This window comes from Pararhodobacter sp. SW119, assembly GCF_017811755.1.
Taxonomy (GTDB): Bacteria; Pseudomonadota; Alphaproteobacteria; order Rhodobacterales; family Rhodobacteraceae; genus Pararhodobacter.
In genome coordinates this window covers 1-54,113 of sequence record NZ_JADDJF010000007.1, presented here as the reverse complement: position 1 = coordinate 54,113, position 54,113 = coordinate 1, and the positions used below count along the sequence as shown (strand labels likewise).

Here is a 54,113-nt window from a genome sequence, read left to right as displayed (position 1 = left end):
TGCATCCCGGTCAGGCCCACCGGGGCCAGCGCGACCGGCATCGCCACCTCCTCGCCGATCATGGTCGATTTCGTCGACCTGCCGGCCATGTCCACCGCCACGCGCTGGCGTAGCTTGATCCACGCGAAATCGCTCGTGTTCTCGCGAAAGGTCTGCTCGGTCCAGCTGCCCGACTCCGCGTAGTCGTAGAACATCCGCGGCACCCGGCGGCGGTAGATCTGGCGCAGATCCTCGATGGAGGTGATGACAGGCATCGCGGACCCCTTGCGATTGGACAGGTTTTGTTACCAAACGCGACGTCACGGCACAAGCGGCGCATCCGTTCAACGGTTCATCGCGCGGCTGAGCAGGATCACCGGCAGAATGCCGACCGCGACGATCAGCAAGGCCGAGGTCGCCGCCTCCTCCAGCCGTCCGTCGCTGGCCAGCCGGAAGGTGCGCACCGCCAGGGTGTCGAAATTGAAGGGCCGCACGATCAGCGTCGCCGGCAGTTCCTTCATCACGTCGGCAAAGACGAAGATCGCCGCGGTCAGCATCCCGCGCCGCATCAGCGGCAGATGCACTTGCCGCAGCGTGCGCAGCGGCCCCGCGCCCAGATTGCGCGCGGCCTCGTCCATGCTGGGCGGGATGCGGGCGAACCCCGCCTCGACCGTCTTCAGCGCCACCGCCAGGTAGCGCACGACATAGGCAAACATCAGCGCGGCAATGCTGCCGGTCAGCAACAACCCGGTGGAGACGCCGAACCAGGCGCGCATCAGCGCATCGAGCCCGTTGTCGAACGCCGCCAGCGGCACCAGCACCCCCACGGCGATCACCGCGCCGGGCATGGCATATCCGAAGCTGGCCGCCTGCATCGCCGCACCGATCGCCAGCCCGCCCTGCATCCGGCGCGCATAGGCCAGAAAGACCGACAGCGCGACCAGGATCACCGCGGCCCCGCCCGCCATCTTCAGGCTATTCGCGGCGAAGCCGAAGAACCGCGCGCCCCAGAGCGGATCGCCGGCGATGATCGACAGGCGCAACAGTTCCGCCGCCGGCAGCAGGAAGCCCAGCAGGACCGGCACCGCGCAGGCCAGCACCGCCAGCAACGCGCGCCCGCTCCCCAAAGGATGCCGCGCCACCGAGGCCGCGCTGCGCCCGCCCGGATCGCCGGTGAACCGCCGGCTGCCGCGCAGGAACCGCTCGACCAGGAAGGCGGCGGTGACGAAGCACAGCAGCAGCGCCGACAACTGCGCCGCGGCAATCGGCGCGCCGCGGGCGAACCAGGTGCGGAAGATGCCCGTGGTCATCGTCTGCACGCCCAAGTGCAGCACGGTGCCGTAATCGGCCAGCGTCTCCATCGCGACGAAGGTGGCGCCCGCGGCGATCGCCGGCCAGGCCATCGGCAGTGCCACCCGCCGAAAGGCCGAGGCGCGGCTGTGACCCAGCGCGCGCGCGGCTTCCATCATGCGCATCGACTGCCCCAGGAAGGCGGCGCGTGCCAGCAGGTAGACATAGGGATAAAGCACCAGCGCCAGCAGCACCGTCGCCCCGGGAAGCGAGGCGATCTGCGGAAACCAGTACTCCCCCCTTTCCCAGCCGAACGCCGTGCGCAGCCCGCTCTGCACCGGGCCCCAATAGCTGAGCCTGTCGAAATAGACATAGGCGATGACATAGCCCGGCATCGCCAGCGGCAGCATCAGCGTCCATTCGAAGAGGCGCCGGCCCGGAAACTCGCAGGCCGCGACCAGCCAGCCCGTGGTCACGCCGATCACGATGGCCAGCGCGGTCACACCCGCCACCAGGATCAGCGTGTTGCCGACATAGGTCGGCAGCACCGTTTCCAGCATGTGCGGCCAGACCCCTTCGGAGGGAACGAAGACCCGGCTGACCACCGTCGCGATCGGCAGCAGGATGACCGCGATGACCAGGAATGCCCCCAGCGTCCAGACCGACGCGCCGAACCGCCGCGCCAGCGCGCGGATCGGTCGCGCCCCTGTTGGCGGCACGCGCGGCGCAGGGCGGGTCAGGCTGTGGCTCATCGAAACCCTCCGGGGGATGCCGGGCAGGCTTACCCCGGATCGGCGCCCCTGTCGAGTATTCCGAGCGTTATTGTCAGGTTCTGCGACCTGCGATAGACAGATCCCGCGGCGGGCGATTCGGCCCGCCTCGATTGCCAACCCAGCGACTGCGCCCGACGCGGTCCGAGGCAGGCGCACACAACAAAGACAGGAGTCCGAAATGTTGCGCTATGCGACCGCCTCCCTGCTCGCGCTCGCCACGGCGATGCCGGCGATGGCCGATGAACTCAACCTCTATTCCGCGCGCCACTACGATACCGATCTCGCGCTCTATGAAGGCTTCACCGAAGCCACCGGGATTCGCATCAACCTGATCGAAGGCTCGGGCGACGAACTGGTCGCGCGCATCCAGGCCGAGGGGGCGAACAGCCCCGCCGACATCCTGCTCACGGTCGATGGCGGCCGCCTGCACCGCGCGGTCGAAGCCGGCCTCTTCCAGCCGGTCGAAAGCGACGTGCTGACCGACCGCATCCCCGAGGCGCTGCGCCACCCCGACAACCTCTGGTTCGGCCTCAGCACCCGCGCCCGCGTGATCTTCTACAATGTCGAGCAGGGCCTTCCCGAAGGCGTCACCGACTACGAGGATCTGGCGAAACCCGAATTCGAAGGCATGCTCTGCATGCGCTCGTCCTCGAACATCTACAACGTCTCGCTGATGGCCGAACTGATCGACGCCCTGGGCGAGGAGGCGGCGACCGAATGGGCGCGCGGCATCGGCCGCAACCTGGCCCGCGCCCCGCAGGGCGGCGATACCGACCAGATCCGCGCGGTCGCCGCCGGGGAATGCGCGCTGGGCATCGCCAACACCTACTACTGGGGCAGGCTGAAAGCCTCCGCCAACCCCGAGGATACCGCGGTGGCCGACGCCACGGCGTTCATCTTCCCCAACCAGGACAACCGCGGCACGCATGTGAATGTGACCGGCGCCGGCGTGCTGGTCAACGCGCCCAACCGCGACGCCGCGGTCGCCTTCCTCGAGTACCTCGTGTCGGATGATGCGCAGGTGATGCTGGCCGACGGCAACAACGAGTACCCGGTGGTCGACAGCGTCGCGCCGACCGGCCCGATCAGCGCCTTCACCGATTTTGCGGCCAGCGGTGTCAACGCCTCGATCTTCGGCACCAACGCCTCGGCCGCGGTGGCGGCCTGGGACCGCGCGGGCGTGCCCTGATCCCGGCACCGCGCCGACACCCGTGGGCCTGAACAGCCTGACGGCCTCCTGATGCCGGCGCAACGCCCGGTCCGGAAACGGGCCGGGCGATTTGCATCGGCGGTCGCGCCAACCGAAACGGGCCCCGCCTTGCCGATGGATCAAAAATCCACCTTGACCCCCGGCAGGTCCAGCGCGGCGATCAGGTCCCGCAACTCCTGCCGGGCGGCGATGTTCGACAGGCTCAGGCTCTCGGTTCCGATGTCGCGCAGATCCAGCAGCGTCAGCCCGCGCGGGAACAACTCGCGGAAGATCACCCGCTCGGAAAACCCGGGCGCGACCCGAAACCCAATCCGCTTCGCCAGCGCCTTCAGCGCCTCACCGACGCGGCGCTTGTTGTGCATCTGCTGGGTGCCCATCCGGTTGCGCAGCACCAACCAGTCGATTGGCTTCAGCCCCGCCTCGGCCCGCGTCTGGCGCGCCTGCCAGACCATCTCGGCATAGATCGACGGGCCGAGAACCTTGTTCGTCATCGGGTCGATCCGCGCCAGCAGGTCGAAGTCGATGAAGGAATCGTTCAACGGCGTGACCAGCGAATCCGCCATCGCATGCGCCATCTGCGCCAGCCGCGTGTGCGAGCCGGGGCAGTCGATCACGATGAAATCTGCGCTCTCCGACAGCGCCTCGACCATCTCGGCAAAGGCGCGGTCGATCCCCTCGCTCCCCGCCGGCGGCAGCGCGCGGTAATCCGGCGTCGGCATCTCCCGCCCTTCGCGCAGCAGAAAGGCGCGGCGGTTCTCCACATACCTTCCGAAGCTGCGCTGCCGAATGTCCAGGTCCAGCGCGCCCACGCGGTGGCCCATGCGCGCCAGCGCCGTCGCCACATGCATCGCGGTCGTCGACTTGCCCGACCCGCCCTTTTCGTTGCCGGTGACGATGATATGCGCCATGCCTGCCCGTCCTTGCCCAGGCGCCGGCTTAGCCGTGCCGCCGGACGGGTGCAAGCCACTGAAAAAGGGCGCGACCCTTCGGTCGCGCCCCTGTCCCTCGTCGCCCTTGCGCTCTCAGAATCCGAGGCCGGCGTACTTGTTCTTGAACCGCGACACCTTGCCGCCGGTGTCCATCAACCGGGTCGAGCCGCCGGTCCAGGCCGGATGCACGGTCGGGTCGACGTCGAGCGAGATCGTGTCGCCCTCCGCGCCCCAGGTCGATTTCATCTGCAACATCGTCCCGTCGGTCATCTTGACGTTGACCATGTGGTATTCGGGGTGAATGCCTTTTCTCATCGCGCCTCTCCTCAGCCCTTGGCGCCACCCAGGGCGCGGTAATTGGTCTTCTCGGCGATCCGCGCCGACTTGCCCCGACGCTCGCGCAGGTAATAGAGCTTGGCGCGACGCACCTTGCCGCGACGCACCACCTCGATCGCGTCGATATTGGTCGAATGCAGGGGGAACATCCGCTCCACGCCCTCGCCGAACGAGATCTTGCGCACGGTGAAGGACGCGGCGATGCCGCTGCCGCCGGCCCGCTTGATGCAGACGCCCTCGAAGTTCTGCACGCGCGACCGGGTGCCCTCGGTCACCTTGTAGCCCACGCGGATGGTATCGCCGGCCTTGAAATCCGGAATGTCCTTGCCAAGCTCGGCGATCTGCTCGGCTTCGATCTGCGCGATCAGGTTCATCGCGTCGTCCTTTCGATAAGCGCGGTTCATATTCCGCGACGTGTGAGCGCCCTCAGAGCTTTGGGTCTCTTCCCGGGTCCCTACCGCGCGCGTCGCAGTAAGCCCGCCAGAGGTCAGGGCGGCGTTCCTTGGTCAGCCTCTCGGCCCTCTCCCTCCGCCAGGTGGCGATCTTCGCGTGATGCCCGGACAAGAGCGTTTCCGGTATCGCGCGGCCTTCCCAGACGGCGGGTTTCGTGTACTGCGGGTGCTCCAGCAAACCTTCGCTGAAGGACTCCTCCTCCATCGACGCCTGATTCCCGAGCACGCGCGGTATAAGCCTGACCGCCGCGTCAATCAAGGCCTGTGCGGCGATCTCGCCCCCGGTCAGGACGAAATCGCCCATCGACACCTCCTCGATACCGAAATGGTCGATCACGCGCTGGTCCAGCCCCTCGAACCGGCCGCAAATCAGGGTGATCCCCTCGGCCTCCGCCAGCCGCCGCGCCATCGCCTGGTCGAACCGCGCGCCGCGCGGCGACAGGTAGATCAGCGGCCGGCGCCCCGGTGCAAAGGGCTCCGCCCCCGCGGCGGCCAGCGCCTTCGCCATCACATCGGCGCGCAGCACCATCCCGGCGCCGCCGCCCGCGGGCGCGTCGTCGACATTGCGGTGCCGGCCTTCGCCGAACGCGCGCAGGTCCACCGTCTCCAGCGACCAGAGCCCCTGCTCCAGCGCGCGCCCGGTCAGCGACAGGCCCAGGACGCCGGGAAACGCCTCGGGGAACAGCGTCACCACCGTCGCGCGCCAGGGCTCGGCCCCCGGCGGCGCATCCTGCTCCGGCGCCGGGTCCCGCCCTTCGGTCGGACGCGGCCTGCACCCCTCGCTCATTCGATCAGCCCTTCTGGCGGGTCGACGACGATGCGACCCGCGCCGGGGTCCACGGTCGGCACCACTTCGCGGGTAAAGGGCAGCAGGATCGCGGCGTCTCCCGGCCGGCTGACCTCCAGCAGGTCGCCGGCGCCATGGTTCAGCACCACCGCCACCCGCCCCAGCACCGTGCCCCCGGTGTCGCGCACCTCCAGCCCGATCAGGTCGGCATGGTAGAATTCATCCTCGGGCAGGGCCGGCAGGCGGGTCCGGTCGACGTAAAGCCGCTGGCCACGCAGCGCCTCGGCCGCCTCGCGCGAAACGACGCCCGACAGGCGCGCCGCGATCCCGTTGGTCACCGGCCGGCCCAGCGTGATCTCGAAGGCGCGCCCGTCCTCGGTGGACAACGGTCCGTAGCCGGCAATCGCTTCCGGCTCGGCGCAGAAGCTTTTCAGCCGCACCTCGCCCCGGACCCCGAAGGCCCCGGCAATCGCGCCCACGCAGACCCGCTCACCGCTCATCGCGCGCGCCCTTCATCTGTCCCCAAGTATCCTCGGGGGGTGAATGCCCCGGAACGGGGCAGAGGGGGGCAGACAGCCCCCCTCTCTGGCAGATCACTCGGCGGTCGCGGCCTCAGCCTTGTCGGCGCGCGCCTTCGCCCGCTCGACGGCCTTCTTGCCGGGCTGGGCCTTCTTCGTGTTGGCGCGCTCGGCCTTCGGCTTCACGCCGGCGGCTTCCAGGAAGCGGGCGATGCGGTCGGTGGGCTGGGCGCCCTTGGCAAGCCATTCCTGGGCGCGCTCCATGTCGAGCTTCACGCGGCCCTCGTCGTCCTTGGCCAGAAGCGGGTTGTAGGTGCCCAGCTTCTCCAGGTAGCGGCCGTCGCGCGGCATGCGGCTGTCGGCGACAACGATGGCGTAATGCGGGCGCTTCTTGGAGCCGCCGCGGGCGAGTCGGATCTTGGTGGCCATGATATGTCTCCTGTCTATGGCGTCTTGGGCGCAGGGCCCGGTTGAGGGTTGGGCCGGCTGGCCCGGTATTCGTTCAGCCCTGCATCCTCTCGTGGTGACGGATCACCTCCGATATGATGAAGCCGAGGAATTTCTTGGCGAATTCGGGGTCGAGATCGGCCTCGCGCGACAGCGCCTCCAGCCGTTCGATCTGCCGCGCCTCGCGCGCCGGGTCGGACGGCGGCAGCGCGTGTTCGGCCTTCAGCCGACCCACCGCCTGGGTGTGCTTGAAGCGCTCGGCCAGCGTGTAGACCAGAATCGCATCCAGCCGGTCGATCGAGGCGCGGTGCCCCGACAGCAGCGCCTCAGCCCGGGCGGCGTCGGTGTCGCGGTTCATGCAGCCTCCCCGGGCGCATGGCGCCAGATTTCCGCGGGCTCTGCATCGCCCGGATAACTCAGAACGCCGTCCAGCCGCGCGCCCAGCCGTTCGGCCAGGCGGCGCGAGGGCGCATTGCCCGGCGCGATGCAGCTGACCAGCGCCGGCAGGCGCAGCGTCTCCAGCGCATGTCGACGGGCGGCCGCCGCGGCCTCGGCGGCATAGCCCTGCCCGCGCGCCTCCTCGCAAAAGAGAAAACCCAGTTCCGGCTCCGGATCGCCCGGCTCGAAGCCGATCAGCACGAAGCCCAGCACCGCCCCCGCCCTGTCCGTCACCGTCCAGAGGCCGTGGCCGCGCAGAAGCCAGGTGCCGACCGTCGCGGCGAACTCGCGAAACGCGCTCTCGGCGTCGTGCGGCCCGCCCAGATGGCCCTCGGCATCCGGCACCATGATCGCCTCCCAGGCCGGCGCATCCTCCAGCACCGGCGCGCGCAGAATGCAGCGCCCAGTTTCCAGCACCGGCAGTTCGGCGCGCAGGCGGGCGGCGAAATCGGCGGCCGGGCCGGGGATCGGGGTCAGGTGCGGCGCGCTCATGCGTAGGCCTCCATCCCGCCATCGGCCAGCGTCCCGGGCGCCGGGTGGCGCCAGATCGCGCAGCTGCCCAGGCGCTCGTGCGTGAACACCCCGCCGGGGGTGCAGCCCAGCCGCCGCGCCAGCGCCTGGCTGCGGGCGTTGTCCTCGACGATCAGGCTGATCGCGGTCGGCCAGCCCAGCACGTCATAGGCAAAGCCGCGCGCGGCCTCGGCGGCCTCGCGCGCGAAACCCTGCCCCTCGTCCACGGGGTCCCAGATCTGCCAGCCGATCTCGGGTTCGGGCCAGCCCTCGGGGCACCACGGCCCGGCCATGCCGATGGCCCGGCCGCTGGCGCGCTCCTCGATCACGAAGAACGCGTAGCCGCGCTGCACCCAGTTGCCGGTGATCGCGCAGAACGCCCGCCAGGCCAGGTCCCGGTTCAGCGGCCCGCCGGTGAACCGCGACCGGTCCGCGGCACAGTAGGCCGCGAACGGTTCGAAATCCCGCGGCGCCGGCGCGCGCAGGATCAACCGCGCGGTCTCCAGCACCGGGACGCCGGTGAGTTGCGGATGCGGCGCGCTCATGCCAGCGCCTCGGGGCCGGGGTGGCGGTAGACGGTGCAAGGCTCGTCGCCGAAGGGATGCGCGACCGCGGGGTCGACCACTGCGCCCAGCCGTTCGGCCAGCCGGATCGAACGGGCATTCGCCGGGTCGATGTAGCTGATCGCCGATCTCCAGCCCAGCCGGTCATAGGCGAAGCGGCGCGCGGCCGTTGCCGCCTCAAAGGCATAACCCTTGCCCTCGTGCGCGGGCGACCAGACCGACCAGCCGATCTCGGGCTCGGCCCAGCTTTCGGGAAAGAAGGGGCCGACCATGCCCAACGGCTCCGCGCTGCCCTTCTTGCAGAAGACGAACATGCCGTAGCCCCGCAGCACCCAATGGCCGACGACATGGCCGAAGCTGCGCCAGACCGCGCCCCGGTCGGAACTGCCGCCGACATACTCGGCCCGCGGCGAGGTCATGAAGGCCGCCGCGGCCTCCCAATCCTCGGCCGTCGGCTGGCGCAGGACCAGCCGCTCGGTTTCCAGCGTGATTTCGGGCGCGAGGCGGATCATCGCTTCTTGCCCAGCCCCGACAGCCCGCCGGGCAGCGTCATGCCGCCGCCCATGCCGGGCAGGCCGCCCATGCCGCCGGGCATGCGGCCCTGCAACTGCTGCGCGGCCGCGCGCATCGCATCCGGGTCCATCGTCGCCGGATCGGGCGCGCCGCCCTTGCCGAACATCTGCTTCATGGCGTTCTTCAGCATCCCGCCCTTGCCCATCTTCTTCATGACATCAGCCATTTGCCGCTGCATCTTCAGAAGTTTGTTGAGCTCGGAAACCTCCAGCCCTGCCCCCGCCGCGATGCGCTTCTTGCGGCTGGCCTGCAGCAGGTCGGGATTGGCGCGCTCCTTCTTGGTCATCGACTGGATCAGCGCCACCTGGCGCTTGAGCATCTTGTCGTCGAAACCCGCCGCCTCGGCCTGTTTCTGCATCTTGCCCATGCCCGGCATCATCCCCATGACGCCCTGCATGCCGCCCATCTTCATCATCTGTTCCAGCTGGCCCTTCAGGTCGTTCATGTTGAACTGACCCTTCTGAAAGCGCTTCATCATCCGCTCGGCCTGCTCGGCCTCCAGCGTCGACTGCGCCTTCTCGACCAGGGCCACGATATCGCCCATGCCCAGGATGCGCCCGGCAATCCGCTCGGGCTCGAACGTCTCCAGCGCGTCGGACTTCTCGCCCAGGCCCACGAAGCGGATCGGCTTGCCCGTCACCGCGCGCATCGACAGCGCCGCACCACCGCGCCCGTCACCGTCCATCCGCGTCAGGATGACGCCGGAAATGCCAACCTTTCCGTCGAATTCCGTGGCGACGTTGACAGCGTCCTGGCCGGTCAGGCCGTCGACCACCAGCAGCGTCTCGCGCGGGTTGGCGACATCGCGGACGGCCTGCACCTCGTCCATCAGCACTTCGTCGATATGCAGCCGGCCGGCGGTGTCCAGGATATAGACGTCATAGCCGCCCAGCGTCGCCTGCTGCTTCGCGCGCCGGGCGATCTGCACCGCCTTCTCGCCCAGCACGATCGGCAGGGTATCGACGCCGATCTGCGTGCCCAGGATCGCCAGCTGCTCCATCGCCGCCGGGCGGTTGGTATCGAGCGAGGCCATCAGCACGCGCTTGCCCTCGCGCTCCTTCAACCGCCGCGCCAGCTTGGCCGAGGTCGTGGTCTTGCCCGACCCCTGAAGCCCGACCATCAGGATCGGCGCGGGCGGGTTGTCGATCTTCAGCTTGCCCGGATCGCCCTCGCCGGTCAGCGTCGCGATCAGCTCGTCATGGACGATCTTGACGACCTGCTGGCCCGGCGTGATCGACTTGGTGACCGCAGCCCCCGTGGCCTTGGCCTGCACGCGCTTGATGAAATCCCGTGCGACCGGCAACGAGACATCGGCCTCCAGCAGCGCCACGCGCACCTCGCGCAGGGCCGCGGTCACATCCTCGGCCGACAGCGCCCCCGCCTTGGTCAGCCGGTCGAAGACCCCGCCGAGGCGTTCGGACAGATTCTCGAACATGCACGCGTCCTTTGCATCCAGCCAATGCAAGGCAGCACCCGCGGGCGCAACGCGCTGACGGATGGCGATCCCCGCAAAGACGAAGGGACCGGAAGCGGCAGGCCTCCGGGAAGTTGGGCGCGGGGTACGCCATCGCGCCTGCGCTGTCAAGGCACCGGCCCCGCCCGGCCGCGCACCTATCGAGGCCGGCGCGACGCCCCCACAGCGGACAGCACATCGCGCGGGTTAAGATTTCCTTGCGATCACGGATTTTTCCGCATCTTGTCAGTTATTTGCCAGATTGCGCGCATGCGCGCAGGTCCGGCATCGGAACGATTCAGCCCGAATTCGGACCCGCCGCGCCCCGATCAGATCGCCGATCTGCGGCTCTCGTCCAGATAGATCTCGCGCAGCCGGGTCGCCACCGGGCCGGGCTTGCCGCCGCCCAGCGCCACGCCGTCGATCTCGACCACCGGCATCACGAAGGCCGAGGCCGAGGTGATGAACGCTTCGTCCGCCGCCTTCGCCTCCTCGACGGTAAAGGCCCGCTCCTCGACCTCCATCTGCGCCTCGCGGGCGAACCGCAGCACGGCGGCGCGGGTGATCCCGTGCAGAATGTTGGTCGAAAGCTGCCGCGTGACGATCTTGCCGCCCTTCACGATATACGCGTTGTTCGACGTCCCCTCGGTGACCTTCCCGTCCTCGACCATCCAGGCATCGTCAGCGCCGGCCTTCTTGGCCATCATCTTGCCCATCGACGGATAAAGCAGCTGCACCGTCTTGATGTCGCGCCGCCCCCAGCGGATGTCGGGGATCGAGATGACCTTGATGCCGGTCCCCGCTTGCGGACTGTCCGCCAGCCCCGGCTTCGACTGGGTGAACAGCACCACCGTCGGCGCCACCTCCGCCCCCGGCCAGGCAAAATCCCGGTCGCCCGGATTGCCGCGGCTGACCTGCAGGTAAATCATCCCGTCCTCCAGGTCGTTTTTCGCCACCATCTCGCGGTGGATTGCCAGCCAGGCGTCGTCGTCATGCGGGTTGGCGATCTCAAGCGCCGCCAACGACCGCGCCAGCCGCGCCAGATGGCCGGGAAAGTCGATCAGCTTGCCGCCCAGGACCGAGGTCACCTCGTAGACCCCGTCGGCCATCAGGAACGCCCGGTCGAAGACCGACACCTTCGCCTCCCCCTCGGGCAGATAGGCGCCATTCACGTATACGGTGCGGGTCATCGTCTCTCCTTCATCCCCAAAGCGCCGGTTCGGGCGGATGCACGCCCGCCGCGTCATAGTGCAGCGCCGGGTCGCGGTCCTCGGCCAGCAGCAGCGGGCCGTCCAGATCGACCACCTCCGCCCCCTGCGCGACCAGCACCGCCGGCGCCATCGCCAGCGAGGTCCCGACCATGCAGCCGACCATCAGCCCGTAGCCCTCCGCCCGCGCCGCGTCGCGCAAGGCCAGCGCCTCGGTCAACCCGCCGGTCTTGTCCAGCTTGATGTTGACCATGTCATACTTGCCCTTCAGCCCGGGCAGGCTGGCGCGGTCGTGGCAGGATTCGTCGGCGCAGACCGGCAGCGGCCGCGCGATCTCGGCCAGCATCGCGTCGTCACCGGCCGGCAAAGGCTGTTCGACCATCGCCACGCCCAGACGCAGCAGGTGCGGCGCCAGATCGGCATAGACCTCGGCCGACCACCCCTCGTTGGCATCGACGATGATCTTGGCCTCCGGCGCGCCCGCGCGCACCGCTTCCAGGCGGGGCATGTCGTCGGGCGTGCCCAGCTTGATCTTCAGAAGCGGACGATGCGCCTGCCGCGCCGCCGCCGCCCGCATCTTCTCGGGTGTGTCCAGCGACAGCGTGAAGGCCGTCACCATCGGCCCCGGCGCCGCCAGCCCGGCCAGTTCCCATACCCGCCGCCCCGCCGCCTTCGCCTCCAGATCCCACAGCGCGCAATCGACCGCGTTGCGCGCCGCCCCCGCCGGCAGCGCCGCCTGCAGCGCCGCCCGGTCGATATCCGCCGGCAGCGCCTCGATCTGCGCCGCAACGCTCTCCACCGTCTCGCCATAGCGCGCGTAGGGCACGCATTCGCCGCGCCCGGTCACGCCCCCGCGCGCCACCTCGACCGTCAGCACCCGCGCCTCGGTGCGCGAGCCGCGCGCGATGGTGAAGACCTCGGCCAGCCGGAAGCTATCGGCCCGAACGGAAATCATCGCAGTTCCTTCATCTGTCCCCAAATATCCCGGGGGGTGAGGCCGCAGGCCGAGGGGGGCAGCGCCCCCCTGCCCGGTTCAGATCGCTTCCAACGCGTCGACCAGCTTGCCCGCGCCGAACCGATAGGGATCGGTCGCCGGAAGGTCCAGCCGCGCCTCGACCTCGGCGAGGTAGGCGCGCGCGGCGTCCTCGTCCAACCCTTGCGTATTCACCGCCACGCCCACCACCTGGCAGCCGGGGTTCGACACCCGCGCCAGTTCCAGCCCCATGTCGCGCACCGCCTCCAGCGTCGGCAGCTTGTAGTCCGGCAGGCCGCGCATGTGCGCGCGCGTGGGCTCGTGGCACAGGATCAGCGCGTCGGGCTGGCCGCCATGGATCAGCGCCAACGTGACGCCGGAATAACTGACGTGGAACAGGCTCCCCTGCCCTTCGATCAGGTCCCAGTGGTCGTCTTCGTTGTCCGGCGTCAGCCACTCGATAGACCCGGCCATGAAATCCGCGATCACCGCATCCAGCGGCACGCCACCGCCGGTGATCAGGATGCCGGTCTGCCCGGTGGCGCGAAAGCTCGCCTTCATGCCCCGCTCGCGCATCTCGCGCTCCATGCAGAGCGCGGTGTACATCTTGCCGACCGAACAATCCGTGCCGATGGCCAGGCAGCGCTTGCCCGTCCGCCGCACGCCGTTGGCGATCGGATACTTCACTGCCGGCACCCGCACATCGTGCAGCTTGCGCCCGGTGGCGCGGGCGACCGCGGCCAGGTCCTCCTCGTCACGCAGAAGGTTGTGCAGCCCCGAGGCCAGGTCGAACCCCTCCTCCAGCGCCTCGACCAGCACCTTCTTCCACTTCTGGCTGATCACGCCGCCGCGGTTGGCGACCCCGATCACCACGGTCTTCACGCCGGCCGCCTTCGCCTCGGCCAGCGTCATGTCGGGGATGCCCATGTCGGCGCGGCAACCCTCCAACCGCAACTGGCCGACCGCGAATTCCGGGCGCCAGTCCTTGATCCCTTGCGCGACCTTGGCCGCCAGCGGGTCCGGCGCATCGCCCAGAAACAGCAGGTACGGGGTCTCGATCATGGCAGTCTCCTTGCGCGCAGGCGGCAATCCCGCCCGTGTTCTGCGGCGCGCGCCCTTCAAGTTCAAGACGTATTGCGCCGGCATCCCCGGGGCAAGCCGGGCTTTCGCAGGTGCAGAAACGGGGTTGCGAAAACCCGCGCAACTTCCTAACCCTTCCGCAATCCGCCGCGCAACTTCCTGACCGAAAGCCCTGCCCATGTCCTTCCGCATCCAGCCCGCGCCGACCGCCCGCCCCAACCGCTGCCAGCTTTTCGGCCCCGGATCGCGCCCGGCGATCTTTGCCAAGATGGCCGCGTCCGAAGCCGACGTGATCAACCTCGATCTCGAGGATTCGGTCGCGCCCGGCGACAAGGACAACGCGCGGGCCAATGTCATCGCCGCCACGCGCGACATCGACTGGGGCAGCAAGACGCTCAGCGTGCGGATCAACGGCCTCGACACGCCCTACTGGTACCGTGACGTGGTCGACCTCCTGGAACAGGCCGACGAGCGGCTGGGCCAGATCATGATCCCCAAGGTCGGCTGCGCCGCCGACCTCTACGCAGTGGATGCGCTGGTCACGGCGGTCGAGCGCGCGAAGGGCCGCGAAAACCCCATAGCTTTCGAGGTGATCATCGAATCCGCCGCCGGCATTACCCATGTCGAGGAGATCGCCGCCGCCAGCCCCCGCCTGCAGGCGATGTCGCTGGGCGCGGCCGATTTCGCCGCCTCGATGGGGATGCAGACCACCGGCATCGGCGGCACGCAGGAAAACTACTACATGCTGCACGACGGCGCGCGCCACTGGTCCGACCCCTGGCACTGGGCACAGGCGGCGATCGTCGCGGCCTGCCGCACGCACGGCGTCCTGCCCGTCGACGGCCCCTTCGGCGACTTTTCGGATGACGAGGGGTTCCGCGCCCAGGCCCGCCGCTCGGCGACGCTCGGCATGGTCGGCAAATGGGCGATCCACCCCAAGCAGGTGGCGCTGGCGAACGAGGTCTTCACCCCCTCCGACGCCGCCGTGGCCGAGGCGCGCGAAATCCTCGCCGCGATGGAAGAAGCCAAGGCGCGGGGCGAGGGCGCGACGGTCTACAAAGGGCGCTTGGTCGACATCGCCTCGATCAAACAGGCCGAGGTGATCGTGCGCCAGTCCGAGATGATCGCCGCCTGCTGAACCCGCGACCCGCCGAACGCGGTCCCGGGCGCCAGTCCGCGGGCAAAGGGCCTTGACGCTGCACGGAAAAGTTGAGCCGCCGCGCGGAGTGTGGTATGTTAACCTAAGTTAATTTGCTCGTTTTTCGTTTTGGACTGAACGACGCGGCGCGGACCTCTCGCGGCTGGGCGGATCGCCGGACCAACCCGCATTGGCGCAGCCGGTTCCCGCGCAAGCGTCATCCCGTGTCAGGAGTCGGGACATGAACATTCGGACCGTCATCTGTGGCGCCCTGGGCGGCACCTGCCCGACCGTCGCCAATCTCGGCGCCTTCTACCTTGCCAATCCCCTGGCCGCGATGCCCTCGCCGGGGCTGATGGTCGGCATGGGGCTCTTTGCCGTTCTGGGCGCCATCGTCGCCATCGGCTTCGGCACCGAAAGCCCGCGCGCGGCGATCATCGCCGGCATCGCCGCCCCGGCGATCGTTTCCAGCGCGCTCGACGGGGCCACCACCGCGAACGGGCCGAACGCTGCGTCCCACGCCGCGCGCGCCGCCGTTTCCGAACACGTCCCGGCACCCGAGGCCAGCGCGCCCGCCAGCGTCCCGCCGGCCGCCGCGTTGCAAGCCGCACCCCCCGCCACCGAATCACGCACGGCCAACGCCATCGGCGCGCTGGCCACGCGCAGCGTCGACCTGATGCCGGGCGCTGCGCGCGCGCAGACCCGCAGCCCGGCCAACCCGCAGATGTTCCGCGGGCTGGGCGTGGTCACCATCCAGCCGGTGCTCCGCGGCAGCCTGCCGACCGACCTGCGCCTCGAGGTGCTGGCCATCCTGCCCGGCAATGTGGAGGTGTCGCTGGGCACCATCACCTCGGCCGAACCGCTGACCGTGACCCTGCCCGCGCAGGCCCAGGGGATTCGCGTCGGCGCGTCGCAGGTCGATGTCGCGCCGGGACGGCAGTTGCTGAACGTGGTGATCGATTCCGCCCCGACGCTGCGCGGCGACCTGCTCTGGGCGCTCGGCGCGAAACGCAGCCTCTCGGTGCGCGACGTCCAGATCACCCCCGGCGACTGACGCCCGCCGCCCGTCAGCCCGTGCCGTCGTACTGCGCGTCGCTGACCGGCTCGGCCCAGTCTGTCGTCGATCCGTCCTGAGCGACCTGAAGCGCGATATGGCTCATCGCGACCTCCGGCGCGGCGCCATGCCAGTGCCGTTCGCCGGGTTCGAACCATACCACATCGCCCGGCGCGACGGTCTCGACCGGCCCGCCCTCGCGCTGCACGCGCCCCAGGCCGGCGGTGATGATCAGCGTCTGGCCCAGGCGATGCGTGTGCCAGTTCGTTCGCGCCCCGGGCTCGAAGGTGACGTGCAACCCGGCGGGGCGCGCCGGCGCCTCGGCCTCGATCAGCGGGTCGAGGCGGACGGTCCCGGTGAACCATTCGGCCGGCCCGCGCTTCGCCGGGCGGCTCCCGTTGCGAGAGATCTGCATGCGAATCCTCCGTTTCTGAAGGGCAAGGATGGCACGGAAGACACCCCGCCAACAATCCCGCCGTCAACCGCCCCGTCACCCAGAAAGCGGGCAGCGTGTGGGGGCGCTGCCCCCGTCCCCGCCAAAGCGGGGACTCCCCCGGGATATTTGAGGACTGATGAAGCGCAATGCGATGGCCGTGCGGCCAAGCCCTCTTTTCGCCGCGCGCGAAGCGCGCGGCGCCCGGCCCAACGCGAGGAAGGTTCGTGCGCGGAACGCGCACAGCCTGACGAGGGGCGGGAGAACCTCCGGGAACGCGTCGCGCCGAAGGGATCACGCCGCAGCGGCCCGCCGGTCAGCGGGAAAGCCGGTTCAGCGTCGCCAGCAGATTCAGCGTCGATCCGTCGCGCCCGGTGGCTTCGGTGCGGCCCTCGACCATCGGGACCAGCGACTCGGCCAGTTCCTTGCCCAGTTCCACCCCCCACTGGTCGAAGGAATTGATCCCCAGGATCGTGCCCTCGACGAAGACCCGGTGTTCATAGAGCGCCAGGATCGCGCCCAGCACCGCCGGGGTCAGCTTCGGATAGACCAGCAGGGTCGAGGGGCGATTGCCCGGAAAACTGCGATGCCGCGCCATCCGCTCGGCGGCCTTGCCGCGCAGGCCGGCGGCGCTGGCGCGGGCGCGCGCCTCCTCCTCGGTCCGGCCGCGCATCAGCGCCTCGGCCTGCGCCAGGCAATTGGCGATCAAGAGTGCGTGGTGATGCGCCAGCGCCGGCTCGTGGCCCCGCGCCGCCAGCAGGAATTCGCAGGGCACCACCTGCGTGCCCTGGTGGAGCAACTGGAAGAACGCATGCTGCCCGTTGGTGCCCGGCTCGCCCCAGACGACGGGGCCGGTGGCGTGGGCGACCGTGGCGCCGTCCATTTCCACCCGCTTGCCGTTGCTCTCCATCTCCAGCTGCTGCAGATAGGCTGGCAGCCGCGCCAGCCGCTGGTCGTAGGGCAGGACCGCGCGAGTCGGGTGGCCGCAGACTTGGTGGTGCCAGATCCCGACCAGCGCCAGCATTGCCGGCATGTTCTCTTGCAGGGGCGTGGTGCGGAAATGCCGGTCCATCGCCGCCGCCCCGGCCAGGAAGGCGCGGAAATGGTCCGGGCCGATCGCGATCATCAGGCTCAGCCCGATGGGCCCCCAGACGGAATAGCGCCCGCCGACCCAATCCTCGAACGAGAACACCCGGCCCGGGTCGATGCCGAAGGCCGTGGTCCGGTCGGTGGCCGAGGACAACGCTACGAACTGCCGCGCCGGATCGCCGCCCCGCGCGATCCAGTCCCGCGCCGTGCGGGCATTGGTCATCGTCTCGGTCGTGGTGAAGGTTTTCGACGCGACGATCACCAGCGTCGTCTCGGGGTTCAGCGGATCGAGCGTGTCGTGCACATGCGCGCCATCGACATTCGAGACGAAATGGCAGCGCGGCCCGTCGCAATAGGGCGCCAATGCCTGCACCGCCATCGCCGGGCCCAGGTCCGACCCGCCGATGCCGATATTCACCACATCGGTGATCCGCCCGCCGGCGCCGCGGATGCGCCCGTCGCGCAGGTCGCGGGCAAAGCCCTCCATCCGCTCCAGCGTGGCGCGGACCTGCGGCATCACGTCGACCCCGTCTACCGTCACCGCGCCGTCGAGGTTCCGCAGCGCCGTGTGCAGGACCGCGCGGCCCTCGGTCGCGTTGATCGGCGCGCCGGCGAACATCGCGTCGCGCCGCGCCTCGACACCCGTGGCCTGCGCCAGCTCCAAGAGCACGGCGCGCGTCTCGGCGTCGATGCTGGTCTTGGAATAGTCGAAGAACATCTCGCCCAGCGGGTCGGCGCGCAGGCTGATGCTGAAATCCGCGGCCCGCCCGGAATCGTCGAAAAGCGCCGCAATCGGGCGATCTGCCGCATGCGCCTGCCGGGCGTCCAGTGCCGTCCAGGGGTCCATTCCGAAGCCTAGGTCTTGTTATTTTCCCCTTGATGCCAGCAAGCCCCTGTATTGCCCAGCCAAAAACGGACCGCCTGACGGATTGCCGGGGCGGTGTTGCCATTCTGCGTCCCTGCCCTCGCAAGGCCCGCCGTTCCACCCCCTTGCCCCCCGCGCGCGTCTGGCGCAGTCTGCCGGCGATGACCCTGGGCCGTATCCTCACCACCGACGACTGCATGCGCGAGGGGGCCGCGTGGCTGGCCCGTGCCGAGCCGCGCTTCGCCGCGGCGCTCGACCTCTGCGGGACGCCGCCGCTGCGCCGGCGCGCCGATGGCTTTGCCGCGCTGATGGGCGCGATCGTCAGCCAGCAGGTCTCGACCGCCGCAGCGCGCGCCATCCAGGGCCGGCTGGACGCCGCCGGGCTGACCGAGCCCGCCGCGATCGTTGCCGCCGACGACGAGGCGTTGCGCACAGCCGGCCTCTCGCGGCAAAAGATCCGCTACATCCGCGCCCTCGCCCAGGCCGGGATCGACTTCGACGCGCTGCGCACCGCGCCCGACGATCAGGTCGTGGCGACGCTGGTCGAGATCCCCGGCATCGGCCGCTGGACGGCCGAGATCTACGCCATGTTCAGCCTCGGCCGCGCCGATGTCTTCGCGCCCAACGACCTCGCGCTGCAGGAATCGGCGCGCCTGCTTTTCGAGCTTCCCGACCGGCCAAAGGAACGCGCCCTGCGGGAATTCGCGCAGCCCTGGTCGCCCTGGCGGACGGTTGCCGCCGGCATGCTCTGGCACTATTACCACCACGCCAAGAACCGCGAAGGCATCGCCTGAAAGGACCGCCATGACCCGCAAGCTGCAATCCGACCGCAAGGGCGCGGCGAAGGGCCAGGCCCGTTCGGCGGTGATCTTCCTGCACGGCTATGGCGCGGACGGTGCCGACCTTCTGGGCCTGTCCGACCCGCTGGCGCCGCACCTGCCCGGCACCGCCTTCTATGCCCCCAACGCGCCGGAACGCTGCACCGGCAACCCCTTCGGCTACCAATGGTTTCCGATCCCCTGGCTCGATGGCTCGTCCGAGGCACAGGCCCGCGACGGCATGCTGGCCGCGGCCGAGGACGTGAACGCCTTCATCGATCAGGTGCTGACGGACGAGGGGCTGGAACCCGCCGCCCTGGCCCTGGTCGGCTTCAGCCAGGGCACGATGATCAGCCTGCACGTGGCGCCGCGCCGGCCCGCCCCCTTGGCCGGGGTGGTCGGCTTCTCGGGCCGCTTGCTGGACCCCGCCGCGCTGGCCCGCGACGTGGTCAGCAAGCCGCCGGTCCTCTTGATCCACGGCGACGCCGACGAGATGGTGCCCGTGGCCAGCCTGCCTGAGGCCGCCGATGCGCTGACCGCCGCGGGGTTTGAGACCTACACCCATGTCTCCAAGGGCCTGGGGCACGGCATCGCGCCCGACGGGCTGTCGCTCGCGCTGGGTTTCCTGCACGAAAGGCTGCCAGGCTGAGGCCACCGCGGGCGCCGCCCGGCCGTCAGCCGCCGCGCCCCGCCGTCGCGGAACCGTCACGCCCACCTGCCATCATCCGCGCGCGGGTCCCGACCACATCACGGGACTTGCCAGATGACGGGCACAGGATATAGTCACTGCGTCGGGCCCCGGTTCGACAGGTGTTTGGACTGGAGCGGCGGCCGATGGATGGCGACTTCCGGAACGGCTTCGTACACGAACCCGCAGCACTGAAGCGCTTCCCGGCGCTGGTGCTGAACGCGGATTACCGGCCGCTGTCCTACTTCCCGCTCTCGCTCTGGCCCTGGCAGGAGGCGGTCAAGGCGGCCTGGCTGGATCGCGTCGACATCGTCGCCGAATACGACGCGACAGTACGCAGCCAGCGGCTGGAGATCCGAATACCCTCGGTCGTCGTGCTGAAAGACTATGTAAAACCCCGGAAGCGCGTGGCCTTCACGCGCTTCAATCTTTTTCTGCGGGACGAATTCACCTGTCAGTACTGCGGCGCGCGTCATGACCTGACCTTTGACCATGTCATCCCGCGCGCGCTCGGCGGGATCACCAGCTGGCAGAACGTCGTCGCCGCCTGCGCCGGCTGCAACCTGTCCAAGGGCGCCAAGACGCTGCGCCAGTCCGGCCTGTCGCTGCGCCGCCCGCCGCGCCGCCCCTCGGCACAGGAACTCATCGAGATCGGCCGCCGCTTCCCGCCCAACCACCTGCACGAAAGCTGGACCGACTTCCTTTACTGGGACACCGAGCTGGAGGCCTGAGGCCCGCGCCCTGCCCCCAGGACTGCCCCCCCCATGATCACCGAACTCGAGGACTACTTCACCAGGGGTTGCGGGCGCTGCGCGCGATTCGACACCGCCGACTGCTCGACCCGGAAATGGGCCGCGGGCCTGGCCGCGCTGCGCCGCATCTGCCGCGACCTGGGCCTCGACGAAACCGTGAAATGGGGCCACCCCTGCTACCGGCACGCGGACCGCAACATCGCGGTTTTTGGCGCCTTTCGCGGCGATTTCCGCCTTTCGTTCATGAACGCAGCCCTGCTCGCCGACCCCGAAGGCATCCTCGAACCCGCCGGCCCGAACGCGCAGGTCCGCTCGGTCCTGCGCTTCACCGACGCGGCCGAGGTCGCACAGCGCGAACCCGTCCTGCGCGCCTACCTGGCCGAGGCGATGGCCCATGCGCGCGCCGGCACCAAATCCCCGAAAACTAAGCGCGAGATCGATCTGCCCGACGAACTGGTCGCCGCGCTCGACGCCGACCCCGCCTTGGGCGACGCTTTCCACAACCTGACCCCCGGCCGCCAGCGCAGCTATGTGGTCAACCTGAGTGGCGCGCAGAAATCCACAACACGCATGGCCCGCATCGCGCGCTTCCGCGACCGGATCCTTGCCGGCAAGGGCGCGACCGAACGTTGATCGTTTTCTATTCGGCGGCGACCGGCCGCGCGTCGACCAGCCCGACGATGTCCATCATGATCCGGTTCAGCTCGAAATCCTTGGGCGTGTAGACCGAAGCGACCCCCATCGCGCGCAGGCGGGCCGCATCCTCCTCGGGGATGATCCCGCCCACGATCACCGGCACCTCGGCCAGCCCCTCGGCGCGCAGGCGGGCCATCAGGTCCTCCATCAGCGGCATGTGGCTGCCCGACAGGATCGACAGGCCGACGACATGCGCGCGCTGGTCGCGCACCGCTTCCACGATCTCGGCGGGCGTCAGGCGGATGCCCTCGTAATGGATTTCCATGCCGCAGTCGCGGGCGCGCGCGGCGATCTGCTCGGCGCCGTTGGAATGCCCGTCCAGCCCCGGCTTGCCGACCAGGAACGACAGCCGCCGCCCCAGGCGGGTGGACACCGCATCGACCGCCTCACGGATCGACTCCAGCCCCTCGGTCCGGTTCGACGGGTTGCGCGACACGCCCGTTGGCGCGCGGTATTCGCCAAAGGCCGCGCGCACCACCGCGCCCCATTCGCCGGTCGTCGCGCCCGCCTTCGCCGCGGCAATCGACGGTGGCATGATGTTGGCCCCGCCTTCGGCTGCGGCGCGCAGATCGGCGAGCGCGGCCTTGACCGCGCCCTCGTCGCGCGCCGCGCGCCAGGCCTGCAGCCGCTCGATCTGGTCGCGCTCGGCCTCGGCATCCACGACCATGATCGCGCCCTCGCCCGTGGTCAGCGGCGACGGTTCGGTCGTGGTGAAACGGTTGACGCCGACCACCACCGTCTCGCCGGCCTCGATCCGGCCGATGCGCGCGGCATTGGCCTCGACCAGCCGGCCCTTCATGTATTCGATCGCCTCGTTCGCGCCGCCCATCCCGTCGATCAGCTTCAACTCGGCGCGCGCGCCGTCCTTCAGCTCCGCCACCTTGCGCTCTATCGCCGGGTTGCCGTCGAAAAGATCGCCGTATTCCAGCAAGTCGGTCTCATAGGCCAGCACCTGCTGCATCCGAAGCGACCATTGCTGGTCCCAGGGCCGCGGCAGGCCCAGCGCCTCGTTCCAGGCGGGCAGTTGTACGGCGCGGGCGCGGGCGTTCTTCGACAGCGTCACCGCCAGCATCTCGATCAAGATGCGGTAAACGTTGTTCTCCGGCTGCTGCTCGGTCAGGCCCAGCGAGTTCACCTGCACCCCGTAGCGGAAACGCCGGAACTTCGCGTCCTCCACGCCATAGCGCTCCCGGCAGATCTCGTCCCAAAGTTCGGTAAAGGCGCGCATCTTGCAGAGTTCCGTCACGAACCGGATGCCCGCGTTGACGAAGTAACTGATCCGACCGACCATGCCCGGAAAATCCTCGGCCGCGACCTTGCCCTTCAGGTCGTCCAGCACCGCGGTCGCCGTCGCCAGCGCGAAGGCCAGTTCCTGCTCCGGCGTCGCGCCGGCCTCCTGCAGGTGGTAGGAACAGACATTCATCGGGTTCCATTTCGGCAGATGCTCGCGCGTCCAGGCGGCAACATCGGTAATCATGCGCAAGGACGGCTTCGGCGGGCAGATATAGGTACCGCGGCTCAGGTACTCCTTGATGATGTCGTTCTGCACGGTGCCCTGCAGCGCGGCGACATCCGCCCCCTGCTCCTCGGCCACCGCAACGTAAAGCGCCAGCAGCCAGGGCGCCGTCGCGTTGATCGTCATCGAGGTGTTCATCTGATCGAGCGGAATCGCGTCGAACAGCATCCGCATGTCGCCCAGATGGCCGACCGGCACGCCGACCTTGCCGACCTCGCCGCGCGCCAGTTCATGGTCGCTGTCATAGCCCGTCTGCGTCGGCAGATCGAAGGCCACCGACAGCCCCGTCTGCCCCTTGGACAGGTTCGTGCGGTAAAGCGCGTTCGACGCCGCCGCCGTCGAATGGCCGGCATAGGTGCGGAACAGCCAGGGCTTGTCGCGGGGCGCTGCGCGGGGCGTCTCGGTCATGGGACCTCCGATAGGCAGGCAACAAAATATCGTTCGCCCGTAAGTACGGGAAAGAATGTGTCGCTGTCAATCGCTGCGCTGCGGCGGGACCTGATTTTCGCCCGCAGCATCCGCCGCCCCGCCAACCGCCCCCGGCACGTCGAAGAGCCGCTCCAGCACCGCCAGCCCGGCATCGACCTGCCGGCGTTCCTCGGCGCTCAAGGGCGCCAGCATCGCCGCCGTCGCCGCCTCCATCTCAGGGCGCACGCGCTCGAACGCCTGCCGCCCCCGCGCCGTCAGCCGCGCATGCGCCACCCGGCGGTCCTGCGCGTCCCCGGCCCGCGTCACCCAGCCCCGCGCCTCCAGCGCCGACAGCGCGCGGCTGACCTTGGTCTTGTGCATCGGCACCCGCGCGCAGAGCTCGGTCGCCGTCAGGCTCTCGGCCTCGGCCAGGTTGACCAGCACGCGCCATTCCGGCCGGGTCAGCCCGTGGCGCCGCCGGTAGATCGCGCGCGTCGCCTCGGACGTCATCTCGGCCAGGTAGTTCAGCCGGTAGGGCAGATAGCCTTTCAGGAACATCGCGCGCGCGCCGCCGTTGATGGTTACATTCTCAACCATTATGCTTCGCCCAAACCCGATTCGCAAATGCAGCTATTGGCGCGCCCTGCGCCCGGAGGACCGAGAATGAGCAAGAGCTTCGCATCGCAAGGCGACATGGCCGAGAAAAAGACCTCCTTCACCGAGGTGGGCGAGGGCCTTTACGCCTTCACCGCCGAGGGCGACCCCAATTCCGGCGTCATCATCGGCGACGATTCGGTCATGGTGATCGAGGCGCAGGCGACCCCCCGCCTCGCCCGCAAGGTGGTCGAACATATCCGCACCGTCACCGACAAGCCGATCAGCCACTTGGTCCTGACCCACTACCACGCCGTCCGCGTCCTCGGCGCCTCGGCCTATGGGGCGCGCGAAATCATCATGTCCGACGCCGCCCGCGCCATGGTCGTCGAGCGGGGCCAGGAGGATTGGGACAGCGAATTCGGCCGCTTTCCGCGCCTCTTCCAGGGGCACGAGGAAATCCCCGGCCTGACCTGGCCCACCACGACCTTCAGCGACCGGATGACCGTCTACCTCGGCAACCGCCGCGTCGACATCATGCACCTGGGCCGCGCCCACACCGCCGGCGACGCCGTCGTCTGGGTGCCGGATCAGGAGGTGATGTTCACCGGCGACATCGTCGAGTACCACTCCGCCTGCTACTGCGGCGACGGCCATTTCGAAGACTGGGGCGACACGCTCGCCGCCATCGCCGACTACAACCCCCGCTCCATCGCACCGGGCCGGGGCGACGCGCTGGTGGGCGAGGAAATGGTCGAAAAGGCCATCGCCAACACCTGGGATTTCGTCGATTCGACCTATGCCCCGGTCAAGCGCGTCGCCGGGCGCGGCGGCAGCCTGAAGGAGGCTTGGGACGCCGTGCGCGCCGAATGCGACCCCAAATTCGCCGACTACGCGATCTACGAGCACTGCCTGCCCTTCAACGTCGCCCGCGCCTATGACGAGGCGCGCGGGATCGCGACACCCCGCATCTGGACGGCCGAGCGCGACCAGCAGATGTGGGCCGACCTTCAGGGATAAGCGCCATGACCGTTCAGGACCGCTACACGCTCGCCTACCGGACCTGGCCCTATGCGCGGGTCGCCGATCAGGACAGCGACCAGCCCGTGCGCCACCCGGTCGTCGTGGCCGGCGGCGGGCCGGTCGGCATGGCCTTCGCGCTGGATCTGGCGCTCAAGGGCGTGCGGGTTCTGGTGCTGGACGACCATGAAGGCATCGGCATGGGCTCGCGCGCGATCTGCTTTGCCAAGCGCCCGCTGGAAATCCTCGACCGGCTGGGCTGCGCTGCGCCGATGGTCGACAAGGGCGTGGTCTGGAACCTCGGCAAGGTCTTTCACCGCGACGACCTGATCTATGAATTCAACCTGCTGCCCGAAGGCGGGCACAAGTTTCCCGCCTTCATCAACCTCCAGCAGCCCTTCATGGAAAAGTTCCTCGCCGACCATGTCGGCGCGCTGCAGGCGCAGGGCCTGCCGCTGGAAGTGCGCGGCAAGAACCGCGTCGACGCGGTAGACCAGCACGCCGATCACGCCATGCTGACCGTGATGACCCCCGATGGCCCCTACAAACTCGCCGCCGACTGGGTCGTGGCCTGCGACGGCGCCTCCTCGCCCATCCGCACCATGCTGGGCCTGGGGTTCGAGGGCGAGGTTTTCAAGGACAGCTTCCTCATCGCCGACGTGCGCATGAAGGCCGAATTCCCGACCGAGCGCTGGTTCTGGTTCGACCCACCCTCGGGCGCGGGCGCCTCGCAGCTTCTGCACAAGCAGCCCGATGACGTCTGGCGCATCGACTTCCAGATCGGCTGGGACGTCGACCGCAAGGAGGAACTGAAGGAAGAAAACGTCCGCCGCCGTGTGTCCGACATGATCGGGCACGATGTGGAGTTCGAAATCGTCTGGTCCTCGATCTACACCTTCCAGTGCCGGCGAATGACGCGTTTCCACGACGGCCGCGTGATTTTCGCCGGCGACGCCGCGCATCAGGTCTCGCCCTTCGGCGCGCGCGGGGCCAACAGCGGGTTGCAGGACAGCGACAACCTTGCATGGAAGCTGAAGCTGATCCTCGACGGCAAGGCCACGCCGCGCTTGCTCGAAAGCTATGATGTCGAGCGCATCCACGGCGCGAACGAGAATATCCTGAACTCGACCCGCGCCACCGACTTCATCACCCCCAAGACCGAGGTCAGCCGCATCTTCCGCGACGCGGTGCTGGATCTGGCCGAAAAGCACGACTTCGCCCGCCCCTTCGTCAATTCCGGGCGGCTCTCGGTGCCCTGCACCTATGACGGCTCGCCCCTGAACACGCCCGATGCGCTGGAAGGCGGCCCGGCGCAGTCCCGCCCCGGCAGCCCCTGCCCCGACGCGCCGCTGGATGGCGGCTTCCTGATGGAAAAGCTGGGCGACAGGACCGGCGCGCGCTTCCAGATCCTCGCCATCGACGCGGATGCGCCCGAGACGTTCTCGGCCTTCGGGCTTGATTGCGCGGTCCTGCACCTTTCGACCGACGGCAACGACGCCCTGCGCGCCCGCTATCTGGGCGATGCGCCCGGTGGGGTCTACCTGATCCGCCCCGACCAGCACGTCGCCGCCCGCTGGCCCAACTGGGACGAGGGCGCCGCCCGCGCCGCACTCGCCCGCGCCTGCGCGCTGGAGGACACAACGGATGCCGGACTTCCCCACGGGGAAATTTCCGCGGACCGCGCGGCGCTCGGCGGACGGGTCGACATCAGCATCGGATCTCCCCGCGGCGACATGGTTAACAAAACGCTATTTCCCCGCGGGGAAACGGACCCGGGCGAGCGATCTCCCCACGGGGAAACGGACCAAAGCGGCCAATTTCCCCGCGGGGAAATCGGGGCGGCGGGACCGGATGGCGCCGGGGCCCTTGGCGGCGGGCTGAACACCACCCGCAACACCCCCCGCCCCGACGATATCTATGCGCGCCTGATCAAGGCGCATGAAGGCCGGACGCGCGCCGAAAGCGACGCCTTCAACGCCCGGCTGATCCTGACGCTGATCAACCACATCGGCGACGAGGCGGTGATCGCCGAGGCGCTGAAAGTGGCCAAAGGTTAGGGAGGGGGGCCGGGCCGGCGCAGTCGACCGCGCCGTCCCGGTCGGGTTTGGCCCGGGGTCAGAGCACCCGGCGCACGGCCAGCGCGAAAGCCACCAGGCCGCCGAAGGCTAGGATCGAGCCCAGCGCGATGAACGGCTCGGCCGCCGGCAGACCGGAATGATGCGCAGCCAGCGCCGTCACCATCACCGGCAGGCCGATATTGTGCAGCGCCACATGCCAGCGCGCCAGCATGCTGACGGCCGCGTCCGGCAGCACCGCGTAGGTTAGCCCGGTCAGGCACAGCGTCACCCAGCCCAGCAGTTGCACATGGCTATGCACGCTGCGCAGCGCGAAATCGCCCGACGCCGCCATGGCCAGCCCCAGCGCCAGCCCCGCCAGCATCCAAAGAAGCGCCGCGCCCAACTGGAGCCGCGCCACCCAGGGCAACGCCCCCGGTCTCGCGCGGCGCAGGGGCGGATCGAAGGAGATAGCCGCCATCACGCCACCTCCACCTTCGGGGGCAGCAGGGTCATGCCGACCGCCTGCGCCACCTGCATCACCCGCGCCATGTCGGGGGGCCCGGCCGGCGGCTGCGGCGCCTCGACCGTGTCATCCAGCGGCCGGCCGACGCCGGTGAAGAAGTCGACATGCATCCGCCCCGGCGCGTTGATGATCGCCAGCCGGCCCGGCACGGCGCCGGTGCAAGCGAAGGCATGGGCCGCCCCCTCGGGGACGACGACGATTTCGCCCGCACCAGCCCGGCGGGTGGCGCCGTCGATGGTGAAGTCGAACTGCCCTTCGAGGACGTGGAAACACTCGGACTCGCCGGGATGCGCGTTCATCGGCGCGCCGAGGCCGGGGGGCACCACGGCTTCAACCAGGCAGAACTTGCCCGCGACCTCTTCGGGGAGGACGCGGAATTTCAGAAGCAGCCCGAACACATCATAGGTGCGGGAAACGGGGGCAGTCATGGAAAGCTCCGGATTTGGGTTGACGGGAACGATTCGATTTGTGAGACTTGAGTATCATAATGAGACATTTGTCTCAATACCAAAAAAGCGAGACCGCCGTGTCCCAGACCGCCGAGACCCGAACCGCGCATCCCCGCCCCAACCAGCGCCAGCGCACGCGCGAGGCGATACTGGACGGCGCGCGGCAGCTGATGGCGCAGGGCGAACCGGTGACCGTGGCCGCTGCCGCCGGGTTGGTCGGGGTGTCGCGGGCGACGGCCTATCGCTATTTCTCGGACCCGCAGGCGCTGGCGGTGGAGGCCGGGCTGGACCTGCGCGTCGCCCCCTACGAGGCGGTGGTGGCCGGAACCGCCGACTTGCGCGCCCGTCTGGCGGCGATCGCGGGTTTCATGATGCAGTTGACGCTGGAGAACGAGGAGAGCTTTCGCCAGCTGATCGCCCATGCCGCCGCCGGCCCCGCCAACAGCCCGGCCCCGCGCCGCGGCGCGCGCCGCGTCGCCTATTTCCAGCGCGCGCTGGAAGATTTCGCATCCCCCCTGCCCGAGGCGCAGGCGCGACGGCTGGTGGCGCAGCTGTCGGCGGCGACCGGGATCGAGGCGCTGATCGCCTTCGTCGACATCGCCCGCACGCCGCGCGCACAGGTCCCGGCGCTGGCCGCCGAGATGGTCGCGGCGATCCTGGACCGCCACCTGGGACCGGCGGCGGGCTGACGGGCGCACGTTCCCGTTTTGCACCCCAATCCCCCTGTATCAACCGCCCGGTTTTGTGGCACGATAGGGCCATGACCCGAGGCAGGAGGCCGCCATGACCGCGCATCCCCGGCAGGGCAGACGGCCCGACCCGCTGGCCCCGATCCTGCGGGACCTGCCGTTGCGCGCGGGCGGGTTCATCGTGACACTTTACGGCGACGTGGTCGCCCCGCGCGGCGGCGAGGTCTGGATCGGCAACATCATCGAGGCCTGCGCCGCAGTCGGCATCAGCGAGACGCTGGTGCGCACGGCGGTGTCGCGGCTGGTCGCGGCGGGGCAGCTGGTCAGCCGGCGGATCGGGCGGCGCGGGTTCTACCGGCTGGCGCCCGCCGCCGAGGCCGAGTTCGCCGCCGCCGCGCGCGCCATCTACGGCCCCGAGGACCCCTGCGGCTGGCGCTTCGTCGTGCTGCCCGAGGCCGAGGCGGAGGCGCTGATGCCGGAGCTGGAGCGCAGCGGACACGCTCGGCTGCGCGCGCATCTGGCCTTTGGCCCGGCGCGGGCGGCGTTGCCGGCCGGCGTGCTGGCCTTTGCCGCGCGGCCTGCGGGGGCGCTGCCGCTGCTGGCCGGGTTCGCCGCCGGGGCCTACGACCTGGGCCATCACGCCCGCGCCTATGATGCGTTTCGCGCCCGCTTTGCACCGCTGCAGGCGGGGGCGCCGCGGCTGACCGGCGCGCCTGCGCTGACCGCGCGGCTGGCGCTGGTCCATGCCTATCGGCAGGTGCTGCTGCGCGATCCGCGCCTGCCGCCCGAGGCGCTGCCCGCCGACTGGTCCGGCCACGCGGCACGGCGGCTGTTCGCGCGGCTGTATCTGGCGCTGTCGCCCGCCGCCGATTCGCATGTCGCCGCGCAATTCGAGGCCGCCGCCGGCCCGTTGGCGGCTACGACCGCGATCACGTCGGCGCGACTGGCGGCGCTGGAGGGCGACGCCGGGTCACGCGAATCCGCGCCCGATCAGGGCCTTGCGGCGGAGGATCTGCACGAATGATTAACATGTCACACAAATTCAGGAAATTTTCGTTGATTTGTGACATATCGATGCCTATACCGTGACCGAACGGTCAGCCAATGGGGGGAGCCTGATGACTGATGCCTATCTCTGCGACGCGGTGCGCACGCCAATCGGCCGCTACGGTGGCGCGCTGTCGTCCGTGCGCGCCGACGATCTGGCCGCCGCCCCCCTGCGCGCGCTGATGGCGCGGAACGCGGGCGTGGACTGGGAGGCGGTCGACGACCTGATCTACGGCTGCGCCAACCAGGCGGGCGAGGACAACCGCAACGTCGCGCGCATGGCGGCGCTTCTGGCCGGACTGCCGATCTCGGTCCCCGGGACCACGATCAACCGGCTTTGCGGGTCGGGCATGGACGCGGTCGGCATGGCGGCGCGGGCGATCCGGGCGGGCGATTGCGACCTGATGATCGCGGGCGGGGTCGAGAGCATGTCGCGCGCGCCCTTCGTGATGCCCAAGGCCGAAGCCGCGTTTTCGCGCGCCAACGCGGTTCATGACACGACCATCGGCTGGCGCTTCGTCAACCCGAAGATGAAGGCCGAGCACGGCACCGATTCGATGCCGCAGACCGCCGACAATGTCGCCGCCGACTACGGCGTCAGCCGCGCGGATCAGGACGCGTTTGCGCTGCGCAGCCAGCAACGCTGGGCCGACGCCCAGGCCGCCGGGCGCTTTGCCGACGAGATCGCGCCGGTGACGATCCCGCAGCGCAAGGGCGACCCGAAGGTGGTCGACACCGACGAGCACCCCCGCCCCGAGGCCACGGCCGAGGCGCTGGCCAAGCTGCGCGGCGTCAATGGGCCGGAGTTGAGCGTGACGGCGGGCAATGCCTCGGGCGTCAATGACGGGGCGGCGGCGCTGATCGTGGCGTCCGAGGCGGCGGCGCAGGCGCAGGGCCTGACGCCGCGGGCGCGCATCGTCGGCATGGCGGCGGCGGGCGTCGCGCCGCGGGTGATGGGCGTGGGCCCGGTGCCGGCGGTGCAGAAGCTGATGGCGCGCACGAAACTCTCCACCCGGCAGATGGATGTGATAGAATTGAACGAAGCCTTCGCCGCGCAGGGACTGGCGGTGCTGCGGCAACTGGGCGTGGCCGACGACGACGCGCGCGTGAACCCCAACGGCGGCGCCATCGCGCTGGGCCATCCGCTGGGCATGTCGGGCGCGCGGCTGGTCGGCACGGCGATGTGGCAGTTGCAGCGGACCGGCGGGCGCTACGCGCTTTGCACGATGTGCGTGGGCGTGGGTCAGGGCATCGCGCTGATCATCGAACGGATCTGACGGAAGGGAACGACCATGTACGCACAGATGGTGAAATCCGAAGCCACCAACGACGACCCGGCGCTGCTGGAGGCGTTCCAGGCGCGGGTCGACGCAAACGAGAAGATCGAGCCCAAGGAATGGATGCCCGAGGGGTACCGCAAGACTCTGATCCGCCAGATCGGCCAGCACGCGCATTCCGAAATAGTGGGCCAGTTGCCCGAGGGCAACTGGATCACCCGCGCGCCGACGCTGGAGCGCAAGGCGATCCTGCTGGCCAAGGTGCAGGACGAGGCGGGGCATGGCCTTTACCTCTACTGCGCGGCGGAAACGCTGGGAATCAGCCGCGACGAGATGACCGAGATGTTGCTCTCGGGGCGGATGAAGTATTCGTCGATCTTCAACTACCCGACGCTGACCTGGGCCGATATCGGCGCCGTGGGCTGGCTGGTCGATGGCGCGGCGATCATGAATCAGGTGCCGCTGCAGCGCACCAGCTTCGGCCCCTATTCGCGCGCCATGATCCGCATCTGCAAGGAGGAGTCGTTCCACCAGCGGCAGGGCTACGACATCATGATGAAGATGGCCAAGGGCACGCCCGAGCAAAAGGAAATGGCGCAGGATGCGCTCAACCGCTTCTGGTATCCCTCGCTGATGATGTTCGGCCCGTCGGACAAGGACAGCGTGCATTCGGCGCAGTCGATGGCCTGGAAGATCAAGATCAACACCAATGACGAGTTGCGCCAGAAGTTCGTCGACCAGACCGTGCCGCAGGCCGAATATCTGGGCCTGACCGTCCCCGACCCCGAGCTGAAGTGGAACGAGGAGAAGGGCGGCCACGATTTTTCGGAACCCGACTGGTCGGAATTCTACGACGTGCTGCAGGGCAACGGCCCCTGCAACCGCGACCGGATCGAGGCGCGGCAGAAGGCCTGGGAAGACGGCGCCTGGGTGCGCGACGCGATGGTCGCGCATGCCGAGAAACGCGCCGCCAAGCGCATCGCGACCGAGTGAGGGAGGCAGAGACATGTCCAGCGAATGGCCCCTTTGGGAGGTCTTCATCCGCGGCCAGCACGGGCTGAACCACCGCCATGTCGGGTCGCTGCACGCGCCCGATGCCGAGATGGCGATGAACAACGCCCGCGACGTCTATACCCGCCGCAACGAGGGCGTCTCGATCTGGGTGGTGCGGTCCGCCGACATCACGGCGTCGAGTCCGTCCGACAAGGGCCCGATGTTCGAGCCGTCGAATTCGAAAGTCTACCGCCACCCGACCTTCTACGACATTCCCGATGAAGTGGGGCATATGTGATGCCGTCGCTGCCTGACATCATGACCCCCGACGCCGAGGCGCTGGCGAAGGCCGCCGGCAAGGGCCGGCGGGTGACGCTGCCGGCCGGCTCGCCGGAACACGACCTCTTCACCGGGCTCACGCGGATGGGCGACAACACGCTGATCCTGGGCCACCGGGTCAGCGAATGGTGCGGCCACGCGCCGGTGCTGGAGGAGGACATCGCGCTGGCCAATGTCGCGCTGGACATGATCGGCCAGACGCAGCTGTGGCTGGGCTTGGCGGGTACGGTCGAGGGGCACGGCCGCAGCGCCGATGACCTCGCCTTCCTGCGCGACGCCTGGCATTTCCGCAACCTGCTGCTGGTCGAACGCCCGAACCGCGATTTCGGCCATACGCTGATGCGCCAGTTCCTGTTCGACGCCTGGCACCAGCCGATGCTGAAGGCGCTGGAGGGATCGAGCGACGACCGCATCGGGGAAATCGCGCTGAAGGCCGGCAAGGAGGTCGCCTATCATCTGGAGCGCTCGGCCGATCTGGTGATCCGGCTGGGCGACGGGACCGAGGAAAGCCACGCCAAGATGAAGGACGCGCTTGAGCGGCTCTGGCCCTATGCGGGCGAGATGTTCCTGGCCGACGAGGTCGATGTGCGGCTGGCGCATGAGGGGCTGATGCCCGACCCCGCCGGCATCCGCCCCGCCTGGGACGAGACCGTGGCCGAGATATTAGCCGAAGCCACCCTCAACCGCCCCGACAGCGATTTCGCCCACAAGGGCGGCAAGCAGGGCCGGCATACCGAGGATCTGGGCCATCTGCTGACCTCGATGCAATGGCTGCAGCGCGCCTATCCCGGCGCCACGTGGTGACTGCCGTGCAGCCGGACACCGACACCGTCTGGCACTGGCTGTCCGAGGTGCCCGACCCCGAGATCCCGGTGATCTCGATCACCGAACTGGGGATCGTGCGCGATGTCGACTGGCGGGGCGACACGCTGGTGGTCACCGTGACGCCGACGTATTCGGGCTGCCCGGCGACCAGCGTCATCAATTTCGAGATCGAGCAGAAGCTGCGCGAGAAGGGCATCGAGCGGATCGAGTTGAAGCGCCAGCTCTCGCCCCCCTGGTCCACCGACTGGATCGCCGAGGAGGCGAAGGAGAAGCTGCGCGCCTACGGCATCGCCCCCCCGATCGAGGGCACCGCCGCCGAGGGCGTGGTCGCCGGCCGCGTCCGCCGGCTGACCGGCGAGCCGCTGACCATCCCCTGCCCGCGCTGCGGATCGCCGGACACGCGGCTGGTCAGCCAGTTCGGATCGACCCCCTGCAAGGCGGCGTACCAGTGCAACGCCTGCCTGGAACCCTTCGACTACTTCAAATGCATCTGAGGCAATAGATGGCCCGTTTTCTTCCCCTCGAGGTGATCGACGTCAAGAAGGACACGCGCGACGCGGTGGTCGTGACGCTGCGCCCGAAGCCCGATGACGCCGACCGCTTCGCCTTCACCCAGGGCCAGTACCTGACCTTTCGCCGCGACTTCGACGGGGCCGAGTTGCGGCGGTCGTATTCGATCTGCGCGGGGCTGGACGAGGGCAGCCTGAAGGTCGGCATCAAGCGCGTCGATGGCGGGGCGTTTTCCACCTGGGCGAACGAGAACCTGGCCCCCGGCGAAGTGCTGGAAGCCATGCCGCCGATGGGCAACTTCCACCTGCCGCTGGACCCGTGGCAGGGCCGCCACTACCTGGGCTTCGCCGGCGGGTCCGGCATCACGCCGGTGCTGTCGATCCTCAAGACCGTGCTGGAACGCGAGCCGAAGTCGCGCTTCACGCTGGTCTATGCCAACCGCCAGATCAGCTCCATCATGTTCCGCGAGGAACTGGAGGATCTGAAGAACACCCACCTCGGCCGGCTTTCGGTCCTGCATGTGCTGGAATCCGAGGGGCAGGAGATCGACCTTTTCGCCGGCCGCGTCGACGCCGAGAAGATGCAGGCGCTTTTCACCCATTGGCTGGACCCGACATCGGTCGATGCGGCCTTCATCTGCGGGCCCGAGCCGATGATGCTGGCCATTGCCGCGTCCTTGCGCGACCACGGCCTGACCGACGCGCAGATCAAGTTCGAGCTTTTCGCCAGCGGCCAGCCGGGCCGCGCGAAGAAGAAGGCCGTCAGCCAGCAGGCCGACAGCGCCGAGGCCTGCGAGGCGACGGTGACGCTCGATGGCACCACCCGCACCTTCCGCATGCCGAAGACCGGCGAAAGCCTGCTCGATGCCGCGCTGGGGGCCGATCTGGACGCGCCCTATGCCTGCAAGGCCGGGGTCTGCTCGACCTGCCGCGCCAAGGTGCTGGAGGGCGAGACCGAGATGCGCGTCAACCACGCGCTGGAGGACTACGAGGTCGAACAGGGCTACGTGCTGACCTGCCAGTGCTACCCGCTTTCCGACCGCATCACCGTCAGCTACGACCAGTGAGGCCGCCATGGACATGACGATCGAGGACTATCTGGCCCAGGGCGGCAAGCTGACGTCACCGGGGAACGTGCCGCCGCGCTACCGGGGCGAGTTGCTGCGCCTGATGGCGACCTTCGTCGACAGCGAACTGGCGGGATCCGCGGGCTTTGCCGACACGATCAACGACGCGCCGGGGATAAAAAGCCGCATCGCCGCCGCCCGGATCGTGCTGGAAAAGGCCGACCATGCCGAGCGCGTGCTGAAGATCATGGCCGAATTCGGCGCCAATACCGACCGCTACGAGGGCGTGCACCCCTGGACCGCGCGGCTGGCGCGCGACGCCGATATCGGCGCCTCGCGCCAGGGCGGCGACATGCGCCTCTCGGTCTTTCACTACCCGTTGCAGGGCTGGGTCGATGCGGTGGTGATGAACGTCCTGCAAGGTGCGGCGGCGGTGATCCAGCTTCGGGAATTCGCGAAGATCTCCTACCAGCCGCTGGCCGAGGTCTTTCGCGCCGTCGCCCCGCGCGAGGCGCGCCATTATGAGTTGGGCTGCGAAGGGCTGGCGAAGATCGTCGAGACCGACGATGGCCGCGAGCAGGCGCGCGCCTCGCTCGCCTACTGGACCCCGCGCGTCGAGGCCGGCTTCGGCCCGCCGAAATCCACCCGCTTCGACACGCTTTCCCGCTTCGGCCTGCGGCACCGCCCGAACGCGGCGCTGCTGGCCGACTGGCGCGCCGAGACCGGCAAGCTGCTTTCGGACCTCCACCTGACCTGAGGACGGCCCCATGACCGACCAGACCCCGATCCGCCTGAAAAGCTACCTCAGCGGCGAATGGCAAGCCGGCAGTAGCGACGGCAAGGAGTTGCGCGACGCCGCCACCGGCGAGGTCGTGGCCCTGATCGACGCCGCCGGCCTCGACATGGGCGAGGCGCTGGACCACGGCCGCCAGGCGGGCGCGAAGCTGCGCGCCATGTCCTTCCACGAACGCGCGCTGATGCTGAAGGCCCTGGGCCAGGAACTGATGGCGCAGAAGGACGACTTTCACGCGCTGTCGCTGGCCACCGGCGCGACACCGAAAGACGGCTGGGTGGATATCGAGGGCGGCATCGGCACGATGCTGGGCTACGCGTCGAAGGCCCGGCGCGAACTGCCCAACACGCGCGTCCTGACCGAGGGCGACGTGGAACCGCTGGCCCGCGACGGCAGCTTTTCCGCCCAGCACATCCTGACCCCGCTGCAGGGCGTCGCGGTCCACATCAACGCCTACAACTTCCCCTGCTGGGGGATGCTGGAAAAGTTGGCTCCCACGCTGATCGCCGGGATGTCCGCGATCGTCAAACCCGCCAGCCAGACCGCGTATCTGACCGAACTCATGGTCCGCCGGATCATCGCCACCGGCCTTCTGCCCGAGGGCGCGCTGCAACTCATCTGCGGCTCGGTCGGCGATCTGCTGGATCACATGACCGGGCAGGACGTCGTCACCTTCACCGGCTCGGCCAGTACCGGGCAGAAGCTGCGCACCCATCCCGCGATCATCGCCAATGCGACCCGCTTCACGATGGAGGCCGACAGCCTCAACGCCTCCATCCTCGGCCCCGACGCCACACCCGGCACGCCCGAATTCGACCTCTTCATCCGCGAGGTGGCGGCCGAGATGACCGTCAAGGCCGGCCAGAAATGCACCGCCATCCGCCGCGCCTTCATCCCGCGCGCCCAGGTCCTGGCCGTGCGCGATGCGCTGGCCGAACGGCTGGCGAAACTCCCCGCCGGCCTGCCGGGCGACGCAGGCACGCGCATGGGCGCGCTATCCAGCCTCGATCAGCGCGAGGAGGTTCGCGCCCGCATTCGCGACCTGCAGGCCGACGCCGAGATCGTCATCGGCGACCCCGCCCAGGTCACGACCCTGACGGGCGATCCCGACCGCGGCGCCTTCCTCAACCCCGTCGTCCTCTACTGCGACCGCCCCGGCGCGGCGCAGGCGGTGCACGATGTCGAGGCCTTCGGTCCCGTCGCCACGCTCATGCCCTATGACGACCTCGATCAGGCCGTCGCCCTCACCCACCGCGGCAAGGGCTCGCTCGTGGCCTCGGTCTTCACCGACGACCCGAGGGTGGCGGAAGCCGCCGTCCTCGGCATCGCCCCCTTCCACGGCCGCGTGCTGATCGGCAACCGCGCCAGCGCGAAAACCTCCACCGGCCACGGCTCGCCCCTCTACATGCTCACGCACGGCGGCCCGGGGCGCGCCGGCGGCGGCGAGGAGTTGGGCGGCATCCGCGGCGTCAAGCATTTCATGCAGCGCACCGCGGTGCAGGGCACGCCGCGGCTGCTGTCGGCGGTCACGGGCCGATGGACCGAAGGCGCCGACACCCGCGCCGACACCCACCCCTTCCGCAAATCGCTGGCCGATCTGCGCATCGGCGACCAGTTGGTGACCGGCACCCGGCAGGTCACGCTCGACGATATTGAGCATTTCGCAAACTTCACCGGCGACACCTTCTACGCCCACATGGACGAGGATGCCGCCCGCGCGAACCCCTTCTTCGAAGGCCGCGTCGCGCATGGCTACCTGATCGTGTCCTTCGCCGCCGGCCTCTTCGTCCAGCCCGATCCGGGCCCGGTGCTGGCCAACTACGGCGTCGACAACCTGCGCTTCCTGACCCCGGTGAACCCCGGCGACACCCTTGGCGTCCGGCTGACCTGCAAAGAGATCAACCCCCGCGAAGGCGCCGATTACGGCGAGGTGCGCTGGGACTGCCAGGTCACCAACCAGAAGGAAGAGGTCGTCGCGCAATACGATGTGCTGACCATGGTCGCGAAAACCTGGCCGCAGGCCCAGCCCGCCGCCTGACCCTTCATCTGTCCGGAAATATCCTCCGGGGGGTGCGGGGGGCAGACAGCCCCCCGCCTTCCCGCCTCAGGCGGCTTCCTGCTCGGCGAGCATCTCGCGCACGATCGGGATCACCTTCTCGCCGTAAAGGCGCAGGCCTTCCATCAGGTCGCCATGCGGTTGCGGCCCGGTTGCGTACTTCAGGTCGAACCGGTCGATCCCCAGCCCCTTCACCGTGCGCACGATCTTGCGCGCGACCGTGTCCGGCGAGCCGACGAAAAGCGCGCCATGCGCCACCTCGCCGATGAACCGGTCCTTGGTGACCGGCGGCCAGCCGCGCTCGCGCCCGATGCGGCCGAACATCGCCTGGTAATGCGGCCAGAGCGATTCGCGCGCCGCCTCGTCGGTCTCGGCCACGAAGCCGGGTGAATGCACCCCGATCGGCCGCGCCGCCTGCCCGGTCTGCGCGATCGCGCGGTGATAGAGGTCGACGAAGGGCCGGAATCGCAGCGGGTCGCCGCCGATGATCGCCAGCATCAACTGCAGATCGTGGCGCACCACGCGCAGGACCGACTCGGGGCTGCCGCCGACGCCCACCCAGGTGGTCAGCGGCTGGCCCAGCCGCGGATAGACCCGCGCCTTCGACAGCGGCGCGCGCGTCTTGCCCTGCCAGCTCACCTTCTCCTCGCGCAACAGCCGCGCGAAGATCTCCAACCGCTCCTCGAACAACTGGTCGTAGTCCTGCATGTCATGCCCGAAAAGCGCGTAGCTCTCGCTGAAGGACCCGCGGCCGAGGATCGCCTCGGCCCGCCCGTTCGACACGGCGTTCAGGGTGGAAAACCGCTGGAACACCCGCACCGGGTCGTCGGTGGACAGCACCGTCACCGCGGTGCCCAGCTTGATGCGGCGCGTGTGCCCGGCAATCGCCCCCAGAACGATCTCGGGCGCCGAGATGGCGAAATCGTCGCGGTGATGCTCGCCCAGGCCGATGAAGTCGATGCCTAGATCGTCGGCCAGCACCGCCTGGTCCACGACATCGCGCAGCACCTGATCCATGGGTTTCAGCTTGCCGTCAGCGCCCAGGCTGACATCCCCGAACGTGTCGAGGCCGAGTGAGACTTGGGACATGATCGCCTCCTGTTGCGAAGTTGCGACCAAGATAGGCATCCGACCCCGCCGCGCCTATCCCCGTCCGCGCACTGTCCATGTGCGCGGCCGCGCAGGCGGCTGCTGCCTTCCGTCCATCCTGAGCCACAAGATCTCCTCAGCCGAGAAGGCGGCGACCCCTTCGGGACATCAGAAACCGCGGTCGCGATGCTTTCGGAGCTTCTTGACGCGATGGCGACAATAGGAATCTATCTGGCGAAAAAGCGGGGATCGTCTGTCAAAGTCGAGATGCGTCATCGACACGATGAAGGGGGTGCTGCTGTCTGGCCCTCCGATATCCAGGCGGCAGGTAATCCCTCCTTCGTCTCCCATGTAGAAGACCTCCGTCACCATGCATCTGGCGGGCAGCCTCGTCCCCGGCGCCTGCTTCGACAGTACCTTGCTCAGGTTCGGTGACAGCCGGGCTTCCAATGGCAGCAAGGCCTTCATTTCCGCAAGGAGGCGTTGGGTCTTGCCAGGGTCGTCGATCGTCACGTTCTTTGCCTTCCATCATCATCGAAGGGCGGTCAGGTCTGCCGAGACCGTCTGGTAATGACCCTTCGCGCCGACACGGTTCGCTTGGCGCCCGCGGAACGGGGGCGGGTGGGTGGGCCGTTCCGCGGGCGCCAGGCGAACCGCCCACCACGTCAGAGGGGTCCCGGCCGCCGCTCCTCGCTCAAGAGCACATTGGCATCGACCTGCCCCACCCCCGGCAGCGTCATGATCCGCCGGCGCAGCACGCGCTCGAAATCGCTGATGTCGCGGGCCACCACGCGCAGGCGGTAATCGTAGACGCCCAGCACATGCTGCACCGTCTGCACCTCGGAGATCGCCGCCACCGCGCGCTCGAAATCGTCAAGACTCACGCGCCCCTTGGTCGCCAGCTTCACGCCCAGAAAGACGGTGACTCCGAATCCCAGCGCCTCGCGGTCCAGCACCACGCGGCGCGTGCGGATCGCGCCCGCCTCCTCCAACTTCTTCATGCGCCGCAGGATGGCGGGGGGGCTCAGGTTGGTATCGCCCGCCAGCGCCTTCGCGCTCTGCGTGGCATCGGCCTGCAACCCGCGCAGGATCGGTCCGTCCAGGGGATGGGGCTTGATCATAGCGGCAGGATCTCCTGGTCCTTGATGACGGCGACATGCATCAGCGCCTCGATATCGGCGATATGCGGCAGGGTCAGGATGCGCTCGCGGTAGATCTGCTGATAATGCGCCATGTCGCGGGCAATGACGTTGAGCCGCACATCGACGCGGCCCAGGAAGGTCTGGATCTCGATCACCTCGGGCACCTCGCGCGCGGCCTCCAGAAAGTCGTCGAAGGCCCGCGGGTTGGTCTTGTCGAGCGTGAAGCGCAAGCTGACCTCGACCTCCCATCCCAGCCGCCGCCAGTCAATCACCGCCTGCACGCCGCGGATCACGCCGCTGGCGCGCATTCGCTCCAGCCGCCGCCAGCAGGTCGCCAGCGTTACCCCGGCCTGTTCGGCCATCTCCGCCATCGCCATCGCCGGGTCCGCCTGGTACCGGCGCAGGATGCGTAAGTCCGTCTCGTCAATTCGCATGATTCTTTTCATATTCGGGCCGTTTCGCGTTTCCAGTTTGCACGTTTGGCTGTGAATCGTCAAAATTTGGACACTTCGGCGGCCCGAGGGGCGCTATGTTCGCATGCGAACAAACCCTCGGAGGAAACCATGCGCGTTTATTACGACCGCGACTGCGACATCAACCTGATCAAGGACAAGAAGGTGGCGATCCTGGGCTACGGCAGCCAGGGCCATGCCCACGCCCTGAACTTGCGCGACTCGGGTGCCAAGAACGTCGTCGTCGCGCTGCGCGACGGCTCCCCCAGCGCCAAGAAGGCCGAGGGCGAGGGCCTGCAGGTCATGGGCATTGCCGAGGCCGCCGCCTGGTGCGACCTGATCATGTTCACCATGCCGGACGAGTTGCAGGCCGCAACCTACAAGGCCCATGTCCATGACAACCTGCGCGAAGGTGCCGCGATCGCCTTCGCCCACGGCCTGAACGTCCATTTCGGCCTGATCGAGCCCAAGCCCGGCGTCGACGTCATCATGATGGCCCCGAAAGGCCCCGGCCACACCGTGCGCGGAGAGTACGCGAAAGGCGGCGGCGTGCCCTGCCTCGTCGCCGTCCACCAGGACGCCACCGGCCGGGCGATGGAACTGGGCCTTTCCTATTGCGCCGCCATCGGCGGCGGCCGCTCGGGCATCATCGAGACCGACTTCCGCCAGGAATGCGAAACCGACCTCTTCGGCGAGCAGGCGGTGCTCTGCGGCGGTCTGGTGGAGCTGATCCGCATGGGCTTCGAGACTCTGGTCGAGGCCGGCTACGAGCCCGAGATGGCCTATTTCGAATGCCTGCACGAGGTGAAGCTGATCGTCGACCTGATCTACGAGGGCGGCATCGCCAACATGAACTACTCGATATCGAACACCGCCGAATACGGCGAATACGTCTCGGGCCCCCGCATCCTGCCGCGCGAGGAAACCAAGCGCCGCATGAAGGAGGTCCTCAGCGACATCCAGACCGGCAAGTTCGTGCGCGACTTCATGCAGGAAAACGCCGTCGGCCAGCCCAGCTTCAAGGCGACCCGCCGCCTGAACGACGCCCACCAGATCGAACAGGTCGGCGAGAAGCTGCGCGGCATGATGCCTTGGATCGCCAAGGGCAAGATGGTCGACAAGGCGCGCAACTGAGCGGCGGAATAGGGGGCCGGGCGTAAGTCCGGAACGGAGGGGCGGGCGCGCGGGTCGGAGGAGCTGCGCGCCTTTTGCGTGGATCGCGCGCGGAAATCCCCGACTTTTACGGCCCGTCAGCGTTAACGGGCCGGCTTGGGCATTGTCGCGCGGTCCCGCGGCCAGTAATCCTGCCCCATGAATCCATAACAGGAGCCCGTGATGCGCGCGACCAGAACCGTTCAGAAGATCCTGTCCAACTACGAGGGCGACACGCCGGGCGTGAAGGCCAACCTCTGCCGGATGCTGATGCACGGCAAGCTGGGCGGCACCGGCAAGATGATCATCCTGCCGGTCGACCAGGGGTTCGAACACGGCCCCGCGCGCAGCTTCGCCGCGAACCCCGCCGCCTACGACCCGCATTACCACTACCAGTTGGCCATCGACGCGGGGCTCAACGCCTATGCCGCCCCCCTGGGCATGATCGAGGCCGGCGCCGACACCTATGCCGGGCAGATCCCGACGATCCTGAAATGCAACTCGGCCAACTCGCTGATGTCGGACACCGCCGGCAAGAACCAGGCGATCACCGCGGGCGTCGACGATGCGCTGCGGCTGGGATGCGCGGCGATCGGCTTCACGGTCTATCCGGGCTCGGACATGGGGCTGGAGATGTTCGAGGAGATCAGCGCCATGCGCGAGGAGGCCGCGGCGAAGGGCGTGGCGACGGTGATCTGGTCCTATCCGCGCGGCGAGGCGCTGACCAAGGATGGCGAGACGGCCATCGACATCGCGGCCTATGCGGCGCAGATTGCGGCGCTCCTTGGCGCGCATGTCATCAAGATCAAGCTCTCGACCGACCATCTGGAACTGCCCGAGGCAAAGAAGGTCTACGAGGCGCAGAAGATCGACGTCGCCAGCCAGGCGGCGCGGGTGGCGCATTGCATGCAGGCGGCGTTCAACGGGCGGCGGATCGTGGTCTTTTCGGGCGGCGCCAAGACGGGCTCCGACGCGGTCTTCGAGAACGCGCGTGCGATCCGCGACGGCGGCGGCAACGGCTCGATCATCGGGCGCAACAGTTTTCAGCGCCCGCGCGAGGAGGCGCTGGAGATGCTGGCCAAGCTGATCGAGATCTACCGGGGCAAGGCCTGAGGAAGCGGTCCCGCCGAGGGATGTGCGCGCGCGCACATTCCGCCAAGTCTCTGGTTTATTGCGATAAAAGTCGTGATCGTAATCAGAAATTAACCACTGCAAACGCGCCAAGGGCAAGATCAGAATTGGCCCCGGCGGCCCAGTTGCCGTCTTTGGCAAATGACGCCGCCAAGACGGCAGCGCGGGGGTCCGACAATCGCGGCCCGGCCTTTTCGCCGCGCCGCAGGCGCGGCGCCCGGCCCAACGCGAGGAAGGTTGTGCGCAGCACAACCTGACGAGGGGCGGGAGCCACGTGGAGTCCCCACCCCGCGACTGAGGCGCCCGATCAGCGGAAAGGTCGGCTGAGATAGGCCGAGCCCTTCATCCCGAAGCGGCGTGGCCAGTCGGCGGCGCGGGTGATGCCGATGCGCGGGCCGACCAGCAGATCGGCGGATGCACCGGGGCGGATGCAGAAATCGGGTGCATCGAACGGCGTGTGGTTGTCCTCGGGTCCCACCGCCAGCGCTTGCCCGACCCGGCCCGGCCCAGACGCGATCAGGCGCGGCCGGTCGGTGCCGCGCCGTTCCTGCATCCTCGCGATGCCGAAGCGCGGCTCGAAGGCGCGGATCAGCACGCCGTGGCCGGCGCCGCAGACCACGTTCAGGCACCAGTGGATCCCGTAGGAGCGGTAGACATAAGCCCGCCCGCCGGGGCCGAACATGGCGGCGTTGCGCTTGTTAGGGCCGCGGTGGCTGTGCGAGGAGGGGTCGCCCGGATCATAGGCCTCGGTCTCGGTGATGATGCCACCGCAACCGCGCAGGATCAGTTCCGTGCCGATTAGGTCGGGCGCGACCGCGGTCGCCGGGCGTTCGAACCAGTCTTGCGGAAGCATCGGGGGCGGCATCAGCGCAGCATCGCGACCACCTCGCGCCGGTGCGGGCGGGTGCGGTGTTCGACCAGATAGACGCCCTGCCAGGTGCCAAGCGCCAGGCGGCCGCCGATGACGGGGATCTGCAGGCTGGTGGGCAGGAGTGCCGCCTTGATATGCGCCGGCATGTCGTCGGGCCCTTCCTGACGGTGGCGCAGATAGGCCATCGCAGGGTCGTCGGCTTGCGGCACCAGCCGGTCGAGGAAACCGAGCAGGTCGTCCTGCACCTCGGGCGCGGCGTTCTCCTGGATCAGAAGGCTGGCCGAGGTGTGACGGATGAACAGCGTCAGCAGCCCCTCGCCCGTGCCATTCTGGCCGACCCAGCCGCGCAGTTGGTCGGTGAATTCGTAAAGGCCGGGGCCGCGTGTCTCGATGGTCAGTGTGGTGTGCATGAAAGATGCGGCCGGGGTTGCCCCCGGCCGTCAGGATCGGGTTCAGTCGAAGGCGGCGTCGGTCACCGCGTGGGTCCAGGCGCCCTCGGGCTCCTGACGGATGACCGGGTCGGAGCCGCCGCCCAGCAGCGTCGCCACCGTGCTCTCATAGGCCTCGACATCCAGCACGCCCGTCGCGCCCTCGGTCAGTTTCGCGATCTCTCGCACCATGCGGATCTGGTGCTCTTCGGTCTGCGCCCCGGTCTCGTCATAGTCGAGCACGATCATCGCCGCCTCGTCGGGGTTCTCCTCCGCCCAGCGCCAGCCGCGCATCGAGGCACGCACGAAGCGGGCCATCTTGTCAACGAAGGCGGGATCCTCGAGATTCTCTTCGAAGACGTAGAGGCCGTCCTCCAAGGTGGCGACGCCATAGTCCGAATAGCGGAACAAGGTGATTTCCTCGGGCGTGATGCCGGCGTCGATGACCTGCCAGTATTCATTGTAGGTCATCGTGGTGACGCAATCGGCCTGCCGCTGCAGGAGCGGGTCCACGTTGAACCCGATGCGCAGGATCTCGACCCCGTCCTCGCCGCCGTCGGTGGGAATTTCCAGCTGCGACAGCCAATTCAGAAGCGGAATCTCGTTGCCGAAATACCAGGTGCCGATCCGATGCCCGCGGAAATCCTCGGGTTCGGTGATCCCGGCATCGGCCCAGCATGTCAGCATCAGTCCGGACCGCGCGAAGGGCTGCGCGATGTTGACCACCGGCGCGCCCTGTTCGCGCGCGGCCAGTGCCGACGGCAGCCAGTCAACCATGACATCGGCACCCCCACCCATCAGCACCTGCACCGGCGCGATGTCGGGGCCGCCGGGGCGGATGGTGACATCGAGCCCCTCTTCCTCGTAGAAGCCCTGGTCCAGCGCAACGTAGTAGCCGGCGAACTGGCCTTGCGTGACCCATTTCAGTTGCAGCGTTACCTCGTCCATGGCGTGCGCCGCGCCCGCGGTCAGCGCGAAGGCCGCCACCATACTCGTCAGTTTAACAGTCATTCAGTCACCTCCTTGTTGGCCGGAATGCCCGGCAATTACCTGCCACGCTGCGACGGGTGCCAGAAGGTCACCCGCCGTTCGAGCAGAGCCCAGAAACCGTAGAAAGTCGAGCCCACGAGGGCCGCCACCGCGATCTCGGCCCAGACCATGTCGAGCTGCAAGCGCCCCACCTCGGTCGAGATGCGAAAGCCCATGCCGCGGGTGGGCGAGCCGAAGAATTCGGCGACGATCGCCCCGATCAGCGCCAGCGTTGCCGAGATTTTCAGCCCGTTGAAGATGAAGGGCATGGCTGCGGGCAGGCGCAGGGTCAGAAGCGTCTGCGCCCAGCTGGCGGAATAGGTGCGCATGAGGTCGCGCTGCATCGCCTCTGTCGCGGCGAGGCCCTGCACGGTGTTGACCAGCATCGGGAAGAAGACCATGGCGACGACAACCGCGGCCTTCGACGGCCAGTCGAAGCCGAACCACATGACCATGATCGGCGCGGTGCCGATGATCGGCAGCGCGGCGAGGAAGTTGCCGACCGGCAGCAGCCCCCGGCGCAGGAAGTCGAAGCGGTCGACGACGAGGGCGAAGAGGATCGCCGCACCCGTGCCGATGGCGAAGCCCGAGAGCGCGCCCTTGAAGAAGGTCTGCACCACGTCAGTCCAGAGCGTGTCGGTCGAGGTCATGATCCGCGCCCCGATCATCGAGGGCGGCGGCAGGATGACGCGGGGCACCTCGTAAAGGCGGGTGGCGAGTTCCCAGAGGCCGATCAGCGTGACGCCGAAAAGGACCGCGACCAGCGCGCGGATGCGGGACCCCGGGTAAGCCGCGACCAGCCAGGCGTTGACCGCCCAGGCGCCGAGCCAAATCGCCAGCAGGAGCAGAAGCCGCGCATCGGGCGCGCCGGCGGCGGGCAGGCGCAGGGCAAGGACGGCCGCGATCAGCGCTGCAGTGACCAGGATCGGGCGCGCCCAGGCCGGGGTGGCTGACCAGGCGGCGGTCATTGCGCCAGCCCCATGCGTTTCAGTGTCGTGCGCTGGACCCAACCGATGATGCCCACCAGCACCGCCGCCAGGATCGCCGCCCCGAAAAGCGCCGCCCAGATCTGCACCGTCTGCCCGTAGTAGCTGCCCGACAGAAGCCGGACGCCAAGGCCGCCTTGCTGGACTGGCAGTTCGCCGACGATGGTGCCGACGAGGGCAGCGGCGATGCCGATCTTCATCGAGGCGAAGAAATACGGCATCGACGACGGCAGGCGGAGTTTCAGAAAGCCCTGCACGCCGCTGGCATTCCAGGTCTTCATCTGGTCGAGCTGCATCGCGTCGGGCGCGCGCAGGCCCTTGACCATGCCGACGACGACCGGGAAGAAGCTGAGATAGGCCGCGATGATCGATTTCGGGATCAGCCCGGTGATGCCGACCGAGTTCAGCACCACGATGATCATCGGCGCCAGCGCGATGATCGGGATGGTCTGGCTGGCGATCGCCCAGGGCATCACGCTGGCGTCCATCGCCCGGTTGTAGACGATGCCGATGGCGAGAAGTACGCCCAGCCCGGTGCCGATCAGAAAGCCCAGCATCGTCGCCGACAGCGTGACCCAGCCGTGCCAGACGAGGCTGCGGTTGGACAGCGACCCGGTGTTCCACCAGCCACGGCGGCCGTGGCGTTCCTCCACCCAGGTCGACTCCCAAAGCTCGGCCACGACCTGGTGCGGCGCCGGCAGGCGGGGTCGGTCCTGCGCCATGGTCCGGGCAACGAGGTCGCCGAAGGCCAGTTCGGTGCCGGCCCGCGCGGCCTGATCCCGCTCCCACTGCGCGTTCATCGGCACGACGGCGACATACCAGGCCGCGATCAGCGCGAGGGCGACGGTGAGGACGGGCAGCAGGTTTCTCATGCCGGCCTCGGTGGCGCGGGTGGGGTATGGGGGGCGCTGCCCCCCGTCCCCTTGCAGGGACTCCCCCCGGGATATTTCAGGACAGATGAAGGCGGAGCAGACTCAGTCATCGACGTGGCCCGCCCGGAGCCCCTCGCGGACGCGGTGGGCGATGTCGATGAACTCGCGGCTGTCGCGGATATCCAGCGGGCGCTCGCGCGGCAGGGGGCTGTCGATCACGTCGGTGATGCGCCCCGGGCGGGGGGACATGACGACGATCTTGGTCGACAGGTAGACCGCCTCGGGGATCGAGTGGGTGACGAAACCGATGGTCTTTTCGGTCCGCGCCCAGAGCTTCAGCAACTCCTCGTTCAGGCGGTCGCGCACGATTTCGTCCAGGGCGCCGAAGGGTTCGTCCATCAGCAGGATGTCGGCATCGAAGGCCAGCGCGCGAGCGATGGAGGCGCGCTGCTGCATGCCCCCCGAGAGCTGCCAGGGAAACTTCTTCTCGAACCCGGTCAACTCCACCAGTTCCAGCACCCGGCGCGCGCGTTCGGCGCGCTCAGCGCGGGAATAGCCCATGATCTCCAGCGGCAGCTTCACGTTGCCCTCGATCGTGCGCCAGGGGTAGAGGCCCGCGGCCTGGAACACGTAGCCATAGGCGCGGGCACGGCGGGCGTCCCCGGGCGACATGCCGTTGACGGTGATCGTGCCTTCGGTCGGTGCTTCCAGATCCGCGATCACGCGCAGGAAGGTCGTCTTGCCGCAGCCCGACGGGCCGATGAAGCTGACGAATTCGCCCTTGTGGATCGTGAGGTCGATGTCCTTGAGCGCATGCACCGGGCCGTCGGCCGTCCGGAAGGTCAGGCCCAGTCCCTGCGCCGCGATCACCGGCACCAGTGAGGCGTCGCGCATCAGACCCCCGTCGCGGGAATGCCGGTGCGGGTGACCGGCCGCGGCGCGGTCAGATCCTTCCACTGGCTTAGCGCGCGGTTGACGGCGGGGCGCGCCTCGCGGCCGACGAACTGGCCGTGGCCTTCCTCGGTGCGCATGTCGCCGTCATGGACCGCGACCTTGCCGCGGGTCAGGGTGAAGCGCGGCAGGCCCTTGACCTTCTTGCCCTCGAAGACGTTGTAGTCGATGGCCGACTGCTGGGTGCCGGCGGTGATCGTCTTCTCCTTCTCGGGGTCCCAGACGACCAGGTCGGCGTCCGAGCCGACGCGCACCGCGCCCTTCTGCGGGTAGAGGTTGAAGATCTTCGCCGCGTTGGTCGAGGTCAACGCGACGAATTCGTTGGGGGTCAGCCGCCCGGTGCCCACCCCATGCGTCCAGAGCATGGGCATCCGGTCCTCCAGCCCGCCGGTGCCGTTGGGGATCTTGGAGAAATCACCGAGACCGAAGCGCTTCTGCTCGGTGGTGAAGGCGCAATGGTCGGTGGCGACGACCGAGAGCGAGCCCGCCTGCAGCCCGGCCCAGAGGCTGTCCTGATGCATCTTGTTGCGGAAGGGCGGCGACATCACGCGACGGGCGGCGTGGTCCCAGTCGGCGTGGAAGTATTCGCTCTCGTCAAGCGTCAAGTGCTGGATCAGGGGCTCACCGAAGACGCGCTTGCCCTGCTGGCGGGCGCGGCGGACCGCCTCGTGGCTGTCCTCGCAGCTGACATGGACGACATAGAGCGGCACGCCGGCCGTGTCGGCGATCATGATGGCGCGGTTGGTGGCCTCGCCCTCGACCTGCGGCGGGCGGGAATAGGCGTGACCTTCGGGGCCCGAGTTGCCCTCGGCCAGAAGTTTCGCGGTGAGTTCGGCCACGACATCGCCGTTCTCGGCATGGACCATGGCCAGCCCGCCGACATCGCCGACGCGGCGGAAGCTGGCGAAAAGCTCGTCGTCGTTGACCATCAGCGCGCCCTTGTAGGCGAGGAAATGCTTGAAGCTGGTGATCCCGGCATTCGCGCTTTCCTCGATTCCCTTCCAGACCTCCTCGCCCCACCAGGTGATCGCCATGTGATAGGAGTAGTCGCAGTTGGCGCGGGTGGACTTGTTGTGCCACATCTTCACCGCGTCCATCAGCCCCTGGCCCTGGCCCGGCAGGACGAAATCGACGACCATCGTGGTGCCGCCCGCCAAGGCGGCGCGCGTGCCGCTTTCGAAGTCGTCGGTGGAATAGGTGCCCATGAAGGGCATCTCCAGGTGCGTATGCGGGTCGATGCCGCCGGGCATGACGTAGCAGCCGGTGGCATCCAGTTCGCTGTCGCCCGACAGGTTCGGCCCGATCTCGACGATCTTGCCGCCCTCGACCTTCACATCGGCGGCGTAGGTCAGATCGTGGGTGACGATCGTGCCGTTGCGGATGACGGTGCTTGCCATTCTCTACTCCCTGTCGGGGCCTCGGCCCTCTCTGATTGCGGGTTTGGTCCGCGGGGTTCCAAGGGGGGCGCGCCGCCCCCCTTGGCGGGGGGTGCGGGGGGCTGGCCCCCCGCGGCCCGCTAGTCCACGATCTCCGCGGTTTCGAGGACGGCGTGCAGCAACACATCGGTGCCCGCCGCCGCCCAATCCTTGCTGATGTCCTCGGCCTCGTTGTGGCTCAGCCCATCCACGCAAGGACACATGATCATCGCCGTGGGCGCCACGCGATTGATCCAGCAGGCGTCGTGCCCCGCGCCCGAGACGATGTCCATGTAGCTGTAGCCCAGCCGCTCCGCCGCGCCGCGCAGGCGCCCCAGCAGCGTCTCGTCAAAGGCCGGCGGGTCGAACTGGCCGGCGATCTCGGCCTTGAACTTCACCCCGATATCGGCGCAGACGCCCGGCGCGTTTTCCAGGAACTCGGCCACCATCTCTTCCAGCGTCTCCAGCACGTGGGAGCGGAAATCGACCGTGAAGACCACCTTCTCGGGGATGATGTTGCGGCTGTTGGGATAGACATCGATATGCCCGATGGCGCCCACGGCGTTGGGCTGGCGGGCGATGGCGATCTCGTGCACCAGTTCGGTCACGCGCGCCAGCGCGCGGCCCGCGTTGCGGCGCATGTACATCGGGGTTGAGCCGGTATGCTGGCCCTTGCCGGTCACCGTGCATTCGATCCACCTGAGGCCCTGGCCATGGGTGACGATGCCCACATCCTTGCCCTCGGCTTCAAGGATCGGACCCTGCTCGATATGCAGCTCGAAGAAGGCGCGCATCTTGCGTGCGCCCACCTTCTCCTCGCCCTTCCAGCCGATGCGGTCCAGCTCGTCCCCGAAGCGCTTGCCCTTGGCGTCCACGCGGTTGTAGGCCCAATCTTGGTCGATCACGCCCGCAAAGACGCCCGAGGCCAGCATCGCCGGCGCGAACCGCGTGCCTTCCTCGTTCGTCCAGTTGGTGACCACGATCGGGTGTTTCGTCCGGACGCCGAGGTCGTTGAGCGTGCGCACGATCTCCAACCCGCCCAGAACCCCCAGCACCCCGTCATAGCGCCCACCGGTGGGCTGCGTATCCAGATGGCTGCCGACGTAGACCGGCAGCGCTTCCGGGTCTTCACCCGGGCGGGTGGCGAACATCGTCCCCATCTCGTCGACGCCAACCGCTAGGCCCGCCGCCTCGCACCACTTCCGAAACAGCGCGCGACCCTCGGCATCCGCATCGGTTAGCGTCTGGCGGTTGTTGCCGCCAGCCACGCCCGGGCCGATCTCGGCCATCTCATGGATCGAATCCCAGAGGCGGTCGGCATCGATTCGCATGTTGGCAGCGGGTGCGTTCATGTCTCTCTCCTGTGGTTCGAGGTGGTCTGCCGCCACCCTCGCCTTCGATCACGCCCGCCGGCGTCCCGGGCTTCCGCACCCGGGATATCCTGCAACCACGATACACGACCGGGCTTCAATTGGCATGGTCTTCCAGTATAACCGGGCGACGGACGGGTTTCACGGCGAAGCCGACGCTAGCAGGCCTGACCATTCAGTCAAGTTCATTCGGAAGGCCCGGAAATCGCCCATGGCTAAGGCGGAACACGCTGAGAGACAAGGCAACCGGGCCGGCGCGCGCGAGGAAACGGAGCGCGCGATTCTCGATGCGGCCGAGCGGGTCTTTGCGGAGGCAGGTTTCGGCGGCGCGACGATGCAGGCGATCGCGGATCTCTGCGCCCTGCCGAAAGCCAACCTGCACTACTATTTCGCCTCGAAGAAGCAACTCTACCGCCGGGTGGTCGAGCGCATCTTCCTGGTCTGGCTGGAGGCCGCGGACAGTTTCGAAAGCTCGGCCACGCCCGAGGTCGCGCTGCGTCGCTACATCACCCGCAAGATGGACCTGTCGCGCGCGCACAGGTATGGATCGAAGGTCTGGGCGAACGAGGTGATGCATGGCGCGCCGATCATCCAGGACTTCCTCGAATCGACGCTGCGGGAATGGACCGAATCGCGGGTTCGGGTGATCCGCCGCTGGATCGCCGCGGGCGAGATGCGGGAGGTCGATCCGCGGTGGCTGCTCTACATGATCTGGGCGACGACGCAGCATTACGCCGACTTCGCCCACCAGATCGAGACGCTGAACGACGGCCCGCTGTCCGACGCGCAGTGGGACGCGGCGACAGAGACGGTCTGCGGCATCATCCTGCGCGGCATCGGCATCGGGGCGGGGCGATGACGACGCGCATCCAGAAACGCAACCGCCGGCGTATCCTCGACGCCGCGCTGGAAGTGTTTTCGGCGCAGGGGTTCCGCGGCGCGACGCTGGACCAGATCGCGGTCGAGGCGGGACTGTCGAAACCCAACCTGCTCTATTACTTCGACAGCAAGGAATCGATCCACGCGGCGCTGCTGGGCGCGTTGCTCGCCACCTGGATCGATCCGCTCAAGGCGATCGATCCCGCCGGCGATCCACGGGCCGAGATCATGTCCTACATGCGCCACAAGCTTCAGATGGCCGGTGAGTTTCCGCGCGAAAGCCGCTTGTTTGCAAACGAGATCCTGCAGGGCGCCCCGCGGATGTCCGGCTTCATCTCGACCGACCTGAAGGCGCTGGTCGAGGATCGCGTGCGCGTGATCCAGGGTTGGGTCGCGGCCGGGCGGCTGGCGCCGATCGATCCCTATCACCTGATCTTCTCGATCTGGGCGCTGACGCAGCACTATGCCGATTTCGATGCGCAGATCCGCCTGCTCCGCGACGGCGCTGACCCGCTGGACGGGGCCGAGGCGTTTCTGGAAATGCTGTTCGAGCGGCTTCTGACGCCGGTTCCCGTCACGCAGGCGGACGGCTGATGCGTCCGCCGCGGGTCGGCGCCGCGACCCCCGTGGTCCCCGGCGCCGACAACGGCAGGTCGCGCAGGACCCGCGCCGCGAGATAGGCGAAGGCCTGCGCCTCGATCATGTCGCCGTCCAGGTCCGCCGCCTCGACCGGGGCCACCGGGCAGGGCAGGCGCGCGGCAAGCTGCGCCATCAGCGCCCGGTTGTGCCGCCCGCCGCCGCAGACCAGCACGCGCTGGGGCGGCACCGGGAAATGGTCGAACGCGCGCGCCACCCCCTCGGCCACCGCGGCGGCCAGGGTCGCCAGAGCGTCAGCGGGCGCCAGCCCCGACACGTCCGGCGCCGGCGCTGCCCGGTCGAGCGATTTGGGCGGGGCGAGCGCGAAGAACGGATCGGTCGCGAATTCCGCCAGCCGTGCCACAACCGGGCGCCCGGACAGCGCCTGCGCGCCCCCTTCGTCGCGCGGCTGGGCCAGGATGGCGGCGGCGTAGTCGTCCATCGGCGCGTTGCCCGGCCCGCAGTCGAAGGCGCGGCAGGCGGTTTCGGGCGCCGGGTCGGTCGGGTCCACCCAGGTCACGTTCGCCACGCCGCCGATGTTGAGGAACACCAGCGGCGCTTCAGCCCCCATCCAGCGCGCCAGCGCGTGGTGGTAGAAGGGGGCCAGCGGCGCCCCCTGCCCGCCCGCCGCCACGTCGGCGCTGCGGAAATCCCAGGCCACCGGCCGGCCCGACTCCGACGCCAGCCGCGCGCCCGACCCGGCCTGATGCGTCCCGCGCCGGCCGGGATCATGCGCCAGCGTCTGGCCGTGAAAGCCCACCAGGTCGACCGCGTCGAACCCCGCCAGCAGGTCCGCATGTGCAGCCTCGACCACCCGCGCCGCGGCGTCGGCCGGCGCCGCACCCTGCCAGGTGCCCAGGGCCGCACGCAGAACCGCACGCTCGGCCTCGGAATAGGGGCGATAGGCGCTGGGGCCGAAGCCGAGGATTGCCTCGCCGTCGGTCTCCAGCACCGCCGCGTCCACCCCGTCGAGCGAAGTGCCCGACATCATCCCTAAGACCCGCAGCCTGTCCGCGTGCATCGGTTCTTTTCCTCCACCTTGCCTTCGGTCTATAGACACGCGAGCCGCAGACCGGGACAAGTGACAAAATGACCTACCGCCCCAAGTCGGATTTCCTGACCACGATCATCGCGCGCGGATTCCTCGCCGACTGCACCGACATGCAGGGCCTGGACGAGGCGCTGATGAAGGGCACCGTGCCGGCCTATATCGGCTATGACGCGACGGCGAAATCGCTGCATGTAGGGCATCTGCTGAACATCATGCTGCTGCGCTGGCTGCAGAAGACCGGGCACAAGCCGATCACGCTGATGGGCGGCGGCACGACCAAGGTGGGCGATCCGTCCTTCCGGGCCGAGGAGCGGCCGCTGCTGGGCCCCGATCAGATCGCCGCCAATATCGACGGCATGCAGCAGGTCTTCGCGAAATACCTGGGCTACGGCGACGCCGCGGGTGACGCCCTCATGCTGAACAACGCCGAATGGCTGGACGGGTTGAACTACCTGGAATTCCTGCGCGACATCGGGCGGCATTTCAGCGTCAACCGGATGCTGAGCTTCGAAAGCGTCAAGTCGCGGCTGGACCGGGAACAGTCGCTCAGCTTTCTGGAATTCAACTACATGATACTGCAGGCATACGACTTCCTGGAAATCCACCGCCGCCATGGCTGCCTGCTGCAGATGGGCGGGTCGGACCAGTGGGGCAATATCGTCAACGGCGTGGACCTGACGCGGCGGGTGGCGGACCGCCAAGTCTTCGGGCTGACGACGCCCCTGCTGACCACCTCGGACGGGCGGAAGATGGGCAAGTCGGCCGGCGGGGCGATCTGGCTCAATGCCGAGATGCTGAGCCCCTACGAGTTCTGGCAGTTCTGGCGCAACACGACCGATGCCGATGTCGGGCGCTTCCTGAAGCTCTACACCGAACTGCCGGTCGACGAATGCGATCGGCTGGGTGCGCTCGGCGGCGCCGAGATCAACGACGCCAAGGTCCGGATGGCCAACGAGGTCACGCGCCTCTGCCACGGGGCAGAGGCCGCGACGACCGCCGAGTCGACGGCGCGCGACGTCTTTGAACAGGGCGGGACGGGCGAGGATCTGCCGCGCATCGCGCTGAGCACGTCCGAGGCCGCCGAGGGCGTGTCGGTCGCGCAGCTTTTCGTGCGCGCGGGGCTGGCGAAATCGGGCAAGGACGCGCGGCGTCTGATCGCCGAGGGGGGCGCGCGCCTCAACGACGCGCCGCTGAGCGATGCCGGGCTGATGATCCGCGCCGGCGACCTGGCCGAGCCGGTCAAGCTGACCGCCGGGCGCAAGCGCCATGCGCTGGTCGCCCTGGAGGGGTGAGCGGCGAAGCCGCCCCCGCGGAGAGGAAAAAGGGCCGCTGCGCAATTTGCGCAGAGGCCCTATCCATCTGATAAATCTATGAAAGAGAAAATTTGTTAACCTGATCGCATACTACACGACTCTTGGATTTTTTCGCAGTTTGGAGGTTAAGTT

59 protein-coding genes and 1 pseudogene (1 of these 60 running past the window's edge) are annotated in these 54,113 nt (G+C 68.6%); 25 read left to right on the top strand and 35 right to left on the bottom strand.

The window, feature by feature from the left end; translation table 11 throughout:
• Both IM708_RS06505 and IM708_RS06500 read right to left on the bottom strand, forming a co-directional pair.
• Positions 1-254, bottom strand: partial view of an alpha-hydroxy acid oxidase gene (locus tag IM708_RS06505; RefSeq protein WP_209425530.1) — the beginning only. Its footprint begins 916 nt before the window's first position; only the first 254 of its 1,170 coding nucleotides appear in the window; it begins with the start codon at positions 252-254; the stop codon falls past the left edge of the window.
• Between the two features lie 69 nt (positions 255-323).
• Positions 324-2,021: an iron ABC transporter permease gene (locus tag IM708_RS06500; RefSeq protein WP_209425529.1), complete on the bottom strand. Its 1,698-nt coding sequence runs from the start codon at positions 2,019-2,021 to the stop codon at positions 324-326.
• 199 nt (positions 2,022-2,220) lie between these two features.
• On the opposite strand from IM708_RS06500, the gene IM708_RS06495 reads away from it, so the two are divergent.
• Positions 2,221-3,231, top strand: coding sequence for an extracellular solute-binding protein (locus tag IM708_RS06495; protein WP_209425528.1), 1,011 nt, complete (start codon positions 2,221-2,223; stop codon positions 3,229-3,231).
• A 140-nt stretch (positions 3,232-3,371) separates the two neighbouring features.
• Here the strand turns inward: IM708_RS06495 and IM708_RS06490 are convergent, their stop codons facing one another.
• From IM708_RS06490 to dgcN, 14 genes are all read right to left on the bottom strand, one after another.
• On the bottom strand, positions 3,372-4,160 hold the full coding sequence (locus tag IM708_RS06490) for a division plane positioning ATPase MipZ (protein ID WP_209425527.1): 789 nt from the start codon (positions 4,158-4,160) through the stop codon (positions 3,372-3,374).
• Between the two features lie 114 nt (positions 4,161-4,274).
• Positions 4,275-4,496: a 50S ribosomal protein L31 gene (gene rpmE, locus IM708_RS06485; protein ID WP_209425526.1), complete on the bottom strand. Its 222-nt coding sequence runs from the start codon at positions 4,494-4,496 to the stop codon at positions 4,275-4,277.
• A gap of 11 nt (positions 4,497-4,507) precedes the next feature.
• Entirely contained in the window at positions 4,508-4,891 is a 384-nt protein-coding gene (rplS, locus tag IM708_RS06480) for a 50S ribosomal protein L19 (protein WP_209425525.1), read from the bottom strand.
• 52 nt (positions 4,892-4,943) lie between these two features.
• Entirely contained in the window at positions 4,944-5,756 is an 813-nt protein-coding gene (gene trmD / locus IM708_RS06475; protein ID WP_209425524.1) for a tRNA (guanosine(37)-N1)-methyltransferase TrmD, read from the bottom strand.
• On the bottom strand, positions 5,753-6,256 hold the full coding sequence (rimM, locus tag IM708_RS06470) for a ribosome maturation factor RimM (protein WP_209425523.1): 504 nt from the start codon (positions 6,254-6,256) through the stop codon (positions 5,753-5,755). The genes trmD and rimM overlap by 4 nt, the downstream gene beginning before the upstream one ends.
• A 93-nt stretch (positions 6,257-6,349) precedes the next feature.
• Positions 6,350-6,703, bottom strand: coding sequence for a 30S ribosomal protein S16 (gene rpsP / locus IM708_RS06465; RefSeq protein WP_209425522.1), 354 nt, complete (start codon positions 6,701-6,703; stop codon positions 6,350-6,352).
• Positions 6,704-6,776: 73 nt separating this feature from the next.
• A complete protein-coding gene (locus IM708_RS06460; protein ID WP_209425521.1) occupies positions 6,777-7,079 on the bottom strand; it encodes a chorismate mutase in 303 nt (100 codons plus the stop codon).
• Positions 7,076-7,651, bottom strand: coding sequence for a GNAT family N-acetyltransferase (locus IM708_RS06455; protein ID WP_209425520.1), 576 nt, complete (start codon positions 7,649-7,651; stop codon positions 7,076-7,078). Before IM708_RS06455 ends, IM708_RS06460 begins: the two co-directional genes overlap by 4 nt.
• Positions 7,648-8,214 carry a GNAT family N-acetyltransferase gene (locus IM708_RS06450; RefSeq protein WP_209425519.1) on the bottom strand — a complete coding sequence of 189 codons (567 nt, stop codon included), beginning with the start codon at positions 8,212-8,214 and terminating at the stop codon, positions 7,648-7,650. Before IM708_RS06450 ends, IM708_RS06455 begins: the two co-directional genes overlap by 4 nt.
• Positions 8,211-8,744 carry a GNAT family N-acetyltransferase gene (locus tag IM708_RS06445; RefSeq protein ID WP_209425518.1) on the bottom strand — a complete coding sequence of 178 codons (534 nt, stop codon included), beginning with the start codon at positions 8,742-8,744 and terminating at the stop codon, positions 8,211-8,213. The genes IM708_RS06450 and IM708_RS06445 overlap by 4 nt, the downstream gene beginning before the upstream one ends.
• On the bottom strand, positions 8,741-10,240 hold the full coding sequence (ffh, locus tag IM708_RS06440; RefSeq protein ID WP_209425517.1) for a signal recognition particle protein: 1,500 nt from the start codon (positions 10,238-10,240) through the stop codon (positions 8,741-8,743). Before ffh ends, IM708_RS06445 begins: the two co-directional genes overlap by 4 nt.
• A 347-nt stretch (positions 10,241-10,587) precedes the next feature.
• A complete protein-coding gene (locus IM708_RS06435) occupies positions 10,588-11,448 on the bottom strand; it encodes a D-amino-acid transaminase (RefSeq protein ID WP_209425516.1) in 861 nt (286 codons plus the stop codon).
• Between the two features lie 10 nt (positions 11,449-11,458).
• Positions 11,459-12,421, bottom strand: coding sequence for an N-acetyl-D-Glu racemase DgcA (gene dgcA / locus IM708_RS06430; protein ID WP_209425515.1), 963 nt, complete (start codon positions 12,419-12,421; stop codon positions 11,459-11,461).
• 78 nt (positions 12,422-12,499) lie between these two features.
• On the bottom strand, positions 12,500-13,501 hold the full coding sequence (gene dgcN, locus IM708_RS06425) for an N-acetyltransferase DgcN (protein WP_209425514.1): 1,002 nt from the start codon (positions 13,499-13,501) through the stop codon (positions 12,500-12,502).
• Between the two features lie 196 nt (positions 13,502-13,697).
• Between dgcN and IM708_RS06420 the strand changes: the two genes are divergently transcribed.
• Both IM708_RS06420 and IM708_RS06415 read left to right on the top strand, forming a co-directional pair.
• On the top strand, positions 13,698-14,657 hold the full coding sequence (locus IM708_RS06420; RefSeq protein ID WP_209425513.1) for an L-malyl-CoA/beta-methylmalyl-CoA lyase: 960 nt from the start codon (positions 13,698-13,700) through the stop codon (positions 14,655-14,657).
• A 241-nt stretch (positions 14,658-14,898) separates the two neighbouring features.
• A complete protein-coding gene (locus IM708_RS06415; RefSeq protein ID WP_209425512.1) occupies positions 14,899-15,711 on the top strand; it encodes a hypothetical protein in 813 nt (270 codons plus the stop codon).
• 13 nt (positions 15,712-15,724) lie between these two features.
• Here the strand turns inward: IM708_RS06415 and IM708_RS06410 are convergent, their stop codons facing one another.
• Both IM708_RS06410 and pgi read right to left on the bottom strand, forming a co-directional pair.
• The gene (locus IM708_RS06410) at positions 15,725-16,126 is read right to left on the bottom strand and encodes a cupin domain-containing protein (RefSeq protein WP_209425511.1); all 402 of its coding nucleotides are present in this window, start codon (positions 16,124-16,126) and stop codon (positions 15,725-15,727) included.
• A gap of 334 nt (positions 16,127-16,460) precedes the next feature.
• Positions 16,461-18,080, bottom strand: coding sequence for a glucose-6-phosphate isomerase (gene pgi, locus IM708_RS06405; RefSeq protein ID WP_209425510.1), 1,620 nt, complete (start codon positions 18,078-18,080; stop codon positions 16,461-16,463).
• A 179-nt stretch (positions 18,081-18,259) separates the two neighbouring features.
• On the opposite strand from pgi, the gene IM708_RS06400 reads away from it, so the two are divergent.
• From IM708_RS06400 to IM708_RS06385, 4 genes are all read left to right on the top strand, one after another.
• Positions 18,260-18,892 carry a DNA-3-methyladenine glycosylase 2 family protein gene (locus IM708_RS06400; RefSeq protein ID WP_209425509.1) on the top strand — a complete coding sequence of 211 codons (633 nt, stop codon included), beginning with the start codon at positions 18,260-18,262 and terminating at the stop codon, positions 18,890-18,892.
• Positions 18,893-18,902: 10 nt separating this feature from the next.
• Entirely contained in the window at positions 18,903-19,565 is a 663-nt protein-coding gene (locus IM708_RS06395; protein WP_209425508.1) for an alpha/beta fold hydrolase, read from the top strand.
• Positions 19,566-19,750: 185 nt separating this feature from the next.
• A complete protein-coding gene (locus IM708_RS06390; protein WP_209425507.1) occupies positions 19,751-20,335 on the top strand; it encodes an HNH endonuclease in 585 nt (194 codons plus the stop codon).
• A 33-nt stretch (positions 20,336-20,368) separates the two neighbouring features.
• The gene (locus IM708_RS06385) at positions 20,369-20,989 is read left to right on the top strand and encodes a YdeI/OmpD-associated family protein (protein ID WP_209425506.1); all 621 of its coding nucleotides are present in this window, start codon (positions 20,369-20,371) and stop codon (positions 20,987-20,989) included.
• A gap of 7 nt (positions 20,990-20,996) precedes the next feature.
• On the opposite strand, the gene IM708_RS06380 is transcribed toward IM708_RS06385, so the two are convergent.
• Together IM708_RS06380 and IM708_RS06375 are read right to left on the bottom strand one after the other, a co-directional pair.
• Entirely contained in the window at positions 20,997-22,976 is a 1,980-nt protein-coding gene (locus IM708_RS06380; protein WP_209425505.1) for a protein meaA, read from the bottom strand.
• Positions 22,977-23,042: 66 nt separating this feature from the next.
• Positions 23,043-23,573 (bottom strand): MarR family transcriptional regulator, encoded by a 531-nt coding sequence (locus IM708_RS06375; protein WP_209425504.1) that lies wholly within the window; start codon positions 23,571-23,573, stop codon positions 23,043-23,045.
• Positions 23,574-23,639: 66 nt separating this feature from the next.
• Here IM708_RS06375 and IM708_RS06370 point away from each other — a divergent pair, with 66 nt between their 5' ends.
• The 3 genes and pseudogenes from IM708_RS06370 (at position 23,640) to IM708_RS21225 (ending at position 26,647) form a co-directional block, all read left to right on the top strand.
• Positions 23,640-24,590 carry an MBL fold metallo-hydrolase gene (locus IM708_RS06370; RefSeq protein ID WP_209425503.1) on the top strand — a complete coding sequence of 317 codons (951 nt, stop codon included), beginning with the start codon at positions 23,640-23,642 and terminating at the stop codon, positions 24,588-24,590.
• 5 nt (positions 24,591-24,595) lie between these two features.
• Positions 24,596-26,224: pseudogene (locus IM708_RS06365) on the top strand (FAD-dependent oxidoreductase); the annotation flags it as partial.
• Between the two features lie 99 nt (positions 26,225-26,323).
• Entirely contained in the window at positions 26,324-26,647 is a 324-nt protein-coding gene (locus tag IM708_RS21225) for a DUF2783 domain-containing protein (RefSeq protein ID WP_245243048.1), read from the top strand.
• Positions 26,648-26,705: 58 nt separating this feature from the next.
• Here the strand turns inward: IM708_RS21225 and IM708_RS06360 are convergent, their stop codons facing one another.
• Together IM708_RS06360 and IM708_RS06355 are read right to left on the bottom strand one after the other, a co-directional pair.
• Positions 26,706-27,125, bottom strand: a complete 420-nt coding sequence (locus IM708_RS06360) for a hypothetical protein (protein WP_209425501.1) — start codon at positions 27,123-27,125, stop codon at positions 26,706-26,708.
• Positions 27,125-27,598: a cupin domain-containing protein gene (locus IM708_RS06355; RefSeq protein ID WP_209425500.1), complete on the bottom strand. Its 474-nt coding sequence runs from the start codon at positions 27,596-27,598 to the stop codon at positions 27,125-27,127. Before IM708_RS06355 ends, IM708_RS06360 begins: the two co-directional genes overlap by 1 nt.
• Before the next feature lie 98 nt (positions 27,599-27,696).
• On the opposite strand from IM708_RS06355, the gene IM708_RS06350 reads away from it, so the two are divergent.
• The 10 genes from IM708_RS06350 to paaZ all read left to right on the top strand — a co-directional run bounded on the left by IM708_RS06350 (position 27,697) and on the right by paaZ (position 37,196).
• Positions 27,697-28,308, top strand: coding sequence for a TetR/AcrR family transcriptional regulator (locus tag IM708_RS06350; protein WP_209425499.1), 612 nt, complete (start codon positions 27,697-27,699; stop codon positions 28,306-28,308).
• Between the two features lie 94 nt (positions 28,309-28,402).
• A complete protein-coding gene (locus tag IM708_RS06345; RefSeq protein ID WP_209425498.1) occupies positions 28,403-29,332 on the top strand; it encodes a PaaX family transcriptional regulator C-terminal domain-containing protein in 930 nt (309 codons plus the stop codon).
• A gap of 94 nt (positions 29,333-29,426) precedes the next feature.
• Complete coding sequence (gene pcaF, locus IM708_RS06340; RefSeq protein ID WP_209425497.1) at positions 29,427-30,632, top strand: 3-oxoadipyl-CoA thiolase; 1,206 nt, start codon at positions 29,427-29,429, stop codon at positions 30,630-30,632.
• A gap of 15 nt (positions 30,633-30,647) precedes the next feature.
• Positions 30,648-31,625, top strand: a complete 978-nt coding sequence (gene paaA, locus IM708_RS06335; protein ID WP_209425496.1) for a 1,2-phenylacetyl-CoA epoxidase subunit PaaA — start codon at positions 30,648-30,650, stop codon at positions 31,623-31,625.
• 13 nt (positions 31,626-31,638) lie between these two features.
• On the top strand, positions 31,639-31,923 hold the full coding sequence (paaB, locus tag IM708_RS06330) for a 1,2-phenylacetyl-CoA epoxidase subunit PaaB (protein ID WP_209425495.1): 285 nt from the start codon (positions 31,639-31,641) through the stop codon (positions 31,921-31,923).
• Entirely contained in the window at positions 31,923-32,768 is an 846-nt protein-coding gene (gene paaC, locus IM708_RS06325) for a 1,2-phenylacetyl-CoA epoxidase subunit PaaC (protein ID WP_209425494.1), read from the top strand. The genes paaB and paaC overlap by 1 nt, the downstream gene beginning before the upstream one ends.
• The gene (gene paaD, locus IM708_RS06320) at positions 32,765-33,283 is read left to right on the top strand and encodes a 1,2-phenylacetyl-CoA epoxidase subunit PaaD (RefSeq protein ID WP_348524948.1); all 519 of its coding nucleotides are present in this window, start codon (positions 32,765-32,767) and stop codon (positions 33,281-33,283) included. The genes paaC and paaD overlap by 4 nt, the downstream gene beginning before the upstream one ends.
• 8 nt (positions 33,284-33,291) lie before the next feature.
• A complete protein-coding gene (locus IM708_RS06315) occupies positions 33,292-34,365 on the top strand; it encodes a 2Fe-2S iron-sulfur cluster-binding protein (RefSeq protein ID WP_209425492.1) in 1,074 nt (357 codons plus the stop codon).
• Between the two features lie 13 nt (positions 34,366-34,378).
• On the top strand, positions 34,379-35,122 hold the full coding sequence (locus IM708_RS06310; RefSeq protein WP_209425617.1) for a Phenylacetic acid catabolic protein: 744 nt from the start codon (positions 34,379-34,381) through the stop codon (positions 35,120-35,122).
• Between the two features lie 10 nt (positions 35,123-35,132).
• Positions 35,133-37,196, top strand: coding sequence for a phenylacetic acid degradation bifunctional protein PaaZ (gene paaZ / locus IM708_RS06305; protein ID WP_209425491.1), 2,064 nt, complete (start codon positions 35,133-35,135; stop codon positions 37,194-37,196).
• A 66-nt stretch (positions 37,197-37,262) separates the two neighbouring features.
• Here paaZ and IM708_RS06300 read toward each other — a convergent pair whose 3' ends face one another.
• From IM708_RS06300 to IM708_RS06285, 4 genes are all read right to left on the bottom strand, one after another.
• Positions 37,263-38,303: an LLM class flavin-dependent oxidoreductase gene (locus IM708_RS06300; protein ID WP_209425490.1), complete on the bottom strand. Its 1,041-nt coding sequence runs from the start codon at positions 38,301-38,303 to the stop codon at positions 37,263-37,265.
• A gap of 168 nt (positions 38,304-38,471) precedes the next feature.
• The gene (locus tag IM708_RS06295; RefSeq protein WP_209425489.1) at positions 38,472-38,816 is read right to left on the bottom strand and encodes a hypothetical protein; all 345 of its coding nucleotides are present in this window, start codon (positions 38,814-38,816) and stop codon (positions 38,472-38,474) included.
• Positions 38,817-38,968: 152 nt separating this feature from the next.
• Positions 38,969-39,424 (bottom strand): Lrp/AsnC family transcriptional regulator, encoded by a 456-nt coding sequence (locus tag IM708_RS06290; RefSeq protein ID WP_209425488.1) that lies wholly within the window; start codon positions 39,422-39,424, stop codon positions 38,969-38,971.
• Entirely contained in the window at positions 39,421-39,879 is a 459-nt protein-coding gene (locus IM708_RS06285; RefSeq protein ID WP_209425487.1) for an Lrp/AsnC family transcriptional regulator, read from the bottom strand. The genes IM708_RS06290 and IM708_RS06285 overlap by 4 nt, the downstream gene beginning before the upstream one ends.
• A gap of 129 nt (positions 39,880-40,008) precedes the next feature.
• Between IM708_RS06285 and ilvC the strand changes: the two genes are divergently transcribed.
• Positions 40,009-41,031 (top strand): ketol-acid reductoisomerase, encoded by a 1,023-nt coding sequence (gene ilvC / locus IM708_RS06280; RefSeq protein ID WP_209425486.1) that lies wholly within the window; start codon positions 40,009-40,011, stop codon positions 41,029-41,031.
• A gap of 201 nt (positions 41,032-41,232) precedes the next feature.
• Entirely contained in the window at positions 41,233-42,162 is a 930-nt protein-coding gene (locus IM708_RS06275; protein ID WP_209425485.1) for a class I fructose-bisphosphate aldolase, read from the top strand.
• A 325-nt stretch (positions 42,163-42,487) separates the two neighbouring features.
• Here IM708_RS06275 and IM708_RS06270 read toward each other — a convergent pair whose 3' ends face one another.
• The 8 genes from IM708_RS06270 to IM708_RS06235 all read right to left on the bottom strand — a co-directional run bounded on the left by IM708_RS06270 (position 42,488) and on the right by IM708_RS06235 (position 50,084).
• On the bottom strand, positions 42,488-43,045 hold the full coding sequence (locus tag IM708_RS06270) for a DNA-3-methyladenine glycosylase (protein WP_209425484.1): 558 nt from the start codon (positions 43,043-43,045) through the stop codon (positions 42,488-42,490).
• Complete coding sequence (locus IM708_RS06265; RefSeq protein WP_209425483.1) at positions 43,045-43,461, bottom strand: secondary thiamine-phosphate synthase enzyme YjbQ; 417 nt, start codon at positions 43,459-43,461, stop codon at positions 43,045-43,047. The genes IM708_RS06270 and IM708_RS06265 overlap by 1 nt, the downstream gene beginning before the upstream one ends.
• Positions 43,462-43,503: 42 nt before the next feature.
• On the bottom strand, positions 43,504-44,490 hold the full coding sequence (locus IM708_RS06260) for an ABC transporter substrate-binding protein (RefSeq protein WP_209425482.1): 987 nt from the start codon (positions 44,488-44,490) through the stop codon (positions 43,504-43,506).
• Between the two features lie 35 nt (positions 44,491-44,525).
• The gene (locus tag IM708_RS06255) at positions 44,526-45,476 is read right to left on the bottom strand and encodes an ABC transporter permease (protein ID WP_209425481.1); all 951 of its coding nucleotides are present in this window, start codon (positions 45,474-45,476) and stop codon (positions 44,526-44,528) included.
• Positions 45,473-46,366, bottom strand: a complete 894-nt coding sequence (locus tag IM708_RS06250) for an ABC transporter permease (protein ID WP_209425480.1) — start codon at positions 46,364-46,366, stop codon at positions 45,473-45,475. The genes IM708_RS06255 and IM708_RS06250 overlap by 4 nt, the downstream gene beginning before the upstream one ends.
• A gap of 102 nt (positions 46,367-46,468) precedes the next feature.
• The gene (locus tag IM708_RS06245; protein WP_209425479.1) at positions 46,469-47,260 is read right to left on the bottom strand and encodes an ABC transporter ATP-binding protein; all 792 of its coding nucleotides are present in this window, start codon (positions 47,258-47,260) and stop codon (positions 46,469-46,471) included.
• Entirely contained in the window at positions 47,260-48,714 is a 1,455-nt protein-coding gene (gene hydA, locus IM708_RS06240; RefSeq protein ID WP_209425478.1) for a dihydropyrimidinase, read from the bottom strand. The genes IM708_RS06245 and hydA overlap by 1 nt, the downstream gene beginning before the upstream one ends.
• Positions 48,715-48,833: 119 nt before the next feature.
• Positions 48,834-50,084, bottom strand: a complete 1,251-nt coding sequence (locus tag IM708_RS06235) for a Zn-dependent hydrolase (RefSeq protein ID WP_209425477.1) — start codon at positions 50,082-50,084, stop codon at positions 48,834-48,836.
• Between the two features lie 229 nt (positions 50,085-50,313).
• Between IM708_RS06235 and IM708_RS06230 the strand changes: the two genes are divergently transcribed.
• The gene (locus IM708_RS06230; protein WP_209425476.1) at positions 50,314-50,961 is read left to right on the top strand and encodes a TetR/AcrR family transcriptional regulator; all 648 of its coding nucleotides are present in this window, start codon (positions 50,314-50,316) and stop codon (positions 50,959-50,961) included.
• Positions 50,958-51,575, top strand: a complete 618-nt coding sequence (locus tag IM708_RS06225) for a TetR family transcriptional regulator C-terminal domain-containing protein (protein WP_209425475.1) — start codon at positions 50,958-50,960, stop codon at positions 51,573-51,575. Before IM708_RS06230 ends, IM708_RS06225 begins: the two co-directional genes overlap by 4 nt.
• On the opposite strand, the gene IM708_RS06220 is transcribed toward IM708_RS06225, so the two are convergent.
• Complete coding sequence (locus IM708_RS06220) at positions 51,556-52,638, bottom strand: anhydro-N-acetylmuramic acid kinase (protein WP_209425474.1); 1,083 nt, start codon at positions 52,636-52,638, stop codon at positions 51,556-51,558. The genes IM708_RS06225 and IM708_RS06220 overlap by 20 nt on opposite strands.
• Before the next feature lie 68 nt (positions 52,639-52,706).
• On the opposite strand from IM708_RS06220, the gene tyrS reads away from it, so the two are divergent.
• Complete coding sequence (gene tyrS / locus IM708_RS06215) at positions 52,707-53,960, top strand: tyrosine--tRNA ligase (protein ID WP_209425473.1); 1,254 nt, start codon at positions 52,707-52,709, stop codon at positions 53,958-53,960.
• The last annotated feature ends 153 nt before the right edge of the window (positions 53,961-54,113 follow it).

Bases quoted from the DNA above. Each gene is read 5' to 3' on its own strand.
- IM708_RS06220 (WP_209425474.1), bottom strand. From the start codon at position 52,638: ATGCACGCGGACAGGCTGCGGGTCTTAGGGATGATGTCGGGCACTTCG.
- IM708_RS06385 (WP_209425506.1), top strand. From the start codon at position 20,369: ATGATCACCGAACTCGAGGACTACTTCACCAGGGGTTGCGGGCGCTGC.
- paaB (WP_209425495.1), top strand. From the start codon at position 31,639: ATGTCCAGCGAATGGCCCCTTTGGGAGGTCTTCATCCGCGGCCAGCAC.
- IM708_RS06495 (WP_209425528.1), top strand. From the start codon at position 2,221: ATGTTGCGCTATGCGACCGCCTCCCTGCTCGCGCTCGCCACGGCGATG.
- IM708_RS06490 (WP_209425527.1), bottom strand. From the start codon at position 4,160: ATGGCGCATATCATCGTCACCGGCAACGAAAAGGGCGGGTCGGGCAAG.
- IM708_RS06460 (WP_209425521.1), bottom strand. From the start codon at position 7,079: ATGAACCGCGACACCGACGCCGCCCGGGCTGAGGCGCTGCTGTCGGGG.
- IM708_RS06415 (WP_209425512.1), top strand. From the start codon at position 14,899: ATGAACATTCGGACCGTCATCTGTGGCGCCCTGGGCGGCACCTGCCCG.
- hydA (WP_209425478.1), bottom strand. From the start codon at position 48,714: ATGGCAAGCACCGTCATCCGCAACGGCACGATCGTCACCCACGATCTG.
- rimM (WP_209425523.1), bottom strand. From the start codon at position 6,256: ATGAGCGGTGAGCGGGTCTGCGTGGGCGCGATTGCCGGGGCCTTCGGG.
- IM708_RS06450 (WP_209425519.1), bottom strand. From the start codon at position 8,214: ATGAGCGCGCCGCATCCGCAACTCACCGGCGTCCCGGTGCTGGAGACC.
- IM708_RS06410 (WP_209425511.1), bottom strand. From the start codon at position 16,126: ATGCAGATCTCTCGCAACGGGAGCCGCCCGGCGAAGCGCGGGCCGGCC.
- pcaF (WP_209425497.1), top strand. From the start codon at position 29,427: ATGACTGATGCCTATCTCTGCGACGCGGTGCGCACGCCAATCGGCCGC.
- ilvC (WP_209425486.1), top strand. From the start codon at position 40,009: ATGCGCGTTTATTACGACCGCGACTGCGACATCAACCTGATCAAGGAC.
- IM708_RS06250 (WP_209425480.1), bottom strand. From the start codon at position 46,366: ATGAGAAACCTGCTGCCCGTCCTCACCGTCGCCCTCGCGCTGATCGCG.
- IM708_RS06265 (WP_209425483.1), bottom strand. From the start codon at position 43,461: ATGCACACCACACTGACCATCGAGACACGCGGCCCCGGCCTTTACGAA.
- rpmE (WP_209425526.1), bottom strand. From the start codon at position 4,496: ATGAGAAAAGGCATTCACCCCGAATACCACATGGTCAACGTCAAGATG.
- IM708_RS06500 (WP_209425529.1), bottom strand. From the start codon at position 2,021: ATGAGCCACAGCCTGACCCGCCCTGCGCCGCGCGTGCCGCCAACAGGG.
- dgcA (WP_209425515.1), bottom strand. From the start codon at position 12,421: ATGATTTCCGTTCGGGCCGATAGCTTCCGGCTGGCCGAGGTCTTCACC.
- ffh (WP_209425517.1), bottom strand. From the start codon at position 10,240: ATGTTCGAGAATCTGTCCGAACGCCTCGGCGGGGTCTTCGACCGGCTG.
- IM708_RS06390 (WP_209425507.1), top strand. From the start codon at position 19,751: ATGGATGGCGACTTCCGGAACGGCTTCGTACACGAACCCGCAGCACTG.
- IM708_RS06420 (WP_209425513.1), top strand. From the start codon at position 13,698: ATGTCCTTCCGCATCCAGCCCGCGCCGACCGCCCGCCCCAACCGCTGC.
- IM708_RS06245 (WP_209425479.1), bottom strand. From the start codon at position 47,260: ATGCGCGACGCCTCACTGGTGCCGGTGATCGCGGCGCAGGGACTGGGC.
- IM708_RS06315 (WP_209425492.1), top strand. From the start codon at position 33,292: ATGGCCCGTTTTCTTCCCCTCGAGGTGATCGACGTCAAGAAGGACACG.
- IM708_RS06345 (WP_209425498.1), top strand. From the start codon at position 28,403: ATGACCGCGCATCCCCGGCAGGGCAGACGGCCCGACCCGCTGGCCCCG.
- IM708_RS21225 (WP_245243048.1), top strand. From the start codon at position 26,324: ATGGTTAACAAAACGCTATTTCCCCGCGGGGAAACGGACCCGGGCGAG.
- pgi (WP_209425510.1), bottom strand. From the start codon at position 18,080: ATGGACCCCTGGACGGCACTGGACGCCCGGCAGGCGCATGCGGCAGAT.
- IM708_RS06235 (WP_209425477.1), bottom strand. From the start codon at position 50,084: ATGAACGCACCCGCTGCCAACATGCGAATCGATGCCGACCGCCTCTGG.
- IM708_RS06260 (WP_209425482.1), bottom strand. From the start codon at position 44,490: ATGACTGTTAAACTGACGAGTATGGTGGCGGCCTTCGCGCTGACCGCG.
- trmD (WP_209425524.1), bottom strand. From the start codon at position 5,756: ATGAGCGAGGGGTGCAGGCCGCGTCCGACCGAAGGGCGGGACCCGGCG.
- IM708_RS06300 (WP_209425490.1), bottom strand. From the start codon at position 38,303: ATGTCCCAAGTCTCACTCGGCCTCGACACGTTCGGGGATGTCAGCCTG.
- tyrS (WP_209425473.1), top strand. From the start codon at position 52,707: ATGACCTACCGCCCCAAGTCGGATTTCCTGACCACGATCATCGCGCGC.
- IM708_RS06445 (WP_209425518.1), bottom strand. From the start codon at position 8,744: ATGATCCGCCTCGCGCCCGAAATCACGCTGGAAACCGAGCGGCTGGTC.
- IM708_RS06370 (WP_209425503.1), top strand. From the start codon at position 23,640: ATGAGCAAGAGCTTCGCATCGCAAGGCGACATGGCCGAGAAAAAGACC.
- IM708_RS06375 (WP_209425504.1), bottom strand. From the start codon at position 23,573: ATGGTTGAGAATGTAACCATCAACGGCGGCGCGCGCGCGATGTTCCTG.
- IM708_RS06355 (WP_209425500.1), bottom strand. From the start codon at position 27,598: ATGACTGCCCCCGTTTCCCGCACCTATGATGTGTTCGGGCTGCTTCTG.
- IM708_RS06225 (WP_209425475.1), top strand. From the start codon at position 50,958: ATGACGACGCGCATCCAGAAACGCAACCGCCGGCGTATCCTCGACGCC.
- IM708_RS06395 (WP_209425508.1), top strand. From the start codon at position 18,903: ATGACCCGCAAGCTGCAATCCGACCGCAAGGGCGCGGCGAAGGGCCAG.
- IM708_RS06435 (WP_209425516.1), bottom strand. From the start codon at position 11,448: ATGACCCGCACCGTATACGTGAATGGCGCCTATCTGCCCGAGGGGGAG.
- IM708_RS06360 (WP_209425501.1), bottom strand. From the start codon at position 27,125: ATGGCGGCTATCTCCTTCGATCCGCCCCTGCGCCGCGCGAGACCGGGG.
- IM708_RS06230 (WP_209425476.1), top strand. From the start codon at position 50,314: ATGGCTAAGGCGGAACACGCTGAGAGACAAGGCAACCGGGCCGGCGCG.
- IM708_RS06270 (WP_209425484.1), bottom strand. From the start codon at position 43,045: ATGCCGCCCCCGATGCTTCCGCAAGACTGGTTCGAACGCCCGGCGACC.
- IM708_RS06380 (WP_209425505.1), bottom strand. From the start codon at position 22,976: ATGACCGAGACGCCCCGCGCAGCGCCCCGCGACAAGCCCTGGCTGTTC.
- IM708_RS06275 (WP_209425485.1), top strand. From the start codon at position 41,233: ATGCGCGCGACCAGAACCGTTCAGAAGATCCTGTCCAACTACGAGGGC.
- IM708_RS06285 (WP_209425487.1), bottom strand. From the start codon at position 39,879: ATGCGAATTGACGAGACGGACTTACGCATCCTGCGCCGGTACCAGGCG.
- dgcN (WP_209425514.1), bottom strand. From the start codon at position 13,501: ATGATCGAGACCCCGTACCTGCTGTTTCTGGGCGATGCGCCGGACCCG.
- IM708_RS06290 (WP_209425488.1), bottom strand. From the start codon at position 39,424: ATGATCAAGCCCCATCCCCTGGACGGACCGATCCTGCGCGGGTTGCAG.
- paaA (WP_209425496.1), top strand. From the start codon at position 30,648: ATGTACGCACAGATGGTGAAATCCGAAGCCACCAACGACGACCCGGCG.
- paaZ (WP_209425491.1), top strand. From the start codon at position 35,133: ATGACCGACCAGACCCCGATCCGCCTGAAAAGCTACCTCAGCGGCGAA.
- IM708_RS06455 (WP_209425520.1), bottom strand. From the start codon at position 7,651: ATGAGCGCGCCGCACCTGACCCCGATCCCCGGCCCGGCCGCCGATTTC.
- rpsP (WP_209425522.1), bottom strand. From the start codon at position 6,703: ATGGCCACCAAGATCCGACTCGCCCGCGGCGGCTCCAAGAAGCGCCCG.
- IM708_RS06255 (WP_209425481.1), bottom strand. From the start codon at position 45,476: ATGACCGCCGCCTGGTCAGCCACCCCGGCCTGGGCGCGCCCGATCCTG.
- paaC (WP_209425494.1), top strand. From the start codon at position 31,923: ATGCCGTCGCTGCCTGACATCATGACCCCCGACGCCGAGGCGCTGGCG.
- IM708_RS06310 (WP_209425617.1), top strand. From the start codon at position 34,379: ATGACGATCGAGGACTATCTGGCCCAGGGCGGCAAGCTGACGTCACCG.
- rplS (WP_209425525.1), bottom strand. From the start codon at position 4,891: ATGAACCTGATCGCGCAGATCGAAGCCGAGCAGATCGCCGAGCTTGGC.
- IM708_RS06400 (WP_209425509.1), top strand. From the start codon at position 18,260: ATGACCCTGGGCCGTATCCTCACCACCGACGACTGCATGCGCGAGGGG.